Genomic DNA, 57,671 nt, shown 5'->3' with positions numbered 1-57,671 from the left:
TGCGTGGTACTTTTGTTATTGATGAAGAATTCATAGTACGCCATTTGTCAGTTAATGATTTGCCAATTGGTAGAAATATTGATGAAGTAATAAGACTGATAGATGCCCTAGACTATAATGCAAAGCATGGTGAAGTATGTCCAGCTGGGTGGCATAAAGGTGATGAAGGTATTACCCCATCACATAAAGGAGTGGCAGATTACTTAGCTTCTAATGCAGAAAAATTATAGTATATAGCGTAGGTTTTGCCGGATCAGTAGGATGTCATTGCTAGCTACTAACACCAATATACCGTAGCTAGAGATGACATCGAGATTTCTTAAGTTGACACACATAGGTTTACGCAGGTTTCCACAACCAGTTGTCATTTTTAAACTTCCCTAGTTAGAAATTAATTGTTTTTTTATTTTTTTACTTAGTGGGAAAAAATTTTGCTATATACTGCAAATATCATCCAAGGGATAATTTATGTCAAAGTAAGCTTAAAGCCAAAGAAAGAGATTTGATGCTTAAGGAGCTATTTTTGGATACTAACCGAGTATCTTATACAAAAGAAACAATTGATATTCTAAGACTAATTAGGAGTGAAAATGTTGGTCCAAGGACTTTTTGGAGTTTAATAAAGCTATTTGGTAGTAGTAGTGCTGCTATTGAAAACATCCAAGAATTTTCGCTGCGAGGTGGACGTTCTAAACCAGTAAAGGTATTTTCACAAAGTGAGGCAAGTAAAGAACTTGAGCTTTTGGAAAAGAATAATGCCAAAATTATTACCTATAAGTCTCTAGAATATTCAAGGTTATTGTTAGAGATTTTTGATTGCCCACCTATACTAAGTTATAAGGGCAATATCGGGTTATTATCACACGAAAGATGTTTAGCAATTGTTGGAGCAAGAAATGCTTCAGTAAATGGTCGTGCTTTTGCAGCTAAAATCGCTAAGGAATTGACAGACGCAAATTATATAATGGTTTCTGGACTTGCAAGAGGTATTGATACGGCAGTGCATCAAGTTAATATCTCTAAAACAATAGGAGTTATAGCTGGAGGAATTGATCATGTTTACCCCATAGAAAATGTTAAATTATTCGAACAAATTCAACAAGAGGGGTTAATAATTGCTGAATTACCAATAGGTTCAAAACCTCTTGGACAACATTTCCCACAACGTAATCGATTGATTTCTGGTATATCTCTTGGAACGGTAGTAATTGAGGCAAGCCTAAAATCTGGATCATTAATAACAGCAAGGTTTGCTTTAGAACAGAATAGAGAAGTATTTGCAGTGCCGGGATTTCCGTTAGATCCTAGGTGTCAGGGTACTAATAAACTCATCAAGGAAGGAGCATACATGGTGGAATCTACCCAAGATATAGTAACTAATCTACCACATTTTTCTAAGGTTGTCAGCAAATCTAAGGATGTGGCAAATGATTCAGCTGAGAATAACCAGTTTAAAGCGTTAGATATAAAATATGCTAATCCAATTACCAACGATATGCGTATGAAAGTTAAGGAGCTTTTATCTTCAACTCCTATAGATTTTGATTGTTTGCATCAAACGCAGCTACCTTTGCAGGTTATATATATGATAATACTGGAGCTAGAACTGGCTGGAAAAATAACTAGATATCCTGGCAACAAGATATCTTTAATTTATAAATAAATATGAAATTAGTAATAGTAGAATCGCCAGCAAAGGCGAAAACGATAAATAAATATCTAGATAATGGTTTTAAAGTTATTGCTTCGTTTGGGCATATTAGAGATTTACCATCTAAAAATGGTTCAGTTCTGCCAGATGAAGATTTTGCTATGAAATATATTATATCAGATAAAGCAGAAAAATATGTTGAAGCAATAACTAAAGATGCTGCCAAGGCTGAAATGGTTTATCTAGCAACAGATCGAGACCGAGAAGGAGAATCAATTGCTTGGCATGTTGCAGAAATAATAAAAGAAAAAAACTTGGTTAAATCTAGTGATTTCTTTAAAAGAGTAGCATTTGATGAAGTTACAAAAAAAGCTATTTTACATGCAATTGAAAACCCAAGAAAAATTGATATTGATTTGGTTAATGCTCAGCAAGCAAGGAGGGCATTAGACTATTTAGTAGGATTTACTTTATCGCCGATATTATGGCGTAAATTGCCAGGATGTAGATCAGCCGGAAGAGTGCAGTCTGTAGCACTGAGACTTATTTGCGAACGAGAAGATGAAATTGAACGTTTTAAATCGCAAGAATATTGGGATATTAGTCTTAATGTTCTTAATAGTAATAATGAACCGTTTTTAGCGAGATTAACTCATGTTAATGGTAAAAAATTAGAGAAATTCTCAATTACTAATGAACTAGCTGCCAATGATCTAGTCAAGAAAATAAAACTAAAGAATTTTCATGTTGCCTCTATAGAAAAAAAACAGCAAAAACGTCAACCGCAACCGCCTTTTATTACCTCTTCGCTGCAGCAAGAAGCTGCAAGAAAATTAGGGTTTACTGCTAAGAAGACTATGCAAATTGCCCAAAAACTTTACGAAGGTATGGATATAGGTAATGAAACTATAGGTTTAATCACTTATATGAGAACGGACGGGACAACTCTTGCTAGTGAAGCTGTTGAGCAAATACGTCAGTTGATAGATAAGAATTTTGGGGATAAATATCTGCCAGCTAGCCAGCGAACTTATAAATCTAAAGCTAAAAATGCCCAAGAAGCTCACGAAGCGATTAGACCAACTGATATTACCCTGCTACCAGAAAAGTTAAAGGATAAACTAGATAAAGACTTTTACAAACTTTATGACCTAATTTGGAAGAGAACGGTAGCTTGCCAAATGGAAAATGTTATTATTGATTTGGTAGTAGCTCAGCTTGATACAGTCAATTCAGGAGGATTTGATGCTAGGAACGATGGAGCGAAGCCTATAGATAATAGGCGAGCGACGAGTGACGACGTCACCAAATTCTCATCAATTGACTGTACAGAAGATAAAGAATTTACATGCAGAGCAAATGGCTCAATTATTGCGTTTGATGGTTTTTATAAAATTTATCGAGAAGGTCTAGATGATGAAACAGAAGAAGAAAATAGACTTCTACCACCGCTAAAAGAAGGAGAGAAATTAATTACAGATTCAGTAAATCCAGCACAACATTTCACTGATCCGCCACCAAGATATTCTGAAGCTAGTTTAGTAAAGAGGCTTGAGGAACTTGGTATTGGTCGCCCGTCTACTTATGCTTCGATTATATCAGTGTTGCAAGATAGAAAATATGTAGTTGTTGAGAAAAAACGATTCTTTCCAGAAGAATTAGGGCGTTTAGTTACAACATTTTTGACAGGTTTTTTTAAGAAATATGTGGAATATGATTTCACAGCTGATCTTGAAAATGATTTAGATGAGGTGGCAGAAGGTAAAATAGAATGGAAGTCTTTACTAAAAAAATTTTGGGATGGGTTTAATAATAATGTAGAAGTAGTTAGTGGAAAAAAAATATCTGATATAATTACTTATGTTGAAGAAGCCTTAGATTATCACTTATTTGGAGAAAAGTCAGAAAGTAACAATTCAAGAATTTGCCCATCCTGCTCTACAGGTCAATTAGGTCTGAAGCTTGGTAAGTTTGGAGCATTCTTAGCTTGTAGTAATTACCCAGAATGTACTTTCAAAAAACAAATTACCCCTAAAAATAGTGATGATGTTGCTACTATGGAAGAGAACAAACTATTAGGAGTAAATAAGGATGGTTTTGATGTTTTTCTAAAGAAAGGTCCTTATGGTTTATATGTACAGACTAGTGAGCAAGTTGCCAAGGGTGAAAAACCAAAGCGTGCATCATTGCCACCTTCTATTGCCCAAAATGATGTTACTCTTGCTTTAGCTATGAGGTTGCTTGAGTTACCGGTTAAATTATGTTTGCATCCTGAATCTCAACAAGAAATTATACTTGGTATAGGTAGATATGGTCCGTATCTTAAATATCTTGATAGGTTTATTTCAATACCAAAAAGATATGATCCTTTTACCATAACAACAGAGATCGCTGTAGAAATAATTGAAACTAGTAACAATAAGTTAAAGAATAAACAAGAGAAAGATAATGGCAAGCAGGTAATAGTTGCAAAAAAAACTTCTAAAAAGAATGCTACAGCAAAAAAAACAACAAAAAAGAAAAAAGTATAATAAGCGGTTAAGATAAAATTATGGGAAGGGTTATCACAAGATTCGCACCATCACCAACAGGTATGCTACATATAGGTAATAGTAGAACAGCTCTGATAAATTGGTTATATGCTAGAAAGCATAATGGCCTATTCATTTTAAGGTTTGATGATACTGATTTTGAGCGTAGCAAACAGCAATATAAAAATGCTATTGAACAGGATTTGAAATTTCTAGGGCTTAACTGGGATCAAACTTTTTGCCAATCTAATAGACTTGCTAAATATGAGGCTGTAAAGACATTATTATTGCAAAAAAATAGATTATATCCTTGTTTTGAGACTCAAGAAGAGCTGGAACTGAAACGTAAATTACAATTATCAAGAGGACTCCCCCCCATCTATGACCGGGCAGCTTTGAATTTAACTCAACAACAAATAAATGATTATATTAGTCAAGGAAGAAAGCCACATTATCGATTCTTGGTATCGCATACTCCAATTATATGGCAAGATATGATTAAGGGTGAAGTTAAATATGATGGGAAAAATCTTGGTGATCCGATAGTTATCAGAGAAGATAATAGTATGACTTATATGCTTTGTTCAGTTATTGATGATATTGATTATTCGATTACCCATATTATTAGGGGCGAAGATCATGTAACTAATACGGCGATTCAGCTACAAATGTTTGAAGCCCTACAGGGAGTGCTATACTCACATCAAAAGAGTATATACTCAAATGATTTGGAGAATTGGAACGGAAAACAAGGGGAGAGCGAACGGAGCGTACATAAGGTACGTGAGTACGCGAATACCCTGCAGTTTTCCGAAGCCAATTCTTCAAAGCAGAAGAGTATACCGAATTTTGCTCATCTTGGTCTAGTTATTAGCCGAGATGAAAAAATATCTAAAAGAATCGGAGGGTTTGAGATCGCTGCTCTAAGGGATGAAATTGGATTAGAACCAATGGCAATTAATAGTTTTTTTAGTTTAATTGGTTCGTCATCAAGTATTGCATCGTTTAAGAATTTAGATCAGCTAATAAAAGAATTTGACATTAATAATTTTTCTAAAAGTCCCACAACTTATTTGCCGGAGGAATTAGAACGTCTGAATCATAAATTACTAATTAGCCTTAGTTTTGATGAAGTAAAAGATCGTTTAAGAGAGATTAAGGCTGAGCAAGTAACTGAACAGTTTTGGTTGGCAGTGAGAGCTAATTTGCAAAAATTATATGAAATAAAAGATTGGTGGAATATTTGTTACTCCCCATCTAAAGTTGAAGGCTTAGATAAAGATTTTTTAAAACAGACAGCTATATTATTACCAGACGACCCAATCACCCTCGACAGCTGGAGCATATGGACTAAAAAAATTATGGTCGTTACTGGTAAAAAGGGCAAGGATGTATTCTTACCTCTAAGGCTTAGCATAACGGGAATGGCATCCGGACCGGAAATGTCAGTAATATTACCCTTACTTCGCAGAGAGGAAATTATAAAAAGATTAAGTTGATTTTTGTGTTGATCTAAAAAAATAGCCTGAAAGGCTATTAACCCCAGCATCCGTAATGGAAGTCAATAAGAAAATAATAACTTAACATAAATTTTCATTTCTAGAATTGGCTTTAATATAAGGAAAGATGCATTCTTAAAGCGGCTAACGCGAATGCATTTTAAACCTTTCTAAAGCTAAAAACATGATTTTAATCTTTTAAAATCATGTTTTTAGCAAAATGGATTGCCACGCTCACGTACGTTCGCTCGCTAATAGACATATACGTCTATAAAACGTCTATTAGCGAGGAGACCGTAGGTCGACGAAGTAATCTATAATTTCACCGAATTTGGGATAAGAATTGACAAATTCTTATCCCAAATTCGCGTGTTACGGATTCTAGAACGAAAATAACGATCGATAAGACCATTAGATAGAAACCTTCACACCTACTAGTTCGGACAGATATCAGCTTTACAAACTCCAATAATAACTCCATTAGTATTATTAGTTATAGTTGCGTTCATACTAGAGCCACATGCTATGAAAGTCATATCTTGACAATTCCTAACTTGAATATGACCTGAAGATACTTCAGTTACATTACATCCTGTTCCTGTAATTTGTGGGGGTTTAGTACCAATCTCATAAGTTATGTCAAAGTTAGCAAGAATTATATTGGTGTGATTATCTCCAAAGCTTGTGCATCTCCACACTTGACCTGTATAACTTATGCGATTCTTCCACTTAAAACTGCATGTATCACCAAGAGCAAAATACCAACCAGCATCGCCCATACTATGGCATTGGTCATCTTGTATATCTGATTTAACTAATGAAGATTTTTGACTTTTTATTTGACTAGAAGAATTATCTAATTTGTTAACATTCACTGGATCGTTTTTTATTTTTTCCATTGCTGGATTGCTAGCAAATGCAGATAAAGTGGTACACAATATAAAAGGTATAAAAAAAGAAAATCGCTGCATATTTATCTCCTTGTTAATGTTAATAATTATATAGTTTGATAGCGTAACATTTTTTCTGTAAATTGCATGTTAACCCGCTTACTTACGTTAAATCTACAGAAAGAATGTTCGCTATCGGGACACAATAGGCTATTAAACCGATGTCTTCTAACAAACTGTTCTAATAGTTTGTGTTTTTACAAAATGCGTAGCATTTTGTTTGCTGCTTACATAAAACTTAAGTTAAAGTAAATTAGGATAAACCATGACCTCCTACCTTCCGAGTTTTAAAAGTAGTAGCTGGCGTTTTGGATTCTTGCTTAATTTCAACAATTCTATCATTTAGGAATTTTTGTAAATTTACATCATCTTTAACATTAACATGTTCTCCTTGCCGTTGGTATCCCATTTTAGGAGATCCATTTATACTTGTTATCCTCTCTTCTGTTCTTAATCTAACCTGCCCTACATTCGCTTCTCTCTCTCCTCCAGAACCAATTTCTTTAACTCTTTCTCCCCTTCCATCCGCTTCAACCTTTGCTAATTCCATTAATAGTTTTATCTGTTCTTGAGGAGTTGATAATTTTTTTAATTCTTCATTGATATATTGTTTCTGCTTTTCAAGTGCATTTTTTTGCAAATTTTTATATATCTCTTCTGCTTGTGCAGTAATCTCAACATTGGTTTTTCGAGATGGAATTACCTGTGTTGTAAAGTTGTTCCTAAGGGATTGGGCTAGCTCTTTTGCACTTTCCTTAACAGACTTTGACCCAACTAATCTGCTAGCTGTACGAACATTATCAACTACTTTTGGTGTTAGAACGGGGGCATTCTGAAGAGTGGGCTTAGGTTCATCTATAATATTACCCCTTGGATTTACTTTTTCTGGTTTTAGAACAGGTGTGGGATCTAGGGCATCAAGAGGCTTATCTAGAATATTAACACTTGCATTTACTCCTTCCTTTTGGGTCGTGTCAGCAAGAGAAACCACAGCCTCTTTTGTTCTACCCAACTCCTCAGTCTTCTGAGGGGAAGTTATAATACGGTCCACAGATAGTGTATCGATAGATTGTGAAATATCCACGCCATGTCCCTTGTTTTTGGCTACTTCTTGCATCATTGCTTTATATTTTTCTTGCGTTACTGGCAAGGTATAGATTTGTCCACCATGTTCTATATAGCCAACTGCATCAGAGCCAGTTCCATTAAACTTAACTGGACGTGGTGAGCTGACCTCGATTAGCCTACCATCATCATCATAGTGAGCCGTAAAATATACAGCCTTACTTGCAGCAATATTTCTGCCATGCTGATCCTTTACCGCTAGCGATAAATGCATTGGACCACCATCATTAAGTTCTATCGGAAAATCTATCGTCCTATAATTTTTAATTTCTACTGGAGTACCATCACTTTTTTGCACTGTTTGAGGAGGATTTATTTGATGTGTTGCTTCTGTTAATGTAGCAATCTCACGATCATTTGCATCTCGTACTATCTGCGTTTTAGTAGTAATACCATTAGCACTTCCTCCAACTCCATCCTTCCATTCCATAGTACTAAATCTATCTGCAAACTGAGTATGAACATTCTTGTAGCCGGCAATTTCGACTTGTTCCAAAGCTCTTTTTAACTCAACTCCTCTCAGAACTTCACTGATTTTCTCTTTGTTTTCTTCATTCTCACAGTACGCACGAAATTTAGTTATATCTCCAATTTCTTCTAGTTTCGCTATATTATTCTTTACTAGAGCTTCAACTATTAGCTCCCTCTGCTTGGTTAAGATTTGATTCCTAATTGCTTGGGTTATAGGGTCAACATCTAGATCGGCAGCAGAAAAAGAAGAGGACCGGATAGAGTCAAAAGAAGGACCTTCAGAATGCTCTTCTAATTCTCTAAGATTTTCCTCAGCAGAACCTTGCAATACAAAAACGTCCTGAGCGAGTTCTTCTTGAGCAGGTTCTTCTTTAGTAGAAGTAATGATTGCCTGCAACTTATCTTCATATTTTTCTAAACCACCAAGAGTTTTTTTACTCTGCATGGATTGTTGCAGTTTGTCAGCTAATATATCAAACACTATAAATTTATTAAATGTTAACTTATCTTGTTCAGTTAACTCATCTTTAGTCTTTTCCCCTATCTTTTTACATTCATCAGCATTAGTCTTGATTGCTTCAGCCAAACCGTCTAATACATCATTTACTACAACAACCTTGAGTTCTTTTGAAATATAATGATTTTCCAAAACTCTATTTGGAATTTCAAGTAGGTGGTTAAATAGAGGATCAACGACCTCATGTTCAACTAGATCATTTTTTGCCTGAATATCTACTTTTTCTCCAGCTTTATCTATTTCAATCATCAAGTCTGTATAATAATCAAAATACTCTCTAGGATTTTTCTCTTCACTCTTACTCATTTTTACCACCCTATTCTTAAATTCTAATTATATTGATGCTAAATAATATTCTTATTTAAAGCAACTAAAAAAGTAGAGTCCATCACTTTAATTATATCATAAATAATATTAGCACTAAGCATATACGCAATTATATCTTGACATTTTCTTTGCCTAGAGGCAAACTAAGCTCTAACAAGCGGAAGTAACGGTAATTATGATCTTGATATTTATTTTAATGTTTTATGTTTTTACAATTAATAGGCATAGAGATAGCCAAAAGAGCTATAATTTTATCATACCATTATTTTATATTAATCTTTTAATAGCTAATATCTATTTTTACTTACATGCTACTGACCACTTAAATATCTCTTTTTAATTTGTTATGAACCCAGTTTCAAGCCAACCTACAATAATTATATATATTGCTATTGCTATTTTATGTATAGTAACAAATGTCGTAGCCTTTATTTTCCAATTTTTTTATTATGAACTACCCTGCCCTTTATGTTTATTACAAAGATTCGGTTTTATTGCTATCGGACTTGGAGCACTACTTAGCATAATATATAATCCTTCTTGGAAATATGATATGATTATATTCATCTCTAGTATTTACACGCTGATGGTAGGGCTTAGGCAGGTTTTGCTGCATATTTTACCCCATGATTTAGGATATGGTAATACTTTCCTTGGGTTACATTTTTATACATGGTCAGCAATAATTTCTTTTTCTTTAATCCTATTAATGTCTATAATTCCTATAATTAGCCTTATTCTAAGTAAATTTAGTATACTACAATTTTATCCTAGTTTTGTACCTACATTAATTGAGATTAGTTTGATAATTATCACTCTTGTTAATGTGTTTGCAACTTATTTTGAATGTGGTTTTGGCATATGTCCTAGCGATCCTACAACTTACTTAGAATGGAAAAATTTACAGCAATTATTTGGTAGTAGTTAAGTAATTTTAATTTATTAGATATATGTTTAAAAAAGATAACTATTCAAGAAGTTTAATTATATTATTATAATAGAACATCATGAAAATTTTTAATAATAACCAATAAATGGAGGATACAATGTCAAAAAGCTTTGTAGAAAAAGTAAAAAAAGGGGCAGCAAAATTAGCAGATAAGGTAGAGCAAAAGGTAGAACAATTTGTTGATGCTGTACCAACTGATGATGAGATAATGGACAAACTCCGAGATGGATTTAAAAAAATTAACTCTAAAGTTGCTCAAGTAAGCCCAGAAAGTGCAAAAACTTTGCGGAAGATAGAAGGAAAAATAGGGGTTAAGCCAAGTCCACAAAATCTTGCTGAAATAGTTGATGACTTACATAATCTCAAAGATAATTTTATGAAAGACATGAAAACCCCAAAAGTGATCACTCAATTCGGCGATTTTTTAAAATCTACTATTGCTTTAATAGGATCTATTGGTAAATCTGCAAAAGAACGTGGAAAAGCATATGATAACTTTAGCAAATCAGTAGAAGCTCTAGGTAAAGCAATTAGCAAAGCATTCGAGGGACCGTCAAAGACACGTTGAGGAGTAAAATATTACCAAGGCGGATTGATTCCTGCGTGGGTTCATTAGTGTCCGGAGCTATCTTTATAGTTAACCCAAGGAGATTCTAGCTATAATAATAGAAGTGCTGTCACCCCTGCTTCAGTGCGGGGTCTAGATTCCCGCCTTCGCGGGAATGACATTAACCCTAGCAGGGATGACACAATAGGCTACTAAACCAATATCTTACATCAAATTAAGGTGTTAGATTATTTTTTAGTCTCATTTGTTATTTGTGACTTTGGTAACATTATTTTGATATCAGCTTTACTTTCAAGATCAGCAACATACTTTAATATAGCATCTCTACTAAGTTGATTGGTTATACTAGCAGTAGCTTCCTCCTTAGAAGGTATTTGTGCAGGTCTTTTATCAAGTACAGTAATTATATGCCAACCAAATTGGGTTTTAACTGGAGAAGAGATTTCATTTACTTTCATTGATAATGCTTTATCTTCAAATTCAGGTACTAGCTGTCCAGAAGTAATATAGCCTATTTCTCCACCATTTGCTTTAGACCCTTCATCTTTTGAGAAATCCTTAGCAAGCTTAGCAAATTTTTCCCCTTTTTTAAGTCTATTTTGTACATTTATTGCTTCTTTTTCAGTTGCAACCAAAATATGACTTACTTTTACTTCCTCTTTTCCTTTTAGGCTAGCAACTAATTTATCATATTCAGCATTAATCATTTTCTCATCAACATGAGATTTTACATAACACTCCATCAATTCTTGCTGAACCAATTGGTTTTTTACGACATTCAACTTAGATTGGAATTCTTTTGAAGATTCAATATTAGAATTCTTGGCCTCTTGCTCAAGCAATTTTGCATCGATATAGCCCTTTACTAACATTTCCTGTATATTCGCATCGAAATCAGTAAACTTTTTTCCTTTAGCACTTGGTTGGGTATCTAAAGAAGGTTGGAATTGTTGCATAACCTGTGATTCTTTTACTTCACCACCTTTGTAGGTAGCAACAATTTTATCTTCATCAGCAAAAGCACTACTCGCAAGTAAACTAGCAGCTAAAAAAATTATAGTTGTTCTTTTCATTTGTTATCCATTATTATATATTGTTTATGATAGCTGGATTTTATAAGGATAACCCTTCTACGTCAACAGCTATTTACAATTTGTTTGATAAATATCATAAAATATCATATTTTACAGGATATTTACTAACCTCAATTAGATATAAGAATTGTTAATTCTTATATTGAATTCGGTGAAATTATAGAAACAATCAGATTGGAGACGGCTCTGCATCTGATTGTTAAATCATGTCATTGCGAGGAGACCGTAGGTTGACGAAGCAATCCATATGACAAGCTTCATGGATTGCCACGCTCACATACGTTCGCTCGCAATGACGTGTAGAGAAGCTGTATTTACTAATATTAAAGCCAATTCGGGATAAGAATTGACAAATTCTTATCCCGAATTCGCGTGAATTTAGGTTATTTTACAGGATATTTACTATTTAAATCTAGGATATAAATGCTTTCTTTACTTAAAAAATTATTCGGCACAGCAAATGATAGAAGTATAAAAAAACTATCTTTAGAAATTGAAAAAATTAATTTGCTCGAGCCTTCAATACAAAAACTTTCTGATGATGATTTGAGAAATAAAACAGAGCAATTTAGGCAAAGATTAAAAGATGGTGAGTCATTAGATGACTTAACTTATGAAGCTTTTGCTGTTGTACGGGAAGCTTCAAAAAGACTCTATGGGATGAGGCATTTTGATGTTCAGTTAATTGGTGGATTGATATTGCACCGTGGTATGATTACTGAAATGCGTACAGGAGAAGGAAAAACTTTAGTTGCCACATTACCCGCATATTTGAATGCTCTTACTGGTGAAGGGGTACATGTTGTTACGGTAAATGATTATTTAGTAAAACGTGATTCTGAGTGGATGGGAAGAATTCATAATTTTCTAGGGTTATCTGTTGGTTGTATCACTGCTGGTATCAGTGATGATGATAGACGTAACGCTTATAGAGCAGATATTACTTATGCAACTAATAACGAGCTTGGATTTGATTTCCTCAGAGATAACATGAAATATAGTGAAGATTCTAAGGTACTTCGTCCTTTTAAATTCGCTATTATTGATGAAGTTGACTCAATTTTAATTGATGAAGCAAGAACTCCGCTAATTATATCAGGTCCAGTAGACGATCGCTCGGATTTATACAGCACAATTGATAAATTAGTTCGTCAGTTTAAAGATGAAGATTACGAAAAAGATGAGAAATTACGGACAGTTAATCTTACTGAGAATGGTATAACTCATGTAGAATCAATGCTTGTAGCTAATAGTCTTATTGAAAAAGATTCAAGCCTTTATGATTTTGAAAATTTAAGTTTGGTTCATTATATCAATCAATCATTAAGAGCTCATATCCTCTTCAATCGTGATGTTGATTATTTAGTACGCGATGGAAAAGTTATGATTATTGATGAATTTACTGGACGCGTTATGGAAGGTAGACGGTATTCCGAAGGGTTACACCAATCACTAGAGGCAAAAGAGCATGTACAAATTCAAAATGAGAATCAAACTTTAGCTTCTATTACTTTCCAAAACTATTTTAGGAATTATCCCAAATTATCAGGTATGACTGGTACAGCAATGACCGAAGCTGCAGAGCTAAAAGACATATACAATCTTGATGTTCTTGCTGTTCCTACCCATAATCCAATTACTAGAGTTGATTATGATGACGAGATTTATGGCAGTAAACAAGATAAATATGAAGCTATCCTAAAATTAATAAAAGAATGTTATGATCGTGGTCAACCTGTCTTGGTTGGAACGGTTAGTATAGAGAAATCTGAAGAAATTTCTAACTTACTTACCAAAAATAAAATAAATCATAATGTTTTAAATGCAAAATTTCATCAGCAGGAAGCATTTATTATAGCTCAAGCTGGACGATTTAAGGCTGTGACTATTGCCACAAATATGGCAGGTCGTGGTACAGATATTATGATTGGCGGTAACCCAGAAATGCTAATAGAACAACTATCTCTAAAGAACCTAGCAAAAGAGCAATATGAATTAGAAATAGTAAAAATAAAAGAGCAGATAGCTGAAGAGAAGCAGCGTGTAATAGAGGCTGGAGGATTATTTGTTATAGGTACTGAAAGGCATGAGAGTCGTAGGATAGATAACCAGTTACGAGGAAGAGCTGGTAGACAAGGTGATCCAGGCAATACAAAATTTTTCTTGTCTTTAGAAGATGATCTGATGCGTATTTTTGCCTCAGACCGTATTTCTGGAGTTTTAAGAACGTTAGGTTTAAAAGATGGTGAAGCAATCCATCACCCTATGATTAGTCGTTCACTTGAAAAAGCTCAACAGAAAGTTGAAGGACATAATTACGAAATACGTAAAAATTTATTACGTTTTGATGATGTTATGAATGATCAACGTAAGATAGTTTATGAACAGCGCAGTGACATCATTAAGTCAAAAGATGCACATGATTTTTTAACCAACATGACAAAAGAACTAGTGGAAAAAGTGGTATTAACTTTTATTCCGCCTAGTTCTTATAGAGAAGACTGGGATATAAATGCTCTAATAGGAGAGTTGCAGCGTATTTTTGCTATAAAACTACAGCATGAATCTATAACAAAAGCTGATGTTACCGAAGTACAGGTGGTATCTAACGTTGTACAAATGGTAAATGACTTGTACCAAGCAAAATATGAAGCATATAGCGTTAACTTAATGAATGACGCAATTAAGTATATTTTACTAACAACTTTAGATCAAGTATGGAAAGATCACCTACATAATTTAGATCATTTACGACAAGGTATATCACTAAGAGCTTATGCCCAAAAAGATCCTCTTAACGAGTATAAAAGAGAAGCTTTCAATTTATTTGAACAAATGCTCGATAATTTGAAGGAATTATTTATCCAAAGAGTTTGTCATCTCCATATGGATACTAGCCATATTAAAAAAGAGTCAATGTCTTTGGAAAATAAAAAACTTCAAAAGACAATGCGAGAAACTAGGGAGGACCCAGCTTTTAATAAATATAATGCTGGTGTTAGTATTGAAACTCAACTTAAAACCATCAAAACTCAAGTCAATCCACAGGATAGAGTACAATCAGACCCATCAAGTTGGGGAAAAGTGGCTAGAAATGAGTTATGTCCCTGTGGTTCTAGCAAGAAATATAAATATTGTCACGGAAGTAATGAATAAGCAGGGCAATTTAAATATCTGCATTTAAGGATCTGCATTTGAGAAAATAGCTAGCTTCTATGAAGAAAGTAATAAAAATAGGTACAAGAAGAAGTCCTTTGGCTTTAGTACAGACAAATTTAGTAGTCGACCAAATTAAAATTCATTACCCAAACATAAATTGTGAAATAGTCCCAATAATTACCTCTGGTGATTTGATTAAGGATAAAAATCTGTATGATATAGGTGGCAAAGCTTTATTTTTAAAAGAAATAGAAAATGCTCTTATAAATGACGAAATTGACTTAGCTGTACATTCCTTAAAAGACGTACCTTGCAAACTACCGTCAGAATTGATGATATCTGCTGTACTTGAGAGAGAAGATGCACGGGATGTATTTGTCTGCTTAGATTATAAATCAATAGAAGAACTGCCTTTTGCTAGTAAGGTAGGTACATCTTCAATGCGTAGAAAAATCCTAATACAAAGAAAAAGACCTGATTTAAAAATTGTTACTTTTAGAGGAAATGTTGATTCAAGAATAAAAAAATTAATGCAAGGTGATGTTGATGCAACTATTTTAGCTTATAGTGGTTTAAAAAGATTAGGACTATTTGATACACAATATTGCCACTTAATAGAGACAAAGGAAATGTTACCACCTGTAGGACAGGGTGTTATAGCGATAGAGATAAGAAAAAATGATAATAAAATGCAAGAAATATGTAATAAAATTAACCATTTTGAAACATGGGAACTAATGCAAGCTGGAAGAGCATTTTTGGAATATTTAGATGCAAATTGTAAAACTCCTATAGCTGCTTATTCAACGTATATAGGTAATGATATTCTTACAGAGTTTATGCTTTCTGATTTTGACGGTAGTAAAATAGTTTTTCATAGTGACATTTCTAATCCAAAAGATTGCAAAAATTCTGGCATACAGGCTGCAAAAACTTTGATGTTAGCTATAGTGAATTGAGGAGAATTTGGTAACATCGTCTTCGATCCCTCGCCTATTATATACTGCTCGTAAATGAATAGTTGATAGACGAAGATCAAAATCATGATAGTAGCAGGAGTCAAAGGGTCGAGGTGCTAGGCGTACTACATTAGTACGTGGCTACCTACGATCCCTGAAGACGACAACGCAATTCTTGATTTTCATCGAGTATATATAGGTGTCGCTCCATCGCTCCTGCTACTCAATTCTCTTCAATTGACTATAGGCTAAAACCTTCTTGAGTTAACTTAGAATTATTCTTAATAGCATTTCATTATTAATTCGAACTGGTTATCATTAGAAGGAATAATTTTTGTACTAGTATTGTAAATAATTGGATCATTAATTTGCTCGTGACCAAACCTATTAGTCTTAAATACTGGAATTTTTAAGGTTGCTGCAAAATCAGTAAGAACAGTAATGATATTCTTACCATCACCTCCACAAGTCCCAAATATTATAGCATTTACACGATCTAGCAGCCTTGCTTGTTTTAAATGATATAAAATACGATCTAGCTGATATGGTTTTATGTCAACATCTTCCAAAAAAAGAATCTTATCTGCTGTTTTTATTTGCCATGATGTACCGATAGATGTTTGTACAATGGTTAAATTACCACCAGTAAGATTACCTGTAACAATTTTGCTAGATTTTGCGGCAGGGTTGATTGCTAATAACCCTTTAATTTTAGCTAGAGTTTCTTTACCAGAAATTATTTTTGCTATTTTTATAAAATTCTGATGATCTCTTGTTGGATTAAATATTTCAATGATTCCGTTACCATGAATTGTCTTCCATCCCCATTCTTGAGAAAAGAAAATATGTAAAGCCGTCATATCACTAAATCCTATAAAAAACTTTTCCTTTATAGGTTTTTTCATGCGTTGTAAGTCAGGAATCAATTTTGCTGAACCATATCCCCCGCGAAGTGTCCATACTACGTCATTTGATTGATCCAGTAATGCGTTTTCTAAACACGATAACCTTGTTTTATCATCGGCAGAATGGAATAAGCTTTTTCCTCCAAAGCAACTATTTGGAATATCTAGTTTTAATGAAGTAATATTTTTTAAATTAGATAATAATTCACTGCTTGCCCCTGAGGCAGGAGCAACAACAGCAATTTTTGTATCTTTCAATAAGCTAATAAATTCCTTATTATTTTTGTTAAAGTCTAGATTCGAAAATGCTGATAATAACATAAAAACAACTGGTAGGAGGATTATACGAATTGGTAACATAATAACCTTATTTGAAAAATTTATGATATAGTCTGAATTTTATCATTAATTAATTAATTTGATTATACACGATAAAAGTTATGCACTAAGTAAAAATTAGTCAATGGCATCAATATTTTTTCTATTTACAATTAAGATATTAATAAGATTTAATCAATACTTTAAGCAATTATGGTAATATATTTGTTTATTAATAAGACGTAAAATTAAGTTAAACATGGATTTTAAAAAATGATAATTCATTTTTTATTCACAAACTTATCCACAATACTTTTATATTATAGAAGACTATATATAGTTATATGCAGCAATTCCAAAAGTTGCCTAATTCTTTATATTTTCAATTATTTCTGTTGTTAAACCACATTCTCTTCAATACATCATCTTTTCTTACAAAATGGTGATAAAAGGCAGCTAAAGTATGCAGAGCAATTAAAGCACAGAGAATAAATGCTGAAAATTCATGCATTTTGTAAAATATTTTGGCAAATAATGCATTCTGAATGAATGAAGTGATAGTAAACAGTCCATATATGTCAATGTTACGACCTGATAGAATGGTCATTAACACACCACTGATTGGCATTATAAACATTAAAAGATAGAGTATATTGATATTTAAGGTAGCGGCATTTTTTTGCCATTTTGGTAAATCACTTGGTAAGATTACTCTGATATTAATTAAACGCCATAGTAATCTTATGGATACTAGTAATAATACCATCACGCCTATAGCCTTGTGGGAGGCGTAAATTTGCTGTTTTACAACAGGATCTTCTATGTTTTGCATAGAAAAACCAACTATAATCATTGACACTATCATAACTCCAACTATCCAATGTAGAAGTTGTGTAACTAAACCATAGGAATCTTCAGTGTTTTTAATAGTCATATTCAAACCTACAACATAGATAAATAATTTTAAGTATATTCAAGTTTCTATCTTAATGTTAATATTTTTTTAGTTAGCAACTGTAAAATTATTATTCACTAAAGCTAATTTTAGTACTTCATCTATATTTGACACTGATAAAATTTCCAAGCTATTCTTTATATTCGGTGGAATATCTTTTAAGTCCTTGATGTTCTCTTCAGGTATTAATACTGTTTGTATACCACCTCGGCTAGCAGCCAATAATTTTTCTTTTAGTCCTCCAATTGGTAACACTGTACCCCTTAGGGTAATTTCTCCAGTCATTGCCACAGTTCTTTTGACTGGTATTTTGGTCATAAGTGAAACAATAGTGGTAAATATTGCACATCCAGCAGATGGTCCATCTTTTGGAATTGCACCAGCCGGTACATGTAAATGGATATCAAGGTCTTTGTAATCTTCGTACTTCAGTCCAAAATTATTAGCTCTAGAGCGGAAACAACTATAAGCTGCTTGAGCGGATTCTTTCATTACATCCCCAAGCTTGCCTGTAGTTTTAATATCTCCCTTTCCAGGGAATGACAATGCTTCAATGGTTAATAGTTCTCCGCCAACTTCTGTATAAGCAAGCCCCGTGGTACTGCCTATTTGGTCTTCTTTCTCAGCTAAACCAAAATTATGTTTTCTAGCACCTAAATATTCTTCAAGATTTTCAGATGATATTGATATGCTTTTTACTTCTTTGTTACTCAGAATCCTTTGCAATATTTTTCTTGTAACAGAGCTAATTTCTCTTTCAAGCGATCTTACCCCTGATTCTTTGGTATAATATCTGATTAACTCTAAAATTGCTCCATCATCAATAGTTAGCTCATTTTTCTTCATTTGATGTAGTTTCAATTGCTTTGGTATTAAATAATTTTTAGCAATTTGTGATTTTTCTTCTTCAACATAACCAGAAACATTAATGATCTCCATACGATCTAGTAAAGCTCTTGGCAAATTATAAGAATTGGCTGTTGCAATAAACATTACTTCTGATAAATCATATTCTACTTCTAAATAATGATCAACGAAATGGCTGTTTTGTTCAGGATCCAAAACTTCAAGTAAAGCAGATGCTGGATCACCTCGGAAATCAGAACCCATTTTATCAATTTCATCTAATAACATAACAGGGTTATTAGTTTTAACTTTTTTAATTAAGTTTATGATTTTTCCTGGCATAGAACCAAGATATGTTTTTCTATGACCTCTAATTTCCGATTCATCTCTAATGCCGCCAAGAGCAAATTTAGTATATTTCCTACCCATTGCTTCAGCAATTGACTTGACCAGTGATGTTTTTCCCACTCCTGGAGGACCAATTAAACATAGTATAGGTCCTTTAATTTTTTTAGAGCGTTGTAATACTGCTAAATATTCAATGATGCGATCCTTGACTTTCTCAAGACCAAAATGATCCCGATCCAAAATTTCTCTAGTTTTATTTATATCAGTTTTACTATTATCAAATTTTCCCCATGGCATAGCTAATATTGTATCAAGATAGTTACGAACAACTGAGGATTCACCTGACATTTGATTCATAAGCTTTAGCTTTTTCAGTTCTGATTCGGCTTTTTCTTTTGCTTCTTTTGAAAGTTTTAAGGTCTTAATCTTTTTTTCTATATCAGAGAAGTAAGATTTATCCTGCTCGAGTTCTTTTTGTATAGCTTTCATTTGTTCGTGCAAGTAATAATCACGCTGAGTTTTTTCAATTTGTTTTTTTACTCGTAGTTGTAAAGCTTGTTCTGCTTCCATTTGAGCCATACTAGATGTCAATGTATCTATTATAGTTTTAATTCGTGTTTGAGGTTTTGTTTCTTCTAATAAAGTTTGTTTTATTAGTAATGGTGCAGTCAGATAAGAGGCTAGCACATTAGTAATATAACTAAAATTTGTCGGATCTTTGGTTATTTCATCAGCTATTGTTTCTATTATTTCTGGATTAATTTTTTTATGATTCTTGGTATATTTCATAAATAACTCAATGACAATTGACGTAGAAACTTTTAAAGCTTCCACATCAATTACCTCTTCATCTTGTAGTATGCTATATTCAGCTTCAAACATTTCTTTATTAGTTATGTTATGAAGTTTAACCTTCTGCATTGCTTCAACAAGAATTTTTGCATTATTTTGTAACCTTACTGTTTGTATAATTTTAGCAATTACTCCTGTAGAATGAAGATCTTGAATATCTGGAGTGTCTTGATCTTGTTGTTTTTGTAACACCAATAATATATATCTATTAGTATCTGTAGATTTAGTATTCAGTAAGGCTTTTAGAGACTTTGTCCTACCGACAAATATGGGAGCAACCATGCCGGGAAATATCACCATGTCTTTTAATGCGAGTAGGGGTAATTTTTCTTTATTTGTCATACTAAAACCTTGAAAAATTTATATACTAAAGGGATTGTTAACTATATAATGTTGCCGTGCTTGGATTTCAAGCTACATTTATTTTGTATATGCATTTATCACCTCAATCTCCAAATATAATATCAATAGCAAGTAATAGGGTAAAACAATATCTTCATTTGACTCCAATAGTCCAGTCTGAAACTTTAAATGAAATGCTGGGGCATAAAATTTTCTTTAAAATAGAATCGTTGCAAAAAACTGGAGCATTCAAGGTTAGAGGGGTATTAAACCATTTATTAGAGTTACAAGAACGAAATCGTTTACTAGATAAAATTGTTGCATATAGTACAGGTAATCATGGAATTGGTCTTGCTTGGGTAGCAAAAATTCTTAATCTGAATGCAAGAATTTATTTGCCCAAAGATACTTCTCCAATTAAGCAACAAGCAGCAAGATATTACGGAGCAGAGGTTATACTGACCGATACTAGGCAAGTGGCAGAAGATAGGGCAAAAGGTGACATAGAAAATGATTTCTACTATTTGCATCCTTCTGATAGTGATTCGAGTATAGCTGGAGCTGGTACTATGTGTTATGAAGCCTTGCAACAACTGGGGTTTAGCCCAGATGCTATTTTTGCTTCTTGTGGAGGAGGTGGATTACTTTCTGGATCATATTTAGCAAAAAAATTACTGTCTCCATCCAGCTTGCTTATAGGTTCAGAGCCGGTTAATGCGAATGATGCTTTTTTATCTATTCAGCAAGGTTCAATATACAGATTTGCTAATTCACCACATACTATAGCAGATGGCTTGCGTACTTTAGCAGTTTCACCACGTACATTTAATTATCTAAATAAACTTGATGATTTCTTTCTTGCTGATGAACATTCTATATATTACTGGACCGCTTGGTTAACGCATTTACTAAAAATTGCTTGTGAACCATCATGTGCTTTAAATATGGTTGGAGTAGTTGATTGGTTAAAGAGACAATCAAAACCTAAGAGAGTTTTAGTACTTATATCAGGTGGAAACATTGATCCTGCTCTTTATCAGGAGCTTTGGAAGGGGAACTATCTATCTAATTTACCAAGCCCATTAATGTAACCTAGTTTACACGAATTGGGGCAAAAAGCACAACTGTTGAAAATTAAAAAATCGTCATCGCGATGAGCTTTGCAAGCCCTAAACCGTCATTGCGAGAAGCCGCTGCAAGCGGCGACGCGGCAATCCATGATACGCGAAGCGTTACTCTAAAAAACAGCTTCGCTGTTTATCTAGATCGCCACGGCATCTGACGAGCCTTGCTATGACGGTTGTGTTTAATTTGTTTATACATATTCAATCATTACGCTCTTAAGTAGACGCCTCGCAATGACGATTTTTTAACTTTCAACAGTTGTGCTTCGCATACACAGACGATTGTTATAGAGCAAAAGCAAATTTTAACAACACATTTTGACAACAAAATTACCAAAAAAAATCAGTTCGTAACACTCCCATTTTTTGCAGTACATATAAGCACATTACCATCAACTTGTACTATGCGGAGTAGTTCTCCTTTATGTACTGATTTGATAGTATCTTTGCTGAGTTTAGCATTCATAATAGTTCCTGACCACAATACCTGTCCTGTTTCCCCTACTAGAAGTTTATTGCTGTATACCACTACTTCCTTACCAACCATATCAGAATATTCGTACTTATCATATTTCTTGTAAACATAAAATTTTAGCGGATACCATAAGGTAATCAGCCACATAAAAGAAGCAAAGCCAAAAATTATATACTGGTATTTTAAAAGACCCGGGTAATTGTTTAATATTATTGCAGTAGATACTCCACCTAGACCCAAAAATAAAAAACCAACATTTGGAATGTTAGCAAATTCTATAATTATACAAATAACGCCAGCGATCAACCACCATTCTACTATTGAAATTTCAGATAGGATCATAGGATACCTTCAACTAATATACTCACCTTACGCATGGCAATTTAAAAGTCATAGGGAAAACAGCCTAGCGTCATTGCGAGGAGCTGCGACGCAGTGACGAAGCAATCCATTTTTGGTTACTTTTATGGATTGCTTCGTCGACCTACGGTCTTCTCGCAATGACGTTGACCATATACAACTTTTAAACTGCCCTGCCTAAAACCCGCTATACCTTCGAACTTTCGACAGTTGTGCTTACGACCTTCTCGCTAATAGACATGATTTAACAATCAGATGCAGAGCTATCTCAAATCTAATTGTTTCGATATAACAAGCTTCCAAGGAGAATTTAGTCATGAACAAATGTCTTTAAAAACATTATAACATTAGCTATATCTTGAGGTTTATTTAAACCAGCAAAAGTCATCTTTGTACCAGGTATATATTGACTAGGTTTATGCAAAAAATGAAATAAACTTTCTTCATCCCAAATTCCCCCTTTACTGGATAAAGCACTTGAATATTTATAATTCTCTGCTTTAGCTTTTTCTGCCCCAACGATATTCCATAGATGTGGTCCAACCTTATTAGCTTTACTCTTATCAAGAGAATGGCACATTAGGCATTTTTTTGCTATCTCCCTTCCTGCTTCAGCATTAGCAGTTTTCATCAATTCTTCTATATTCACTGGTGCTTCTACGGCAACCTTAGCGTCAAGGTCACTATGAGAATCTTCTGTTACTTCTACACTATAACCTCGAGATTCAGGATGTAAAACAGGCTTATACAAAATATTTGTTATAAACCCTACCATCATTGCAATTAAACTGGCTAACAAAATAGAAGCAGCAATTTTATTTAATTCTATTCCAGACATATTTAGGTCGTCTCCGTAGAGAGAATATGTATACTCGGTGAACTTCAAGAATTGGCGTTCCCGCGACCAAAGATCGAAGCTGCTCACGTACTAATGTACGCTACGCCGCTCGACTTTGACACTCCTAGCTCTTCTTGAAGTTATACTATCGTCTACCAACTCTTCATTTACGAACAGTATATTATCTTAGAACCATTTTTATACTGGAGCGGGTGAAGGGATTCGAACCCTCGACTTCGACCTTGGCAAGGTAGCGCTCTACCCCTGAGCTACACCCGCTTTTAAAAGGCTCACTTATATAAAAACAAGTCATGAATATAAGGAAATACTGTAAAAAGATCAAGAAGAAATAACATAAAAAGAAATTTAATTTTAATCGTAGATACTGTTAATTAACCTTTAATTCGATGTAAGACATCGGTTTAATAGCCCAGGGTGTCATTCCATAACTGTTGAAAGTTTACAAATACCTACACCACAGCGTCATTGCGAACGTAAGCGAAGCAATCCAAGAAACAATCTAATAGATAAATGATGTTACTGGATTGCTTCGTCGGCCTTACAGCCTCCTCGCTAATAGACGCATAGGAAAGCTGTATTTACTAACTTTCAACAGTTGTGGGGTGACATCATCCCTAATGGCAATGATTACTTGAGCCTACTATTAATTTTTTACATCGATACTTGAGGTTAATTAGATTACCCTACAGAAATGTAGAAAATCCTTGCTTAAAATAACTAAATCCACTAGAAATTATTACTTTTATCATGGAGCAAATATATGGGGCAAAAAAATAATCCTAATAATAGTTTGTTAGAAAAGCAAACAAATAATATTAATTATGATGATTTTCCTTATGAAAGTTTTCCTTTTACTTATACAAGGCCGGAACATTTAAGAACTATTGGTCTATTATTTAACATGAAACCTCCTGCTATAGAGACCGCTAGGATACTTGAGCTTGGTTGTGCTGAAGGTGCTAATATAATTGACTTTGCTGAAAGTTACCCAAAATCTTATTCTTTAGGAATTGATTTGTCAAATGTCCAAATTGTTAATGGCATGGAAATAATTAAGAGTTTAGGTCTTAAAAATATTGAACTAAAACACTTATCTATACTAAATCTTGATGAGTCAGTTGGTAAGTTTGATTATATAATTTGCCATGGAATAATCTCGTGGGTGCCTACTATAGTTAAGGACAAGATTTTTGAAATTTGCAATAAATTATTAAACCCCGACGGTATTGCCTTTATTAGTTATAATACTCTGCCAGGCTGGAATATGCAAAAAACTATCAGAGATATGATGATGTTTCACAGTAGCACCTTTACTGACAACCATAGTAAAATACAACAAGCTAGATTATTATTAGATTTTGTTAATGATTCTTTAGAAGGTTCAGATAATTCTTATTCTAAATTCTTACAACACGAAACTAAACTTCTTAAAACTACAAATGATTCATATTTACTACATGAATATCTTGGAGAAGAAAATACAGCTTTTTATTTCCATGAATTCATAAATACAGCTAGAAAACATAATTTAAATTATCTTGGAGATTCTGCACTTTCTGCGATGTTTGTCGGTAATTTACCTGCCAAGGCTGCAGAACAATTACAAGCGATAAATGATATTGTTAGAACCGAACAATATATGGATTTTATCACTAATCGTAAATTTAGGACTACTTTGTTATGCCACAATAATGTCACTATAGATAGGAAAATTGAGCCAAGTAAGTTAAGTGATTTTTATACTACTGCTAATATTATACCAGTAATACCTGAAAATGAAGTGGATATGAATAATACAGTAGAAAGTTTAGGATTTCATTATAATAATAATTCAGAATCCCCTAATATTTCAACGTCTTCTCCTATAATAAAGGCAGTTTTCTATGTTTATGCTGATAATATTGGTAATCCTTTGACTTTGGATCAAATTTGTAAATTGGCTATGAAAAAATTAGAAAAATTACAGCTTAAAGATATTAGAGCAGAATTAGATAGTGTAATTATAAAACTAATGTTACAAGGGTACGTACAAATATTTGCAACAAAACCTCAGTCAGTATATGAAATCTCGGCAAAACCAAAAGTAAGTGATTTAGCAAGATATCAAGCTCAAAAATTAGACTCAACTAATTTGTTTGTGACAAATCGAGTTAATGCTGTTGTTCCATTGCAATTGCATGAAAAATATATTATTGAGCTATTAGATGGACACAACTCTATTCAGCAGATTGAAGAAAAAATATTTGAAAAATTTGCTTCTGGAGTATTAGTGGCATCTAATGAAAATGGTAAGATAAGCGACGAAAACCTTTTAAAGCCATTTATTAGTCATTATGTAGATGTTTGCTTGCAAAAATGCAAAAGAAATTATTTATTAATTGGGTAAAGTGATGTTAGTTGATAAAATTAAGACCAAAGTCGGTCATGAAGAGATAAATGTGATTATCGAGATTCCAATGCAAGATAGTCCTATAAAATATGAGATGGATAAGGAATCAGGAGCAATATTTGTTGATAGGTTTATGCAAACTGCTATGTTTTACCCATGTAATTATGGGTTTATTCCGCATACCTTATCAGAGGATGGAGACCCAGTAGATGTATTGGTTGTATCACATTATCCTGTCATACCTAGCTCTGTGATTAGGTCACGCCCTATTGGTGTTTTAATGATGGAAGATGAATCTGGATTGGATGAAAAAATTATTGCTGTGCCTAGCTCTAAACTAGATATTACTTTTGATTCAATAAAAGATTTAGATGATCTTTGCCCGATGTTGAAACAACGTATAGTACATTTTTTTGAACATTATAAAGATCTAGAGAAAGGTAAGTGGGTGAAGGTAACTGGCTGGGAAAATGCTCAAAAAGCTAAGGAGTTGATTAATGAAGGTATATTAAGGGTATCTACTAAGATAGAAAATCAATAATTGGCATTTGCTTTATGACCGAAAACGATAAGGTGAAGAACAGTGCTTACATAACATCGAGGCAACTTAAATGAAAGGCGAAGGATATACATTATTTCGTTCTGGAATTATAGTATCTGTCTTTACTTTAATCTCCCGTATATTTGGTTTGGCTCGCGAATTATTCATTGCTTCATTATTTGGTGCTGGTAATATTGCTGATAGTGTTAATGTTGCTTTTAAATTACCCAACCTATTTAGGCGTATTTTTGGGGAAGGGGCGCTTTCAGTCGTTTTTGTACCTATTTTTAATACAAAACTCATAGAATCTCGAGAAGCAGCACGCCATTTCACTGGCATTATCTTTACTATTTTACTTATTACTTTAGTGAGTGTGGTAGTGTTAATGCAGATTTTCATGCCATCATTAATGTTCATTATTGCTCCTGGTTTTCATGAAGATATAGACAAGTTTAATTTGACAGTTATTTTGTGTCGCATTACCATGCCATATTTAATTTTTATCTCGGTAAGTGCTTTACTAGGGGGAATTTTAAATTCAGTAAAAAGATTTGCAGCTTTTGCTTTTTCTCCGATCATTTTAAGTATTACTGTTATAATTACAACAGTAATATTACAAGAACATATATCTACTCCTATATCGATTAGTTTATCTTTGTTGATTGCTGGGTTATTACAAATTATCTTTATGTTTTTTTGTGTAATTAGGGTTGGTTTATCATTCCCACTAGTTTTTGACCCATGTAATAAAGATGTAAAAAAGTTTTTGTTTGGTATGGGTCCAGCGACTATTAGCTCTGGATTTCAGCAACTTAACTTATTTATCTCGCAATCAATAGCTAGCTTCATCGAAGGAACAATTTCAATATTATCCTATGCAGATAGAATATACCAATTTCCTTTATCTATAATAGGGGTAACTTTTGGCACTATATTATTACCAGAATTATCAAAAACATACCAAATGAATGATTTAGAAAAAGCAGCAAGGATTCAAAATAATGCTATTAAAGTTGGACTTTTATTATCTTTGCCAGCTGCGTTCGGTATTATCGCTTTATCAGAATCAATCATTCATGTAATATATGAGCGTGGAGCTTTTACTTATGCTGATACAATTAAAACTGCTGAAGCTATTTCCGGTTTTGCCCTTGGTTTACCAGCTTTTATACTTGCCAAAATTTTGATGCCTATATTTTATGCTAATAGTGATACGAAAACTCCTTTAAAAATAACATTATATTCTCTTACTGTGAATACTATATTAAATATCGTTCTGATGAAACCATATGGTCATCTTGGTATCGCTCTTGGCTGCTCTATTACCGCTTGGTATAATGTTTGGTTGTTATATATATATACAAAGAAGTATGGTCATTCTTTCATTGATTCAAAATTATACTTTTTTTGTGGCAAGATTTTATTCAGCTGCGTAATAATGGTACTAGTAATTTGGGTGATTAAGCACTATTGTTCTGAATATTATTATTCCGAATTGTTATTAGTAAAAACTTTTATGCTGGCAGCCACAATTTTATCTGGAACGATGACGTTTTTTCTAATGATTTATTATTTTAGACTTTATCCAAAATAATATATAGAAAGGTTTAAAATGCATTCGCAAAACCGCTTTAAGAATACATTTTTCCTTACTTTGGCGATGTTTAGCTGAATCAGAAATAAAACGTCATTGCGAGCGTAAGCGAAGCAATCTAGGAAACAATCTATAGATAAATGATGTTACTGGATTGCTTCGTCGACCTTACGGTCTTCTCACTAATAGACGTGTAGAGAAGGTGTATTTACTAATATTAAAGCCAATTCGGGATAAGATTAACTAATTCTTATCCTGAACTGGGGTGTCTATCAACTCTTGAAATCATAGTAGTATATTAATGATGAAAACTGAATCTAATTATCAAGATTTTTTGAAAACTATAGCCATAATAACCATGGTAATAGATCATTTAGGGTTATACTTTTTCCCTGAATACGAGATAATGCGGGTTATTGGTCGTATTAGTATGCCTATTTTCTGCTTTTTTGTTGGCTATAATTTTCATAAAAAACCAAAAATTAAAATTCTTGTAGTCGGAGTTCTACTACATATTTTTACTACTATATTATTTAAGCAGTTCACCACAACTAACATACTTATTCCTATTTTTCTAGGTCAGTGCTATCTTTATTGTTTTCAAAATAGCCTAAATAATTTTTTCTATAAGGGTTATTGTCATGTTGTCTTCCTTGGGACTCTTTGGTTCTGCACTTGGTTCTTGGTTGATTATGGTACCATAGGTTTAGCTATCATGTTACTTGGCTATATAGCTAAACATGATCTAGGTAATCTTAGGCTTACCCTTGCAATATCTATGATTTTGACTGTACTGCATACTATTGCTGTTTTTCCCTTGTCGTATATCTATGTACTTATAGTAGTTATATTTGGAGTTTTGCAATATATATTTATGGTTGCAAGAAATTTTGAGCAAAAAATTGCTATAAATTTGCAGATTATAAGCCATAATGCTTTATATATCTATGCTATACATCTAGCAATTTTACAATTTTTATTTTTCAAATTCTACTTACAGAATTGATAAATCAGTTAATAAACTGTGCTAAAATGTCTATGTTTCAAAGAAAAATATAGAATCTACACATAATTGTCTTATCCCTTGTTGACAATTATTAAGAAAAAGAGTAACATGTTTGTTGAGTTTAATAATTAACTCTTTAATAGCATGAAAACCTTGTATCTATCGATTTATTTGGTTTAATTTCTACGGAAGAGTTGCGAATTAAGTTCAAATAAGTAACTCTATACTAAAAGGTTTTTATGGCTACTAAAGTAGGTAAGGTTAAATGGTTTAATACAACCAAAGGTTTCGGTTTCATCCAGCCAGACGATGGGGGGAGTGATGTTTTTGTTCACATCTCGGCTGTAGAGCGTGCCGGTATCCGTAATCTTAATGAAGGTCAAAGTGTTGGCTTTGATCTAGAAGATAATAAGGGGAAAATTTCTGCTGTTAATCTACAAATAAAATAATATTTATTTAAAACTACAAGCAACTACTCAAAATTTATGAGTGGTTATTAAACTAGTGAATTTTGGGTAGTATCATCTTTTTATACACTTCATGGATTATTTTTTGTAATTCAGTGTTTCACTGTAAGTTAAAGTTATAATTTTGTTGGAACATAATACAACAGTTTTTTACTATACAATTAATTGACAACTCACATTATAACGTAAGAACTTAATCATACACTTATTCTTTTAAAGTATAGAATATATGTTTACTCAAATGCTTTGACTAACCTGAATTAGATGTAATACATCGGTTTAATAGCCTAAGGTATCATCCCTACACCTTCGATGTACCCCAATTCGGGATAAGAATTAGTTAATTCTTATCCCGAATTGGGGTAAAGCATTTGAGCATTTTTAATTTAAGATAAATAATATTGGACTTATATAATGAAAAGTTTTAATTTACCAAATGAAGTGATTATATCACTTGAACGCATGAACATAACCTCTCCAACGGAAATTCAAAGAAAGGCCATACCGGTTGCTATGCAAGGTAATGATGTTCTAGCTTCTAGTCAAACTGGTTCGGGTAAGACCCTTGCCTATTTGCTACCAATAATCAATTCTTTTATACAGACTAAATCAATGTCTTTGGTACTTGTTCCAACTCGGGAATTAGCTACTCAAGTGCGTGATACTTTAACTAAGGTAACTACTCAAATAAAACTTCCTAGTGCGGTTTTGATAGGCGGTGAACCAATGCATAAACAATTTACACAACTAAAAGTAAATCCTAAAGTTATAATTGGCACACCAGGTCGTATCATAGATCATTTACTTCGTGGTACTTTAAAATTAAATACTATCCAACTGGTAGTACTTGATGAAATGGACAGAATGCTTGATATGGGTATGAAAGAACAATTAGAAGAAATAAATATATATATACCTGCAAAACGCCAAGTTTTAATGTTTTCAGCTACTATGCCAAAACATATTATTGCATTATCGCAAAAATACGTGGTTAATCCTCATCGTATTACTGTTGGATCAACTACTAAGGCTGCATCTCAAATAAAACAAGAAACTTTGCGTGTTTCTGATAAAGAGAAATTTCCTGAGCTTATAAAGCAATTAAATGAACGTGATGGTTCTATAATTATTTTTGTAAAAACTAAGCGTGGTGCTGATCAGCTTGCAAAAATGTTGAAATTTGAAGATCACAAAGCTGAAGCTATACATGGTGATTTAACACAAGGTAGACGTGATCGTGTAATTTCATCATTTCGCTCTTCTCGTCATAGGATCATGGTGGCAACAGATGTTGCAGCTCGTGGCTTAGATATACCTCATACACAGCATGTTATCAATTATGACTTACCAATGGCTCCAGAAGATTATTTGCATAGAATAGGTAGAACTGGTAGAGCTGGTCTCTCAGGTTGTGCATTATCATTCATTTCGCCAGAAGATAATATCAGATGGAAAGCTATTGACCGCCTAATAAATCAAGGTGAAACTACTTCAAGAGCAGATATGAGGGAAAGTAAGAATCGCAGGAAACCATTTAATGGTCATAATGGCAAAAAAAGTTATTTTCCTCGTAATAACAATGATAGAAAACCTTATGCTGGTTCTGCTAGAAATAATAAAGCATTCTAATATCATAGTACCCTACATTTTTCTATAATCGTCATAGCAAGGCTCTTTAGATGCCGTGGCGATCTAGGTAAACAGCGAAGCTGTTTTTTTAGAGTAACGCTTCGCGTATCCTAGGTTACTGCGTTACCGCTTTTTCGCGACTCCTCACTAATAGACGATCAGCAGCTATTTTAATAGTGGTTATATAAAAAATATAGGGTACTATGGCTAATACCTCTCAACTATCAAAACCAATTCTTCAGATCACTTGAGTATACTTATTTACTCAAAGTTTTCTGAGATTGGGAATATGCTTGTTGTTCAATGCTTGCAACCCTTGATATAACCTGTTGTTTGATACCAAGATCTACTACATGCTCATATCTCATTCCATTATCTAGCAGGATATGACCAAGTTTATTTACTAACTCTACATCCTTTTTAGAGAATTTACTAATAATTAATTCTGTAATTTCATATAAAAACTTCCAAGATAGCTCAACTCTATCATTGAGTGAGAGGTTCTTTTTATTATTTTCTTTATTAAATGGTTCTGCATTATTAGGATCATCAACAAGCGTTCTAACCGGTGTTTTCTTGCTCTTTTTATAAATAAAGAATGTAACAAACACTAGAAATAGACCTATTACAGCGATTATCAAATTAGTATTTTGCATAAAACCCTCAAATATATCTTACTGATACCATTTCCCAAAACTAAATTGTTACTCGGAGTACGAGTGTCGAGTACCTTCGCATACAACTAGTACGTGAGGAGCGGAGATCATGAAGTACGACCGTGATGATTAGTTTTCAGAAATGGTATGATAATGCCCTGCTACTTGACTCTATACCACACGATCTTCTTCTTGTACTAAAAATTCTTCAAGCTTTTCTTTCGTATAATTTTTTTCCTCTAAAATCACTTCATTGTCAAAAATATGTTGTACTGTTTTTTCTTCTAATAACGGACCTTTTAAGCGTTCAAGAGCATTAGGATTTTTTTTATAAAAATCAAATATTGCTGTTTCTTGACCTGGAAACTTCCTTGCTTGAGCCATAATAGCACTTACAAGATCTTTCTGTTCGATATGCAAATTCTTAATTTTCATATATTCGGATAACATTAGACCTATTCTAACACGACGTAAGACTAGCTTATTATAATACTCACTAATTTCTGCTTCTGATTTATCTTTAAATATCGAATCTGAGTCACTATTGCTCTCCTTAGTTTGAGATTTCAGAATACTTATCTCTTGGTCTATTAAAGATTTAGGAACATTAAACATTAATAGCTTTTCTAATTGATCAAATAAGCTCATTTTCATTAAAGTGCGTATAGGCTCACTATATTCATTTTCTATGCTTTTAGAAATATTATCACGTAACTCTTCTAGTGTTTCACAATTAAATTTCTTAGCAAACTCATCATCAACAACTAGCTCATCAGCAGAATGTACAGCCTTTACTTGTACAGTAAACTTAGCCGGTTGACCTGCGACTTGCTCCATATGGTAATCTTCAGGAAATTTAACGTTGACTTCTACCTCGTCCCCAGTCTTACTTCCAATAAGCTGATCTTCAAAGCCCTCAATAAAAGTTCCACTACCAATTACTAGTTTATAATCTGTAACCTTACCACCTTCAAAAGCCTCATTATTGACATAACCAATCGCATCAATAGTAACTTCCTGTCCTTTTTTTACTTTCCCTTTACTTTCTTTATTATAAATTTTTGATATAGATGCAAGCTTATCTATCCGCTTATTAACATCATCTTCTTTAATTATTAACTTTGGATGAATAATTTTTATTTTTTTAAAATCTGGCAATTCAATATCAGGTAATAGCTCAAATTTTAGAGTAAATTCTATATCCTCATTCTCTTCATTACGTAAATTTTCTAACTGTGGATCACCTACTGTTTTTAGTTTATGATCTTTAATAACATGCTGTACTGCATGATTAATTTCATGGTTTACCACATCAGACCTAACAGATTGCTTATATTTTTTATTAACAATGCTGATTGGCACTTTACCAACACGAAATCCATCAAGCTTAACTTTTTTTGCTAAACTAGCTAATTCTTTTTGTACTTCATTGGCAATTTTAGAAGAAGGAAGGACTACTTTAACTTCAAAATCTAGACCTTCATTTTTAAGTTCTGTGACTTGCATACTAAAAAACTCATTAGCAATATTAAAACCTTACGAAAACTTGAAGAGCTACTAAATTAAATAAAGCTCTCCAGTTTTTGTATTATTATTTTGTGGTGCGGATGGAGGGACTTGAACCCCCAAGCCTTGCGGCGCTAGAACCTAAATCTAGTACGTCTCCCAATTTCGTCACACCCGCATAGCTGTACCCCTGACTACTTAACATAGATTGTTTTAACAACTTAATTAAATAGGTTCAGCTAGGAGTTTTATCAGAGAATTATAATACACATGATACAGACTTTGTAAATCGTTAATTTCTGTGTATTCATTAATTTTATGAGCTGTATTAGATTGTAAACCAAATTCCACAACAGGACAATAATTTTGGATAAACCTCGCATCAGAAGTACCACCACTAGTAGATAATTTTGTATATACTCCTGTTGTATTAGATACTACCCGAACAAAATCGGCAATTAGCCCTACTGGTTTTTGGATAAAACAAGTTGCTGAAGTTACACTACTTAATTCATATTTAAAGTTATATTTCGCACAATATTTATTAATTATCTGATCTATCAAATCTGTTATGCTCGATGATGAATGAAGATCATTAAAACGAATATTAAACTTTGTTGTAATTTTTGAAGGAATTACATTAGTAACATCATTATCTACATCAATAGACGTAACTTCTAGATTCGACTGTTGAAAAAATTCACTTCCTTCATCCAGTCGATAATTAACCAACTCATTGAGTATCTGAACTAAAGGAGTAATCGGATTACTGGCTTGTAATGGATATGCTACATGCCCCATTGTACCATATAGAACTAAGTTAAAGTTAATACTTCCTCGCCGACCAATTTTTATGGTATCGCCTATTTGACGCTCATTTGTTGGTTCACCTACAATAGCAAGATCGATCAAATTATTACCACCCTTATGCAAATATTTTAACATTTCCACAGTGCCATATTTGGCGTTTCCTTCCTCATCGCTAGTAATTAGAAAACTAATTGAACCATGCGGAGTTGGATTTAACTTAATAAAATCTAAGCTAGCAGCTAGGAAACATGCTATTGCTCCCTTCATGTCAACAACTCCCCTACCATAAATCTTATCACCTACGGTAGTTGCTATAAAAGGGTCGTTAAGCCATAATGCCTTATCACCTGTTGGCACGACATCAACATGTCCAGCAAAACAAATATTAGGTCTTGCATTACCATAAACAGCATAAAGATTGGTTACTTTATAATTATCCTCTCCAAATATTTTGATTTCAGTCTTAAAACCATTTTTTTCTAATAAGTCATTAATATATTCAATACAACCACTACTCTCAGGAGTTACTGATTGAAAACTAATTAAGTCTTCAAGAAATTTTATCAAGATAACCTCCAATAGTCATAAACTTATAGTTCTTCCTAAAAATTCCTCTCTCATATTTAGCCAATGTTTTATTCTCTGACAACCAAAACAGACACACCCGAGTGCCGCACAATCTTGGACGCATTGGGACCTAACATATAATCTCTGAGTTGTGGTCTTACTGCTGAAATAATGATTAAGTCAGCTTTCACTTCATTGGCATATTGTATTATTTCATCATATACTGCCCCTCGACCAATATGCAATTCAACTTCGATCTCCTCCGGCACATATTGTCTAATTAATTCTGTTACTTGTACCCGATATTTTTCTTTTTGATCTTTTGCCCAACTTTTAGGCAAATAATCCTCAACCATTTTCATACCGAAATCCGAGATGATATAAAGAAAATGTAATTTGGCACTAAAAATAGTAGCAAAACTTAAAGCCTTTGGTAATATCACCTTAACTGATTGTTTATCCGACAAATCTATTGGTATTATTATATTTTTAAACACAATTAACACTACTCCGGTGCATTTATATTATTATCTATTTCTTACTACTGAATGTTTTGGCAAAACAAAATTATTAGTATCAGCAAAATGCTTAATATCTATATTATATAACATATAATTAGAATGTTTAAAATGTTTTACGTTTTTGTGAAACATTCCGATAAATTTATCCAATAGTTTAGCATCCATATTGCTATTAGTAACTAAAATTGCTGTTACTGCTACTGTATTCTGATCGAGAGTGATCCCAGGATATAATGTTTTATCCAGTAATGCCTTATGAAAAGCTTTATTAGTGGCGATTAATTGTGCAATTTTATTATCTTCAATAGGTACAAAATCAACTTTACAGCTATTAGCAATAAATCCCACCAAGGCATTAGGATGACCTACCGTCATCATTATCACATCAATTTTACCGCTACAAAATTCTTTTATTGACTCTTCATAATTAATTTCATCAACATCTATTGGTTCTTTAGTAAAATTATATAACTTCCTTATAGCATTGTAGGTAATAGTATTACTAGAGAATGGCAAGCCATTTGATATTCTCTTACCCTCAATATCTGCAAAAGTCTTTATCTCATCCCGATTTTTTACAACAACAGTAAAAAACTCATCATATAGATTAAGTACCTGACGCATTTCTTGCATTTTTTCTGTATTAGAGTAATATCCAGTACCTTCAAAAGCCTCAAGTGCTACATTAGATTGCACTAAAGCTAAATCTATCTTACCTTCTTTTAGCAAAGCTAAATTTTCAACCCCTCCACTAGTAGGTACTACTTCACAATTCACACTTTTATCAGCTAAAGTAAAGGTTTTACACAAATCCAATCCGATAGAGTAATAACCCTTCAAAATAGAACCAGACCCAATTCTCACTGTTTTCTGTGAAGCAAAAACGCAATTACTAGTAAAAAATAGGCAAAAAACTACCAATAAAACTCTGAAATTATTCATAAATAACACTATACACTAAAAATAATTGACCACTAATACCTTAAGACTTAAAATTTAATAAATCATTTTCCCTATCCAAAGTACCTTTACTATTATTGATAATCAAGATAATTGTTACAATTCATGTGTAAAAAAAATCCTTATTCCTTATAATATTCTTCTCCAATTTCAATTTCACTACGGTTATTTAACTTACGCCAATTATTGGTGTCCCTAAGTGAGTAGATGCAGCCACAATATTCTTGCTTATAAAAATTTTCACGTTTAGCTATTTCGTACATTCTACTGCTACCTCCATTTTTACGCCAATTATAAGTCCAGTAAGTTATTCCATCATAATGAGAAGCAGCCTTGATCCCTGATTCATTAATTTGATCCATATCTTTCCAGCGGGAAAGACCAAGAGAACTGGTAATAACTTTAAAATCATTCTCATAGGCATAAAGAGCTGTCCGTTCAAAACGCATATCAAAACACATAGAACAACGTTTACCTCTTTCTGGTTCATATTCCATACCTTTGCTTCTTGCAAACCAATTCTGCACGTCATAATCTGCGTCAATGAAACTGATACCCATTTTTTCAGCAAAACGGATATTTTCATTTTTACGAATTTCATACTCTTTTTTAGGATGAATATTAGGGTTATAGAAAAAAATAGTTAAATTAATACCGGACATTAACATTTTTTCCATCAGCTCTCCTGAACATGGAGCACAGCAGGAGTGTAGTAGTACTTTACTTTCACCATTTGGTACTTCTAGAATTTCATTCATAATTATCTGTTAATTTTCTTTATAAAATTTTAAAATAACATACAATATAGCTAACTCGATTAGTATTTATCCATAGTTAATCTAGAGCAATGTTGTCATCCCCGCGTAGGCGGTAATCTAAAATAGTGTTCAGAAAACCCTGAAATATTATAGATTCCTGACCGAAGTGGGAATGACATCCTTTCCGTTGAAACAAATGGATAAATGTTAGTCGGGTTAGCATTAAGATATTGTATTGTAGAAAAAAGTATAATAAATTATTATTTTTTATTAACAATAATTTTGTTACTAAATATTGAATATTGGTTTAATTGAGAGATATATTATGTTGAATGAAACAGTCAATTTACCGGAAGGTTTTGTGTATTTAGATCAAATAGATCCTACTATAATTCAACAGATGATGTATTATGATACTAGAAATTTTGTAGGAAAGCAGATTGATGGCTATAAAGCTAATAGAGCTGTACTAACTAAAGAAGCGGCTACTGCCTTAAAAAATCTTCAGCAAGATATAAAAAATGATAATTACTCTTTGGTAATTTATGATGCTTATAGACCTAATAAAGCTGTACAACATTTCGTTAGCTGGGGAGAAGATGTTGCTGATCAAAAAATGAAAGACTCTCATTATCCATATATTAATAAGGCTGAAATTTTTCAATTAGGTTATGTTGCTAAACTATCACCTCATAGTCGTGGAAGTACTGTAGATTTAACTATTATCGAACTTGGAAAACAATTAAATCCAAACCCTAAAATGATAAGAAGAACTCTAAAAGATGGTCGTCTAATCCCTTATTTTGATGATAATACGGTTGACATGTATAGCTCTGTAGATCTTATGGATCTAGTATCCTCCCATGATAGTAAACTAATTGATGAACTTTACTTACAAAATCGTAATTATCTACGTGAGAAAATGAAAAAACATAATTTTAAGGAATATTCGGTTGAGTGGTGGCATTATACTTTACAAGACGAACCTTATAAAGATAAATATTTTGATTTTGATGTTGAATAAACTTCTTGCATTAAGTATAATAACTTAAAAAAAAGTAATAATTATTTAAGGAGAAATTAAAATTAATAAAGATAATCTTAATGAAGATAATAGAAAAAAGTTACGAGAGACAGCTCAGAGATTAGGGATTTCTGAAGATGAAGTTTTTAAGCAAATTCCAGACATAATATTATTGGGAGCTGTATTCAACCCAAAGCAAATCGGAGGTTTTCTAAAGAGAATGCAACCGGATATAACTTCATCAAAAGTATTAAAGAAGCAAATAGCCGACGATTCATTTGGCAGTGTACTCTTAGGTTTTTTTAATAAACCACAAGAAAACTCTTCTCAACAACAGGAAGCAACGTCTAGTGCTGTTAGTTGCGAGGTGTCCAAGGATGATTCAAAAAAATCGGATGAAGTATCAAATTCATTAACAGAAGTTATATCTATAAAACAACTAGAGACATCTAGTGCTGCTAGTTGTCAGGATAGTACTCTTGGTGGTTGGAGTAATGATAATAAAGAACTCTTAGAAACTATAGCTACACTATCACAAAAGTCTAAAGATGAAGTTTTAAATGAAAATCCCCTGCTAAATGAAGATTTACCTAACCCTGAACTTAAAGAGTATCTAGAAGCACTGATAGAGAGCCTAACAATTAATGATTCTTGTACAAACGACAATCCCCCTAATGATGTAGCAGCTGGCAGTTCACATGAAATGTCTAATGTTGTTAGCTGTGCTTTAACGGGTGAAAATCTACCCTTTAACGAGGACTGCAATTAACCTCAGCTTGATGTAAAACATCGGGTTAATAGCCTAGGTGTCATCCCTGCCCCTTCGGATGTCACCCACAGCTGTCGAAAGTTCAATAAACGTCCCTAAACGTCATTGCGAGAAGCCGCTGCAAGCGGCGACGCGGCAATCTAGGATACGCGAAGCGTTACTCTAAAAAACAGCTTCGCTGTTTACCTGGATCGCCACGGCATCTAAAGAGCCTTGCTATGACGATTATAGAAAAATGTAAGGTACTAATGGTTTGCAACTTTCGAAGTAGGAGAAGTATATTCAAATCATTTAAATTCCATTTCCCTATCATGTCTAATATGGACTACGTAGATGGTATCATCATATATTCGATATCGTAGTATATAACCTGATAAGCCAAATCGAATATATAAATCCCTATAATCTATTAGATTAGTCACCGGTTTACCTGTCAAAGGAAATTCTATAAGTGTGATAACTGCTTTCTTTATTAGACCTCTTGCAGAATTCGCTTCTGCTAGGGAATTTGTAGGAGGGTCGGAACGCAGAACCGCAGCGTACTCAAACGTACGTGAGGATTCGAGTACCGCACCGACGCACAAATTACCAGCAGAAGTAGAATTATGCAAAAGGTCTATTGTTTTTGCTGCTCTCTTTGCAGCATTAGGATTATTTCTATCAATGAATTTTCTCAGTCGTACCAAATCTGCAATTGCTGATTCCAACCATACTAATCTTTCCATTAAGGTCTTTCCTCTTCTTTATCACTTCCCCATCTATCAAGCCACTCAGTTATTTTATCATTTCCTAAAAATTTACCTTCCCTTGCTTCTTGCCAACGCTGTATCGTCTCTTGTTTTAATTGTTCTTCATGTTCCTCTGATGTGAGATAATTAGTAATTGCTTCCTTCATCAACCAGTGTGCTGAACGTCGCTTAATTTTACCAAGCACTTGCAACCTCTTCTTAATTTGCGGTGCAAGTTTCACGCTTACTACAATATTATCATCAGCTCTTTTCATACTCAGTCTCCTTTATAGTATTAAGTAACCGAAAGTTCGATGTAACTTGTTACATCGAACTTTCGCTAAGTATTTATAAGTAATACTATACACTACTTAATTTGTGTTTGCAACTCTCAAATTAGGAGAAGTCTATTAATCACTCCCGTTCTTAATTTTATTAACTATAGAATATATTTCTTTTTTGCTGTAGCTTCTTCCAAAATTTTCATTAGCTATATCTGTGACACTTTTTGCACTCCATCCTTTAGATAAATATAAATCTATAAATCTTTTTAAGTCATCTGCAAGAAGAGCTTTATGAGGTTCAGAAGTACCGGAAATTAGCAGTACTATTTCCCCCTTGATAATGTTCGAGTTATAGAAATTTATTACATCTTCTATTAACCCAGACTTTACTTCTTGATAAAATTTAGTAAGTTCTCGTGCTACACATACCTCCCTATTACCAAAAACAGTAAAAGCTGTATGTAGCGATTGTTCTATTCTGCTAGCAGTTTCAAAAAAAATCAAAGTTGCTTTTATATTAGATAATTCTGTAAAAATCTTCTTTTTACCTTCAATAGTTTTTGGTAAGAATCCAGCAAATAAAAAGCGATCTGATGGTAATCCAGAAATGGTTATAGAGGTAGTTAATGCCGAAACGCCCGGCACTACATCTATGTGATAATTCAGTTTCCTTAAAGCTCTTACTAGTTTATAACCAGGATCAGCAATTAACGGTGTTCCAGCATCAGATATTAGACTAACTATTGCTCCATTATCAATTAATGTGCGGATAAATTCTCTTTCTTGATAATCACTATGATCATTATATATTTGTAACTTAGTCTTTATATTATGTTTTGCTAGTAATTTTCTTGATATTCTAGTATCCTCACACAGTATAATTGTGGAATTTTTTAACGTTTCTAAAGCCCGGAGTGTTATATCATCTAGGTTACCAATAGGTGTTGAGACAATGTATAGCCCTGGTTTGAAGATCATAATTTAATCCTATAAGTAAGCATTATGAGCAGTATAAAAGACTTCCTGCACAAGTCAAAGAAGCTTTCGAGATTTTTAGAAGAAACGAAGCCGAGTCGAGCTGCGTACATAGACGATTGTTCGGAACAAAGGCAAGTTTCGACGACAAAATCACCAACTAGATTGACTTATGCACAAAAATTTTTAAAGGCTACCTTATCATTTATATGTCTTGTCTCTTTATTTTCTTGCCAATCTAATAAGGAGGTTGTTGTTCCTAGGGCAAAAGAAGTTGCTCGGGAAACTCTAGAAGTGGCTATTTTAATGCCCCTAACAGGAGAACATTCTACATTAGGTAAGCAATACAACCAATTAATTAAAATGGGTCTAGAAGATGGCTTAAAAACTTATGTTCATGTTACTTCTTATGATGGTTCTAATGAAAAGCAGGTACTTGCTGCAATGGATAAAATACTGCTACGTAAAACAAAAATTATTCTCGGACCATTATATTCAAATCTTACTTCTCTAATTGCCAATAAAGCTAAAGCACATGATGTTATTATCATTACCATGTCTAATAATCCTGTATTGGCAGACAAAAAACTTTTTGTATTCGGTCATGCTCCGTCAAAGCAACTCATAAAAATAATTAATTACTTTGCCGATCATGATTATAAAAATTTCATTGCACTTTTACCTTCAGGTAGTCATGCACAAACTATAAACCAACTTATCCAAAATATACTAATTCAAAAAAATTCTACCTTAGTGCGGAGTGAATTTTATGCTAATATACCGGAATCAATAGAAAAGGCGGTTTTAACTGTCTCAAATAGTGTTGATAATTTAAATGAAATGGAGGATACGGCAACTAAACCTGTAATTTATCTGTCAGATGATAGTAAAAATTTAGATTTGCTTTTTGATAGTATTCATAAGCATAATTTAGATAAGAAAGCAGTTATAATAGGTGATAACAGAATTGATATCGATCATTCTGAACCGGTAAGTATTATCTTCACCGGTTCATTGAATATTGTCAATAGTAATATAATAGAAAGGGCTAAAAATATAGGTATTAATCATTTGTCTTTCATGCATGCTGTAGCTTATGATCTAGGAAGGATAACATCAAAATATATAGATACCAACTTTACCGAAGAACGATTTTTAGCAGCTATTAATGGCAAAACCCCATATACTGGTATATCAGGTAATGTCTACTTCATCGATTCAATAGCTCAAAGAGAGTATGATATAATTAAGAAAGAAGATGGTCTGTATAGTACCATAGCAAAAAGCGATAACAAATTCTGATTTAGATATAGTTAACTCAAAAATGTTTAAGCCATGGTAATAGAATTGCTATCATCCCAGCTCATCCGAAGGGGCAGGAATGACGTAGAAGATGCTTAAGTTAAGGTTAAATTTAATGATACAGTCTATAAAATATTCAAAAAAAACTCAGTCCAATTTTATCTTCAATTTGTTAACATTTTTGATAATCGCTAGCATCCTTATCTTTATTGCTTGGGGTTTAAAGCAGATGGCAGCACCAATAACTGTATTAGAGCAGCAACCAGTAACTCTAGAATATAGTAATCTTTTTCAGTATTCTCTCAGAACGCTTTTGAGGATGCTAATTGCAGTAATTGTCTCATTAATTTTTACTTTTATTTATGCCAGCCTAGCTGTTAAAAGCAAGAAATGTGAACAAATATTAATTCCGTTACTAGATATTCTTCAATCTCTTCCTATTCTTGGATATATTTCTTTTACAGTTACAGTTTTTTTAGCTCTTTTCCCGTCAAGTATTATGGGAGCTGAATGTGCAGCGATATTTGCCATTTTTACATCGCAAGTTTGGAACATGACATTTAGTTTTTATTATTCGCTTAAGAATATCCCACAAGAATTGCATGATGCAGCATATATTTTTAGAATGTCAAAATGGAGGCAATTTTGGCAGGTCAGCGTTCCATATGCAGTACCAGGATTAGTTTGGAATATTGTAGTATCAATATCTAGTGGGTGGTTTTTCGTAGTAGCTTCAGAGGTTATCACAGTTGGCAATACCCATATAACCTTGCCTGGAATAGGATCATATATTGCTTTAGCAATTACGCAGAAAGATCTTTATGCAATTAGCTCAGCAATTATGTCAATGTCACTGGTGATTATATCATATGATCAATTGCTACTTAGACCTCTAGTGGCATGGTCTGATAGATTTCGTTATGAAATGAATGCAGGTAATAACGTGCCACATTCTTGGGCATTCAATTTATTTCAAAGAAGTTTGATTATTCACAAATTATTCTCCCCTATTGCTTATATTGCAAAATTTATACTTTATCTCCCCATACTTAATCGTTATAGCGAAATAAATTCAAGTTCGTCAAATAATTTTTCCAATAATACTTCGTGGAGCGATTATTTATGGTATACTGTACTGGGCGGCATAGCATGTTTTTCGATCTATTACATATATCATTTCTTGCATTACGATATTGGTTGGTCTGAGCTATTGAACGTATTTGTTTTAGCATCAATTACTATGTTACGTGTGGTAGTACTTATAATTCTTGCGGCAATTATATGGGTACCGATTGGTATATATGTTGGACTAAATCCTAAAGTAACAGCTATTGTACAACCACTAGCACAATTTTTTGCAGCTTTTCCAGCAAACTTATTATTTCCAATTGTCTTTATAATTATTACTCGTTACGATTTAAACCCTAATATTTGGCTTAGTCCTCTGATGATTATGGGAGCTCAATGGTATATATTATTTAATGTTATAGTAGGAGCATCTACTATTCCCAATGATCTTAAAGATGCCACAAGAATTTTTAAAGTCAGTGGTTGGAATTGGTGGTTCAAAGTCATGTTACCAGCAATTACCCCGTATTTTATAACAGGAGCAATAACTGCATCAGGTGGGGCATGGAATGCTAGTATTGTGGCAGAAATTATTAATTTTGGCGATCGGAAAATAGCAGCAAGCGGTATTGGAAGTTATATAGCTGAAATGACAATAAAGGCTGACTTTAATAAAATAGTCTTAGGTATGGGAGTTATGGCTCTATTTGTGGTATTGTTTAATCGTTTATTTTGGCAACCGTTAAATGAGTATTCTATTAAAAGATTTCAGCTATAATTCTATGAATCTAGAATATCCGAAAATTCTTAAAAAAGTCTATTGCATTTAGCTGTAAAGTGATTATAATATAATGTTTCGTTTAGCTAGCCTCAATTCGATATAAGGATTATTAATTCTTTATAGAATTGGCTTGTTATAAGAAAAAATGCATTCTTGAAGCGGCTTTTACGAATGCATTTTAATCTATTACCGCTAATAATCTTATTTTTATATTGTATAAAAACTAAGATTATTAGCAAATTAATATTTAACAATCAGGTGCAGAACCGCTTCAAACCTGATTGTTTCTATATGTATCCCTGAATTCGATGTAACAAGTTACATCGAATTCAGGTTAGCTAGGCTAGCAATACAATGAATAATAGAATAAACAATCCATCTACGATAGTAGTTGCAATGTCTGGTGGGGTTGATAGCTCAGTAGTGGCTGCTATGCTCCATGAACAAGGTCATAAAGTCATTGGTATAACTTTACAATTATATGATCACGGTATAGCTACCAAGAAAAAAAATGCCTGTTGTGCTGGGCAGGACATTTACGATGCAAGAATGGTAGCAGATAAGTTGAACATTCCGCATTATATCTTAGACTATGAGTCTAGATTTAAAGAATCAGTAATTGATGACTTTGCTGATAGTTATATTAAAGGCGAAACACCGCTACCATGCGTAAAATGCAATCAGTCAGTTAAATTTAAAGATCTGCTAAAAGTAGCAAAAGATTTAGGGGCTGACTGTCTTGCTACTGGTCATTACGTTCGAAAAATCGAAGGTATAGGTGGGGCAGAATTACATACTGGTATTGATGCTGGAAAAGACCAAAGTTATTTTTTGTTTGCAACTACTTTGGAACAATTAAATTATCTATCTTTTCCTTTGGGAGGATTGAGCAAAGAGCAAACAAGAGATTTTGCTAGCAAATTTAATCTAAGCGTTGCCGATAAACCTGATAGTCAAGATATTTGTTTTGTACCGGATGGCGACTATAGGAAGGTAATTAGTGGTATACGAAAAAATGCTAATGAGCAAGGTAAAATAATTCATGTAGATGGCTTTGAACTTGGGACACATAATGGTATAATAAATTATACTGTAGGTCAACGTCGTGGTCTTGGCATAGCCTTTCAGACACCACTTTATGTAGTAAGAATTGATCCTACTACAAAGATTGTATATGTTGGTCCAGATTCGGCTTTAGACTCAACCGAATTTACTATTAAGGATGTTAATTGGCTTGGTAAAAAAATGACCGAACAAGAAGAAATTGATGTAAAAGTTAAGATTCGTTCGACTCGACCTGCTACCTTTGCCAAGATTAGTAAAATAAGTAATACAGAAATTAGAGTAAAGTTAATGTATGCAGAAAAATCTGTAACTCCTGGTCAAGCTTGTGTCATATATGATAATGATCGAGTTCTTGGTGGGGGGTGGATTACTAGAGAGATTGTATAGATCCAATTTCAAAAAAGTCTATTTTTATAAAATAACCTCAACTATTGATGTAATAAATTAATAGTAGGCTCAAGTAATCATCGCCATTAGGGGTGATGTCCACAACTGTCGAAAATTCAATAAACGTCATTGCGATGAGCGTTGTTAGCCCTAAACCGTCTATTAGCGAGCGAACCTACGTGAGTGCGGCAATCTATGAAGCTTGTCATATGGATTGCTTCGTCGACCTACGGTCTCCTCGCTAATAGACGTTTGTTGAACTTTCGACAGTTGTGGGGTGACATCGTTTTTACTACTGATAGTCTAGTGATACGATAGTAGTATAGTATTAGATTAATACACCCTTCTAGGGTTTTCTATTATTAAAATCGGAGGAATTAATGAGCTTTTTAACAAAAAAAAGTTTTGAATCAATAAAAGAACTAGGTAAGACTAGTGGTCTTAATAAAACTTTAGGAGCATTTGACTTAGTACTACTAGGGCTTGGTGCTATAATAGGCACAGGTGTATTTGTCACTACTGGTATAGTTGCTGCCAAATATTCTGGGCCGGCTGTTACGTTATCATATGCTATTGCAGGTGTAACCTGTATTTTCGTTGCTCTTGCTTATACAGAACTTGCTACAATGTTACCTACTTCTGGTAGTGTGTATACTTATGCTTACGTAGCTTTTGGAGAAGTATTTGCTTGGTTAATTGGTAGTGTTATTATACTAGAACTTGGTTTTGCTGCTGGTACTGTTGCGGCCGGTTGGTCCGGATATGCTCAGGCAATATTGTCAGCAGGCGGAATATATTTACCTAAGGCTCTAACTGCTGTACCTGCCAATGGTGGTATAATAAATTTACCAGCTTTTCTTATCGTAGTATTTATCTCTTTTATTTTATATTTAGGAACAAAAGATAGTAAAAAGCTAAATGCTCTATTGGTATTTGTAAAAATGGCAGCTATCTTTGCTTTTATCATATATGCTGCACCACATTTTAATGCTACAAATTGGCAGAATTTTTTACCTTTCGGCTTTAGTAATATGCTAGTTGGAGCATCTATTCTATTTTTTGCTATGACAGGTTTTGGTACGATAGCTGCTACAGCTGAAGAATGTAAAAACCCCAACCGTGATTTAATGATTGGCATTATTGGGTCACTGGTAATTTCAACAATAGTATATGTTATAATAGCTGGATTGGCTACTAGCATAGCCTCTTTTGATCAACTTAATAATGATCAACCACTTGCTTATGCACTAAGCCTAAATAACAGTAATGTTGGTTCGGCAATTGTTGCTACTGGTGCTGTTGCTGGTATGACTACAGTACTAATGATGAATATTTATGGTACGTCTCGTATCTTTTATGTAATTGCCCGAGATGGGTTACTACCTAAAAGTTTTGCCAAACTACATACTAAATATGATAGTCCTTATATTACTATCTTACTGTTTTCTGCCCTTGCTGCTATATTAGGGGGATTTTGTCCAACGGAAATCCTTATACAACTATCATCTATGGGAGCTTTAATAGATTACACGGCAGTTGCTATAATAGTTATGTTGTTTAGAATAAAAATGCCGGATGCAACAAGACCGTTTAAATGTCCTGCTGCTTTTATCATTATCCCATTTGTTTTAGTAGCTTGTCTATACTTACTAGTTATACAAATAGTTGATGGTGAGTTTAATTTAATGACTGCGGGGAAAGTACTAATATACTGGTTTGTGGCAATGTTTGTCCTATATATTTTTAGGTCATTTTTCATAAAACACCCCAATTCTAGATAAGAATTAGTTAATTCTTATCTAGAATTGGCTTCAATATAAGGAAAAATGCATTCTTAAAACGGTTTTGCGAATGCATTTTAAATCTTTCTAAAGCTAAAAACATGATTTTAAAAAATTAAAATCATGTTTTTAGCAAAATATTAATTTAACAATCAGATGCAGAGCCGTCTCAAATCTGATTGTTTCAATAATTTCACCGAATTTGGGATAAGAATTGACAAATTCTTATCCCGAATTCGCGTTAAAACGAGAGGTCTAATTTGTATGAGTGATAAATTACAATCTTTACGTGGTATGAAAGACCTACTACCTGAGGATTACCTAATTCACGATTACATAATAAACACAGCCAAACATATAGGTGGGCTTTATGGTTATCAAGCCATAAGTACACCTATAATTGAATATACTAAAGTCTTTGATCGTACACTTGGAGAGACTTCTGATGTAATAAGTAAGGAAATATATAGTTTTCTTGATAAAAGTGGTAATCATATCTCTCTTAGACCGGAGTTTACGGCTGGCATTATCAGGGCTTTTATCTCTAATAACTTGCAACAAACATTACCTATTAAATTTTTTTCAAGCGGTCCAGTGTTTCGTTACGACCGACCACAAGCTGGAAGACAAAGGCAGTTCCATCAAATAAATTTTGAGTATATTGGGGGAGAAGGACCTAGCACCGATGCTGAAACTATCAAGCTTGCATTAGATATTCTTCGGACTTTAGAGATAGATAAAGATACAACTTTAGAAATAAACTCACTGGGTTGTACTGCAACTCGTGCTGTTTACCAACAACAGTTGGTAGAATATTTCAATGATTATAAGTCAGAATTATCAGAAGATAGCCAAAAGCGGCTTATCAAGAATCCAATGCGTATATTAGATTCGAAAGATGAGAATGATAAAAAAATAGTTGCAAATAGTCCACTAATATCTCAATATTATAGCAGTGATGCTACAAAATATTTTGACGATTTACTAAAATACTTAGATTTACTCAATATAAAATATATCATTAATCCAAGACTAGTAAGGGGACTTGACTATTATTGTCATACAGCTTTTGAGTTTACTACTAGCAACCTTGGTAGTCAGTCGACAGTTCTTGCTGGTGGTCGTTATGATGGCTTAAGCAAACTTATGGGAGGTCCTGAAGTAAAAGCCATTGGCTTTGCTGCTGGAATTGAACGCCTTAGCCTAATGAGAGAGTACCACATATCTAAACCTAGACCAGTATTTGTCTTTCCCATTAGCGACAATAATTTAGAATATTGCTTAATTTTAACAAATCAATTGCGTCAAAAAAATATTTCTGTTACCTTAGATAATAACGGCAAAATAGCTAAAAGAATAATACGAGCTAATCTACAAAAGGCTAAATATGCTATTTTTGTTGGTGATAATGAACAAATGAGTAATAATTTAAAATTAAAAGATCTTGATAAACAACAAGAATATCTATTGCAATTTGAACAAATTATGGAATTATTAACTCACCTATAACTCCCATGGCAATTTAAAAGTCATAGGAAAAACAGCCTAGCGTCTATTAGCGAGGAGCTGCGTCGCAGCGACGAAGCAATCTAATGAATGTGGATTGCCACGACACTCACGTGGTCTCGCTAATAGACGTCTTGCAATTTTTAAATGCTATATGTAAGGTGAATTATTAGTTAATGTAAACAAATTATAATTATATATGAGCAAATTTGTACGAGCAGATGGTAGGGTTATATATACTCAGACCACCCTAACTAAACAACAAAAAGAAGCTATTGGATTACTCTCAATTGGCACGTTCTTAGAGTATTTTGACCTGATGCTTTATGTTCATATGGCTGTACTTCTTAATGAGCTTTTTTTTCCGAAAGCTGATCCGTATACTACAGCAATTTACTCTGCAACCGCATTTTGTGCTACTTTTGTTTTTAGACCAATCGGAGCATTAATTATTGGCTGGATTGGTGATAATATTGGTCGTAAAGCAACAGTAATTATTACCACTTCTATGATGGCTATTTCCTGTATTATTATGGCTAATCTGCCCACTTATGCTCAAATAGGTATTACTGCTACTTGGATAATGACTATATGTCGCATTGCACAAGGCATGTCTTCAATGGGAGAAATAATGGGATCACAACTTTATCTCACTGAAATTACTAAACCCCCTAAACAATATCCAGTTGTAGCATTAGTAGATGCTTTTGCTGCTATAGGTAGTGCTGCAGCTTTAGGTATTGCATCTATTGTTACCTCCTTTGAGTTAAATTGGCGGATAGCATTTTGGATAGGAGCATGTATTGCTGTGATTGGGTCACTAGCTAGAACTGCACTTAGAGAAACACCAGAATTTGCAGATGCAAAACGACGAGTCAAGAAGATATTGGAAAATACTGATACAAATAAAAAAATATTAGAAGATGATCCAATTTGGCAAGAGAAAACTAAGGAGAAAACAATTTTAGCTTTGTTTTTAATGGATTGTAGTTGGCCATTAACTTTTTATTTTGCCTTTATTTACTGTGGAAATATTCTCAAAAATTCTTTTGGCTATGGTGGTGAACAAGTTATTCATCACAATTTTCTAGTATCAATTTACATGATTGTTTATATGTTATTTATAACTTATTTAAGTTATAAAATATATCCATTAAAAATACTAAAAATAAAAATAATCATTACGTTTATCTTTATTCCATTTTGTCCATATCTATTGGATCATGTAATAACAACACCGTTTTATTTGATGTTATTCCAACTATTTTTTTTGACATTTAGTCCCTCTAAAACACCAGCGTTTCCAATTATTTTTAAGCATTTCCCGATCTTTAAAAGATTTACTTATAGTAACCTTTCATACGCCTTGTCACGTGCAATTATGTATATCATTACCTCTTTCAGCATTGTTTACCTTATAAAATATTTTGGTAATTTAGGAGTATGGATTATTATGATTCCTGTATATGTTGGGTATAGTTATGGATTATATCATTTTGAACAGTTGGAAAAAAAAGCTGGTAATTATCCTCAAAAATCCTCTCTTGATCCTGTACTAGATGTTGTTTGATAGGTAAATTTTGATAACATAATTCAGTTATTCTTTCTTCTATTTTTAACACTCCCTCTATTCTATCTTCAAGATAAATACTAAAGGTTATAAATCTTTTAAGAGTTTCCTCAATAATCTTCCTAGCTTTCTCTAGCGATTTAGCTCCTAGAGTCTGTAAGTTATGCTTTCTATCAAATAATTTAATCAATGCTACATCATATTTTTTTTGTCTATATAACGATTCCATAATTTCTGCCGAGCTAATCTTCCCGTGAGGCTTGTTCCTGCTTAAGTCTTCTACTTGACTAGCAACCTGCTCTCCAAAAATATAGGCAATCATTTTTTCGGTAAGTATAGTGTCTTCGATGGTGTCGTGTAATATGCTGGTAACAATAATGTCAGTGCGGAAAAGATAATCAGAGATCATATACGCCACCTCTATTGGGTGAGAGTAATAAGGCTCGCCTGACTGCCTCATTTGGCTGCCATGATATTTCTTGGCGTAATAAATAGCCTTTATAACCTCATCAATATCTATTGGCCTATTTACTTCCTCATTCATCTTACGTAATTTGTCCAGTAACCTAGTAGCATATTGACAAGGTGCATACTTTGAGTTGTCCCAATAATTACTATCTTCCATAAAAAACCATAATATTTTAAATCACTATACAAGTTAAACTAAAAATTAGAATATTACTAGGAGTTTATTGTATTTTTTTGAAAAAGATAAATATTTATACCAATTCCCAAAATTACTAATAAAAATTTTTGTATTGACCTGCCTATAGATAATTATATAATCCACGCTTTCAATAAGTATAAAATTATAATGATAAAATTACAAAAAATATTATCTACGATTTATATATATTCATTATTTTTTGCCAATGCTCAGGCAGAAGAGATTAATGCTGATCAGAGATTTTTTTATATTGGGACGGAAGCTGGAATAGTAGAGCCGGTGGTGAAAAAATTTCGCCATAATTCCGGCACTGGTTTTACTTTAAAAAGGTCTAAGATGTATAGCGGTAAGATTGGTTATAGCTTCTATCCGCAAATGGCAATTGAGCTTTCGGTAACACACCAACCAAAATACCGACTACATTATGTTTTACCACAAAAAGAACTAGCTCCCTCTCTAATTATACCACAAACTCCAGGGATCACTAAGGTAATTTCCAATATATATATGATTAATTTAGTATATGATCTCGATAAAGTGCAGGAAATAACTCCTTTTGTTATATTAGGTGCTGGGGTGGCACGGGTAAAAGTTAGCTCTGCTTCTTCTCATTGGGATTTAATGAATGTAGAGTATTTTAGAATTAAAACAACTCGTAGTAATTGTTTTGCTTAGCAAGTGGGTCTTGGATTTTCTAAGGAGTTATCTAGCAATTTTAGCATTGATGCAGCAGTAAAATTACAAGCTGCTCATTCAATAAAGATTAACTATGCTACTTTGGATATGAAAACCCAGCAATTTATACCAGCCACTCCTATTAAAAAAACCATAGGGGTTGGAGAATTTGGTATAGGATTTACTTATAAGTTACCAATTTAATGCAAGAAGACTATTAGTGTATTGAATTTTTTAGTGTATACTAGTAAAAATTTAAAGAATTGACAACAAAATACGGTGTTATCCGTGTTTTGTTTTACGTTATGGAGAATATATGACCACTAATTTAGAACTCACCTCAGCACCTCATAATACATACGATGAAGTGCCTTACGAAAGTTATCCGTACGCCTTAACCAATCCATATCACCTACGGACGCTTGCTGTTTTATTTGGGATGAAACCAACAGCAATTGAGACTGCACGAGTTCTAGAGCTAGGATGTGCTGCAGGCGGGAATTTAATACCTCATGCTGTTAATTATCCTAAAGCACATTTTGTTGGAGTTGATCTATCTAAAGTGCAAATAGATGAGGCTAATAAACATAAAGAAGGATTAGCTCTTAAAAATATAGAATTCCGACATTGTTCTATTACAGATATTGATGAATCATTTGGTAAATTTGATTACATAATTACTCATGGAGTAATCTCTTGGGTACCAAAATTTGTTCAGGATAAGATTTTTGAAGTAAGTAGTAAAAATTTATCAGAGAATGGAATCGCGTATATTAGTTATAATACACTACCTGGTTGGAATATGGTTCGTACCATAAGAGATATGATGCTTTATCACTCAAATACATTTAATAACATTCAAGATAAAATTGCTCAATCTAGATTGTTACTTGAATTTGTTAAGGATAGCTTAGAAACTTCCGACTCTCCTTATGCTCAAGTGTTAAAATCTGAAGCCAGTTTGCTTGCCAAACAAAATGATCATTATTTGCGTCATGACCATCTAGAAGAAGATAATGTACAATATTATTTTCATGAATTTATGGATGAGGCTAAAAAAAATAATCTACAATATCTGTCTGATTGTAGTATAGCTAGCATGTATTTAGGAAATATGCCGGCAAAAGTTGTGGAGAAATTACAAGCAATAAATGATATTGTTAGAACCGAACAATATATGGATTTCATTACCAATCGTCGATTTAGATCAACCTTACTTTGCCATAATAGTGTTAAATTAAATAGATCTATCAATAATGAGGATATTAATAAATTTAATATGACATTTAATATAGTACCAGAAAAGCCTCTTGTTGATATAGATCTTAATTCACTTGAAACAGAGAAGTTTTTTTATAATGGTAATAAGGATAGTAGTTTATCAACATCTTCTCCTTATATGAAAGCAATACTCTATACTTTCTCTGAGAATATCAATAACCCAATGAGTTTTGATAAAATTGCCGTGAGTAGCAATAAAAAATTACATGGAACAAAATTGAATGAAATAAAGGCTGAGTTCTTAGCTAATGCCATGAAATTAGTATTGCAAGGATATATTAATATAACGTTACAGGTAACTCGAAAAGAAGTAGATCTTAATAAACCTAAAACATCAAAGCTTATTGCATATCAGGTAGCTCATACACCCAATATGTGGGTGACAAACCAAAGGCATGAGGTGGTAGCTATTAACCTTTTTGAAAAATTTGCTCTGCAATATATGGACGGTAAGCATGATAATAAGCAAATAATTGAATCTGTCATGCAGCATGTTAATCCTGGTGAGATGACATTAAGCCGTGACGGTAAAAAAATAGAGAATATTGATGAAGTCAGTAAAGAATTAGAAACATTCTTGCAACCTACACTAACTAGATTCGTGACTAATGCTCTGCTGATTTAAAGATAAGATATACTCTAGAACAGAAAATCAAGAATTGCGTCGTACCCCCATTTGGGATAAGAATTAGTTAATTCTTATCCCAAATGGGCTTTAATATTAGTAAATACACCTTCTCTACACGTCTATTAGCGAGAAGACCGTAAGGTCACGAAGCAATTATAAGTTGGAATCCAAATGAGTTTTCAAGCACTGTCCTGTTATTGATGATTTACTCTCACACACTTCTTGTACCGTACCTCTAGCAACAACTGTACCACCTGCAGTTCCACCTCCTGGACCAAAATCAATTATAGTATCAGCTCTACACATGACATCAAGATTATGCTCAATGACTGCTACAGTATGCCCTGTAGATACCAGCTCTCTTAAGATATTAAGCAGTAGTCCTACCTCCTCACAATGTAACCCTGTTGTAGGTTCATCCAATAAAAACAAAGTCTTTTGCTTACTAGCTTTCGATAATTCAGAGGCAAGTTTAATTCTTTGTGCTTCACCACCAGATAACGTTGAAGTGGATTGACCTAACTTTAAGTGCTCCAAACCAACCCACTGCATTAACTTCAGGACTTCGAGAATTTTCTTCTGCTTACTAAAGACAGGGATCGCATCACTTACTGTCAGGTCTAGGATTTCAGCGATATTATATTTCGCAAACTTCACTGCAAGCAGATCATCATTAAACCGCATACCAGCACAAGAGGGGCAATCCATCTCCACTCTAGGCATGAAAGACATATCAACCTGTACTACACCAGCTCCATTACAGTTCTCACAACGCTCATCTGATGCATTGAATGAAAATGCGTTGGCACCAAAGTCGCGTTTCTTTGATTCTGGCAAAGAAGCAAACAAATCCCTTATTGAATCAAAAAGATTTGTGTAGGTTGCTACATTGGAGCGAGATGATTTTGAGCCTATAGTAGATTGATTGACTGTCACTACTCGCTTAACATTTCCTAATCCCTCGACAGAAGTATATTTCCCAGGTACTTCTTTCGCTTTATTCAAGTGATTCCTCGTTATCTTATCTAAGATGCCAAATAAAAAGGTTGATTTTCCAGAACCGGATACACCCGTTAGCACAACCAATTGTTGTGTTGGTATAGAAACATCAATATTCTTAAGGTTGTTTTCACTCGCACCACGAATAGTAATTGCTTTCCCATCACCCCGAGCTGAAGGATCGAGTTTGATAGCTGCCTTCCTAGCTAAGTGCTTACCAGTAATAGATTTTTCGCAAGCCATAACTTCAGTAGGCGTGCCAGAAACCACAATTTCTCCACCTTGAGTTCCTCTTCCAGGACCTACATCTATTATATAATCTGCACTCTTAATAACATCGGGATCGTGTTCAATGACCACTACAGTATTGTCATTTCCTTGTATCCTTCGCAGTGTTTTTAATAGCTTAGCTGTATCATGGGGATGTAAGCCAGTTGTTGGTTCATCTAGAATATATAAAACGCCAGTCAGCGAGCTACTACCAAGAGCATCAGCTAATTTAAGTCTCTGTGCCTCTCCTGCAGACAATGAGGGAAGTGTCCTATCTAAAGTAAGATAGTGCAAACCAACTTCGATTAAGTTTGATGCACGCTCTTGCAATCCGTTTGAAAAGGCGGTATATGCTTGCAATTCATCCTTCGGAAGGATCCTTTCCAGCGTCTCTAACCACTTAAGTAGTTCGCTTAGGCTGAGACCATTGACTTCTGTAATAGTTTTGCCGCCCACGGTTACCTCCCTCCCGAGTTTTCCTAAGCGGGCATTGTTACAGGATGGACACGCACTTCTTACCATAAATTTTGTGACACTATCTGGTGCCTTACTAGGATTTTTCTTATACTGAGTCATTAAATGAGGAACGATGCCTTCAAATTTACCCTCACCAACTTTTTTAGGTGCTTTGAGTCCCTTATGGTTCTTAACAAAATCTGGGTATGTGATTCCGTACAGTAAAAAATTATGCAATTCCTCAGAATAAGACTTTATGGGTAGATCTTGGTCAAAAGGAAAATCATAATATTTGCTAGCAGCTTCAATTACCTTCGTATAATGAGTTGCAACACCTGACTCCCAATACCTAACCCCTCCATTAATGATAGTTTTTTCTCCATCAAGTAAACCGGATATATCAACGTCGAGAGTTTCACCTATTCCTTTACATGACTCACAGATTCCAGAAACTGCATTAGGGGAAAAATGTGACATTTGCAGTATTTCTAATTGCTCATTACAATGAGGACAACCAAAATAACTTTTTTTGCTTTTTTTAGTCGATGAAGAATCGGTATTTCTTTCTTCAGTTTCAACAGTTATCAGTTTATGCTTACCTTGTAATGGTTGCTTAACTTCAGCATTGCAGCTGCTACACTGCTGATTGCCAATAGTAGCAAATAGATTTCTTAGGAGTGTTAAAATGCCTGTTTTTGTCCCCACCAGCGAACGGGAATTAAAATCCGTTTTTCGCTGAGAAATGGTTATTGCCGGAGATAAGCCCAAGATGGTATACACTCTTGGCTTTGGAATGTGATCAGTAACCAAGCCATATCCACCCAAAAGTTGTCTGACGCATTCGCTTGCTAAAACATCAACAGCAATGGAAGACTTACCTGAACCTGACAGACCGGTGAACGCAACTAAGCGTGTTTTTGGTATCTCAAAGCAAACACCTTTTAAATTATGTGCATGTGCACCATGCACAATAATCCGACCGTGCTGCGGTGTGACAGGTAAATGACATTTACTCGAGGAACATACAAAATTGTGCATACGTGAACTCCTATCATTTTGTTTAGAAGGTGGCATTTTATCAGGTTCTGTCACATTTATAAATCATGGTCTAGCAAAAATCGTAAAACCTCGGATTTTGGACATTATTATGCCATGAGTATAACAAAATTTTCAAAAGTAGAAAAATTATTATTAGCTCCAGTAATTTGTCTTTTTTGAATCATACGAATATTTTCTATACCAGTGATAGTAATCGCAGCAGAACGAAAACTTTTAAAACCAAGTTTCTTGATAAAGCGGTGGTCAAAGCATTCTTTCGTAAAGTATTTAAATATAATGGTCGTCCTGATAAAGTAGTACAGTATCTAACATTATGGGTTGGCTTTAATCAACTTCTTTCTACTATCAATACTTCATTATTGCCTGTTTTAGCTCTTAATTGGCATTTGAGAAAGAAAGGAATGAAGGCAGTTATCAGACCTCCAAACCATTCATTATCAGTTAAATTAGAGCTTGTCCGCAAACTAAGTAATAGAAGTAAATATCCTACGAAGAAGTAATCGACTCATAGCCAAAAAAATTATATTTTCACTAGAATCAGTAAGAAAATCATATTCCTTGGAGAGCCTTCTATTTCTATTTATCCAAGCAAAGCTTCTCTCAACAACCCATCGCCTTGGCTGTACTTTAAACCCAACTTCTCTTGTTGACAATAGTTCTGATGGTGTACTTTTTGGTATCCAAAATCTGCACGCTGGTCGTTTAACAATTTCTAAATCTATGTTATACTTTTCCTTAATGAGACCCTTTAAATCTACTTAAAGTTTTTTTACTAATGTCCACACTAATATAAGTTGTTGCCATATAGAGCCTCATGATTTATATTAATAATAGGATATGCTACAGCAAGGTTTAAAAACCTTATGACATCCGTTCGTAGTCTTTACCCAAACAGGATGGGTCTTTGCTGAGGTACGAAGTCTTTAAAATTCAAAGCTTCAATTCGAGATACAGTTTACCCATCCTACACCATATATAACTGATCATGTTATATTTATCATGGCTTTTTTATTGTATGAGTTCGATATGAGACATGGATTTAACATTCTCGATGTTTCGGCACAACTGTTGAAAGTTAAAAAATCGTCTAAGCGCCGTTAGGCGCTGTGGCAATCTTCATGATAGTCAAGACCTCCTTCACAAGATTGCCACGTCGCCGCTTGCAGCGACTCCTCGCTAATAGACGCTTTAAGCCTTACAACAACACTTCGCTAATAGACAATTTTTTAACTTTCAACAGTTGTGATACTCACTCCACCGCTCCTGCTATCCAATCCTCCTGAATTGACTATATCTTAGTTTTTGCTTCTGCACTAAAATTTCTACTTTGTTTCTTTGTCATTCGTTTATCCTAAGTATAATTTTTTATTCTATCTTATTACGAAACAAAACTACATGCTTTTTTATCTAAATTTTTTAGCCCATTATATAAGGAGAGAAAACAAATTCTGACGACAAACTTATCAGGAAGAATCAGTTCGTAGGCACTCTTATTAAACAAAAAGGGCTTTCTTTTTTAAAAGAAAACCCTTTTGTTTGAAGTAATAGATAAGTAAACTTAAAAGATTAGTTTAGAAGTTTACACGAACTTTTAAAGTACCTTGGTGACCAACATATTTACTAGCTAAATATGCATCGTAACCAGCTCCATACTCCATATTACCAGCTTTAGCAGTAACACCTAAACCAAGGTTAAACAATGTTTTTGCCTCTTTGTCAGATCTAGTAGCAAACGAACTAGTCATACCATCTAATTTAGCACTAACTTTCCCTGAACTACCAAATAACTTTTGCGAAACAAAAGCATG

43 protein-coding genes, 2 tRNA genes and 4 pseudogenes (2 of these 49 running past the window's edge) are annotated in these 57,671 nt (G+C 33.5%); 25 read left to right on the top strand and 24 right to left on the bottom strand.

Annotated features, from left to right (window positions below; all coding sequences use genetic code 11):
• The 4 genes from ACQH1W_RS01085 to ACQH1W_RS01070 all read left to right on the top strand — a co-directional run.
• Positions 1–230, top strand: partial view of a peroxiredoxin gene (locus ACQH1W_RS01085; RefSeq protein WP_341762471.1) — the final stretch only. 373 nt of this gene lie to the left of the window's left edge; only the last 230 of its 603 coding nucleotides appear in the window; the start codon falls outside the window, past its left edge; its stop codon occupies positions 228–230.
• Positions 231–418: 188 nt separating this feature from the next.
• Positions 419–1,663 carry a DNA-processing protein DprA gene (gene dprA, locus ACQH1W_RS01080; RefSeq protein WP_375332464.1) on the top strand — a complete coding sequence of 415 codons (1,245 nt, stop codon included), beginning with the start codon at positions 419–421 and terminating at the stop codon, positions 1,661–1,663.
• Positions 1,664–1,665: 2 nt separating this feature from the next.
• Positions 1,666–4,182: a type I DNA topoisomerase gene (topA, locus tag ACQH1W_RS01075; protein WP_425361079.1), complete on the top strand. Its 2,517-nt coding sequence runs from the start codon at positions 1,666–1,668 to the stop codon at positions 4,180–4,182.
• Between the two features lie 20 nt (positions 4,183–4,202).
• Positions 4,203–5,681, top strand: a complete 1,479-nt coding sequence (locus ACQH1W_RS01070) for a glutamate--tRNA ligase (protein ID WP_375332465.1) — start codon at positions 4,203–4,205, stop codon at positions 5,679–5,681.
• A gap of 434 nt (positions 5,682–6,115) precedes the next feature.
• On the opposite strand, the gene ACQH1W_RS01065 is transcribed toward ACQH1W_RS01070, so the two are convergent.
• Together ACQH1W_RS01065 and ACQH1W_RS01060 are read right to left on the bottom strand one after the other, a co-directional pair.
• Positions 6,116–6,652, bottom strand: coding sequence for a hypothetical protein (locus ACQH1W_RS01065; RefSeq protein ID WP_425361078.1), 537 nt, complete (start codon positions 6,650–6,652; stop codon positions 6,116–6,118).
• Positions 6,653–6,884: 232 nt separating this feature from the next.
• Positions 6,885–9,050, bottom strand: a complete 2,166-nt coding sequence (locus tag ACQH1W_RS01060; protein WP_375332467.1) for a Sca4 family protein — start codon at positions 9,048–9,050, stop codon at positions 6,885–6,887.
• A gap of 367 nt (positions 9,051–9,417) precedes the next feature.
• Between ACQH1W_RS01060 and ACQH1W_RS01055 the strand changes: the two genes are divergently transcribed.
• Both ACQH1W_RS01055 and ACQH1W_RS01050 read left to right on the top strand, forming a co-directional pair.
• Positions 9,418–9,999 carry a disulfide bond formation protein B gene (locus ACQH1W_RS01055; RefSeq protein WP_375332469.1) on the top strand — a complete coding sequence of 194 codons (582 nt, stop codon included), beginning with the start codon at positions 9,418–9,420 and terminating at the stop codon, positions 9,997–9,999.
• 118 nt (positions 10,000–10,117) lie between these two features.
• Positions 10,118–10,588 (top strand): hypothetical protein, encoded by a 471-nt coding sequence (locus ACQH1W_RS01050; protein WP_341761403.1) that lies wholly within the window; start codon positions 10,118–10,120, stop codon positions 10,586–10,588.
• 227 nt (positions 10,589–10,815) lie between these two features.
• Here the strand turns inward: ACQH1W_RS01050 and ACQH1W_RS01045 are convergent, their stop codons facing one another.
• On the bottom strand, positions 10,816–11,661 hold the full coding sequence (locus ACQH1W_RS01045; protein WP_425361077.1) for a peptidylprolyl isomerase: 846 nt from the start codon (positions 11,659–11,661) through the stop codon (positions 10,816–10,818).
• Positions 11,662–12,105: 444 nt separating this feature from the next.
• On the opposite strand from ACQH1W_RS01045, the gene secA reads away from it, so the two are divergent.
• Both secA and hemC read left to right on the top strand, forming a co-directional pair.
• A complete protein-coding gene (gene secA / locus ACQH1W_RS01040) occupies positions 12,106–14,838 on the top strand; it encodes a preprotein translocase subunit SecA (protein ID WP_375332471.1) in 2,733 nt (910 codons plus the stop codon).
• Positions 14,839–14,897: 59 nt separating this feature from the next.
• On the top strand, positions 14,898–15,800 hold the full coding sequence (gene hemC, locus ACQH1W_RS01035) for a hydroxymethylbilane synthase (RefSeq protein WP_375332472.1): 903 nt from the start codon (positions 14,898–14,900) through the stop codon (positions 15,798–15,800).
• Positions 15,801–16,081: 281 nt separating this feature from the next.
• Here the strand turns inward: hemC and ACQH1W_RS01030 are convergent, their stop codons facing one another.
• From ACQH1W_RS01030 to lon, 3 genes are all read right to left on the bottom strand, one after another.
• On the bottom strand, positions 16,082–17,050 hold the full coding sequence (locus tag ACQH1W_RS01030) for an LD-carboxypeptidase (protein WP_375333222.1): 969 nt from the start codon (positions 17,048–17,050) through the stop codon (positions 16,082–16,084).
• 355 nt (positions 17,051–17,405) lie between these two features.
• A complete protein-coding gene (locus tag ACQH1W_RS01025) occupies positions 17,406–17,957 on the bottom strand; it encodes a cytochrome b (RefSeq protein ID WP_375332473.1) in 552 nt (183 codons plus the stop codon).
• A gap of 69 nt (positions 17,958–18,026) precedes the next feature.
• Positions 18,027–20,366 carry an endopeptidase La gene (lon, locus tag ACQH1W_RS01020; RefSeq protein WP_375332474.1) on the bottom strand — a complete coding sequence of 780 codons (2,340 nt, stop codon included), beginning with the start codon at positions 20,364–20,366 and terminating at the stop codon, positions 18,027–18,029.
• An 89-nt stretch (positions 20,367–20,455) separates the two neighbouring features.
• Between lon and ACQH1W_RS01015 the strand changes: the two genes are divergently transcribed.
• Positions 20,456–21,457: a serine/threonine dehydratase gene (locus ACQH1W_RS01015; RefSeq protein ID WP_341762485.1), complete on the top strand. Its 1,002-nt coding sequence runs from the start codon at positions 20,456–20,458 to the stop codon at positions 21,455–21,457.
• A gap of 376 nt (positions 21,458–21,833) precedes the next feature.
• Here ACQH1W_RS01015 and ACQH1W_RS01010 read toward each other — a convergent pair whose 3' ends face one another.
• The 3 genes from ACQH1W_RS01010 to ACQH1W_RS01000 form a co-directional block, all read right to left on the bottom strand.
• Positions 21,834–22,307, bottom strand: coding sequence for an NfeD family protein (locus ACQH1W_RS01010; RefSeq protein ID WP_375332475.1), 474 nt, complete (start codon positions 22,305–22,307; stop codon positions 21,834–21,836).
• A 328-nt stretch (positions 22,308–22,635) separates the two neighbouring features.
• Positions 22,636–23,163, bottom strand: coding sequence for a c-type cytochrome (locus ACQH1W_RS01005; RefSeq protein ID WP_341761393.1), 528 nt, complete (start codon positions 23,161–23,163; stop codon positions 22,636–22,638).
• A 204-nt stretch (positions 23,164–23,367) separates the two neighbouring features.
• A tRNA-Gly gene (locus tag ACQH1W_RS01000) sits at positions 23,368–23,442 on the bottom strand.
• A gap of 502 nt (positions 23,443–23,944) precedes the next feature.
• Between ACQH1W_RS01000 and ACQH1W_RS00995 the strand changes: the two genes are divergently transcribed.
• The 6 genes from ACQH1W_RS00995 to ACQH1W_RS00970 all read left to right on the top strand — a co-directional run bounded on the left by ACQH1W_RS00995 (position 23,945) and on the right by ACQH1W_RS00970 (position 30,810).
• Positions 23,945–25,570, top strand: a complete 1,626-nt coding sequence (locus ACQH1W_RS00995; RefSeq protein ID WP_375332476.1) for a methyltransferase regulatory domain-containing protein — start codon at positions 23,945–23,947, stop codon at positions 25,568–25,570.
• 4 nt (positions 25,571–25,574) lie between these two features.
• The gene (gene ppa / locus ACQH1W_RS00990) at positions 25,575–26,114 is read left to right on the top strand and encodes an inorganic diphosphatase (protein WP_375332477.1); all 540 of its coding nucleotides are present in this window, start codon (positions 25,575–25,577) and stop codon (positions 26,112–26,114) included.
• Between the two features lie 70 nt (positions 26,115–26,184).
• Positions 26,185–27,708, top strand: coding sequence for a murein biosynthesis integral membrane protein MurJ (gene murJ / locus ACQH1W_RS00985; RefSeq protein WP_375332478.1), 1,524 nt, complete (start codon positions 26,185–26,187; stop codon positions 27,706–27,708).
• A gap of 301 nt (positions 27,709–28,009) precedes the next feature.
• Positions 28,010–28,714, top strand: a complete 705-nt coding sequence (locus tag ACQH1W_RS00980; protein ID WP_341762490.1) for a TraX family protein — start codon at positions 28,010–28,012, stop codon at positions 28,712–28,714.
• Positions 28,715–28,953: 239 nt separating this feature from the next.
• Positions 28,954–29,163 carry a cold-shock protein gene (locus ACQH1W_RS00975; RefSeq protein WP_341751689.1) on the top strand — a complete coding sequence of 70 codons (210 nt, stop codon included), beginning with the start codon at positions 28,954–28,956 and terminating at the stop codon, positions 29,161–29,163.
• 432 nt (positions 29,164–29,595) lie between these two features.
• Positions 29,596–30,810, top strand: coding sequence for a DEAD/DEAH box helicase (locus ACQH1W_RS00970; RefSeq protein WP_425361076.1), 1,215 nt, complete (start codon positions 29,596–29,598; stop codon positions 30,808–30,810).
• Positions 30,811–31,067: 257 nt separating this feature from the next.
• Here ACQH1W_RS00970 and ACQH1W_RS00965 read toward each other — a convergent pair whose 3' ends face one another.
• From ACQH1W_RS00965 to ACQH1W_RS00935, 7 genes are all read right to left on the bottom strand, one after another.
• Positions 31,068–31,466, bottom strand: coding sequence for a DUF2660 domain-containing protein (locus ACQH1W_RS00965; protein WP_341761387.1), 399 nt, complete (start codon positions 31,464–31,466; stop codon positions 31,068–31,070).
• Between the two features lie 171 nt (positions 31,467–31,637).
• A complete protein-coding gene (tig, locus tag ACQH1W_RS00960; RefSeq protein WP_375332481.1) occupies positions 31,638–32,972 on the bottom strand; it encodes a trigger factor in 1,335 nt (444 codons plus the stop codon).
• 93 nt (positions 32,973–33,065) lie between these two features.
• Positions 33,066–33,150 (bottom strand) — tRNA-Leu (locus ACQH1W_RS00955).
• Positions 33,151–33,197: 47 nt separating this feature from the next.
• A complete protein-coding gene (gene dapE, locus ACQH1W_RS00950) occupies positions 33,198–34,352 on the bottom strand; it encodes a succinyl-diaminopimelate desuccinylase (protein ID WP_375333223.1) in 1,155 nt (384 codons plus the stop codon).
• Between the two features lie 65 nt (positions 34,353–34,417).
• Positions 34,418–34,846, bottom strand: coding sequence for a universal stress protein (locus ACQH1W_RS00945; RefSeq protein ID WP_341747208.1), 429 nt, complete (start codon positions 34,844–34,846; stop codon positions 34,418–34,420).
• A 30-nt stretch (positions 34,847–34,876) separates the two neighbouring features.
• Positions 34,877–35,812, bottom strand: a complete 936-nt coding sequence (locus ACQH1W_RS00940) for a TAXI family TRAP transporter solute-binding subunit (protein ID WP_341762493.1) — start codon at positions 35,810–35,812, stop codon at positions 34,877–34,879.
• Positions 35,813–35,952: 140 nt separating this feature from the next.
• On the bottom strand, positions 35,953–36,588 hold the full coding sequence (locus ACQH1W_RS00935; protein ID WP_341761383.1) for an epoxyqueuosine reductase QueH: 636 nt from the start codon (positions 36,586–36,588) through the stop codon (positions 35,953–35,955).
• A 325-nt stretch (positions 36,589–36,913) separates the two neighbouring features.
• On the opposite strand from ACQH1W_RS00935, the gene ACQH1W_RS00930 reads away from it, so the two are divergent.
• Together ACQH1W_RS00930 and ACQH1W_RS00925 are read left to right on the top strand one after the other, a co-directional pair.
• Positions 36,914–37,612, top strand: a complete 699-nt coding sequence (locus ACQH1W_RS00930; RefSeq protein WP_425361075.1) for a M15 family metallopeptidase — start codon at positions 36,914–36,916, stop codon at positions 37,610–37,612.
• A gap of 220 nt (positions 37,613–37,832) precedes the next feature.
• A complete protein-coding gene (locus tag ACQH1W_RS00925; protein WP_375332484.1) occupies positions 37,833–38,381 on the top strand; it encodes a hypothetical protein in 549 nt (182 codons plus the stop codon).
• Positions 38,382–38,668: 287 nt separating this feature from the next.
• Here ACQH1W_RS00925 and ACQH1W_RS00920 read toward each other — a convergent pair whose 3' ends face one another.
• From ACQH1W_RS00920 to rsmI, 3 genes are all read right to left on the bottom strand, one after another.
• Positions 38,669–39,106, bottom strand: a complete 438-nt coding sequence (locus tag ACQH1W_RS00920) for a type II toxin-antitoxin system RelE/ParE family toxin (protein ID WP_425361074.1) — start codon at positions 39,104–39,106, stop codon at positions 38,669–38,671.
• The gene (locus tag ACQH1W_RS00915) at positions 39,106–39,384 is read right to left on the bottom strand and encodes a CopG family ribbon-helix-helix protein (RefSeq protein WP_375333251.1); all 279 of its coding nucleotides are present in this window, start codon (positions 39,382–39,384) and stop codon (positions 39,106–39,108) included. The genes ACQH1W_RS00920 and ACQH1W_RS00915 overlap by 1 nt, the downstream gene beginning before the upstream one ends.
• A 135-nt stretch (positions 39,385–39,519) precedes the next feature.
• Entirely contained in the window at positions 39,520–40,371 is an 852-nt protein-coding gene (gene rsmI / locus ACQH1W_RS00910; RefSeq protein WP_375332485.1) for a 16S rRNA (cytidine(1402)-2'-O)-methyltransferase, read from the bottom strand.
• Between the two features lie 24 nt (positions 40,372–40,395).
• Here rsmI and ACQH1W_RS00905 point away from each other — a divergent pair, with 24 nt between their 5' ends.
• The 6 genes from ACQH1W_RS00905 (at position 40,396) to ACQH1W_RS00880 (ending at position 49,828) form a co-directional block, all read left to right on the top strand.
• Positions 40,396–41,670 (top strand): penicillin-binding protein activator, encoded by a 1,275-nt coding sequence (locus ACQH1W_RS00905; RefSeq protein WP_375332486.1) that lies wholly within the window; start codon positions 40,396–40,398, stop codon positions 41,668–41,670.
• A 115-nt stretch (positions 41,671–41,785) separates the two neighbouring features.
• A complete protein-coding gene (locus ACQH1W_RS00900; RefSeq protein ID WP_375332487.1) occupies positions 41,786–43,516 on the top strand; it encodes an ABC transporter permease in 1,731 nt (576 codons plus the stop codon).
• Positions 43,517–43,873: 357 nt separating this feature from the next.
• Entirely contained in the window at positions 43,874–44,971 is a 1,098-nt protein-coding gene (mnmA, locus tag ACQH1W_RS00895) for a tRNA 2-thiouridine(34) synthase MnmA (RefSeq protein ID WP_341762499.1), read from the top strand.
• Between the two features lie 380 nt (positions 44,972–45,351).
• Positions 45,352–46,752 (top strand): amino acid permease, encoded by a 1,401-nt coding sequence (locus ACQH1W_RS00890; protein WP_341762500.1) that lies wholly within the window; start codon positions 45,352–45,354, stop codon positions 46,750–46,752.
• A 264-nt stretch (positions 46,753–47,016) separates the two neighbouring features.
• Positions 47,017–48,261, top strand: a complete 1,245-nt coding sequence (gene hisS / locus ACQH1W_RS00885) for a histidine--tRNA ligase (protein WP_375332488.1) — start codon at positions 47,017–47,019, stop codon at positions 48,259–48,261.
• Positions 48,262–48,457: 196 nt separating this feature from the next.
• The gene (locus ACQH1W_RS00880; RefSeq protein WP_425361073.1) at positions 48,458–49,828 is read left to right on the top strand and encodes an MFS transporter; all 1,371 of its coding nucleotides are present in this window, start codon (positions 48,458–48,460) and stop codon (positions 49,826–49,828) included.
• Here ACQH1W_RS00880 and ACQH1W_RS00875 read toward each other — a convergent pair.
• Complete coding sequence (locus ACQH1W_RS00875) at positions 49,710–50,453, bottom strand: HD domain-containing protein (protein WP_375332490.1); 744 nt, start codon at positions 50,451–50,453, stop codon at positions 49,710–49,712. The genes ACQH1W_RS00880 and ACQH1W_RS00875 overlap by 119 nt on opposite strands.
• A 189-nt stretch (positions 50,454–50,642) precedes the next feature.
• Between ACQH1W_RS00875 and ACQH1W_RS00870 the strand changes: the two are divergent.
• Positions 50,643–51,374 (top strand): annotated as a pseudogene (locus tag ACQH1W_RS00870) (outer membrane protein).
• Between the two features lie 145 nt (positions 51,375–51,519).
• Positions 51,520–53,076 (top strand): annotated as a pseudogene (locus tag ACQH1W_RS00865) (methyltransferase regulatory domain-containing protein); the annotation flags it as partial.
• 156 nt (positions 53,077–53,232) lie between these two features.
• On the opposite strand, the gene ACQH1W_RS00860 reads toward ACQH1W_RS00865, so the two are convergent.
• From ACQH1W_RS00860 to ACQH1W_RS00845, 4 genes and pseudogenes are all read right to left on the bottom strand, one after another.
• On the bottom strand, positions 53,233–55,509 hold the full coding sequence (locus ACQH1W_RS00860) for an ATP-binding cassette domain-containing protein (protein WP_425361072.1): 2,277 nt from the start codon (positions 55,507–55,509) through the stop codon (positions 53,233–53,235).
• Between the two features lie 440 nt (positions 55,510–55,949).
• A pseudogene (locus ACQH1W_RS00855) lies at positions 55,950–56,108 on the bottom strand (IS6 family transposase); the annotation flags it as partial.
• Positions 56,109–56,327: 219 nt separating this feature from the next.
• Positions 56,328–56,618: pseudogene (locus ACQH1W_RS00850) on the bottom strand (transposase); the annotation flags it as partial.
• Positions 56,619–57,434: 816 nt separating this feature from the next.
• Positions 57,435–57,671, bottom strand: the final stretch of a protein-coding gene (locus ACQH1W_RS00845; protein WP_425361071.1) for an autotransporter domain-containing protein. It continues 4,545 nt past the right edge of the window; 237 of the gene's 4,782 nt are visible here — the last part of the coding sequence; its start codon lies off the right edge, out of view — the gene reads right to left on this strand; the stop codon is at positions 57,435–57,437.

It is taken from the genome of Candidatus Tisiphia endosymbiont of Stenodema calcarata (genome assembly GCF_964030695.1).
GTDB lineage: Bacteria > Pseudomonadota > Alphaproteobacteria > Rickettsiales > Rickettsiaceae > Tisiphia.
This window is presented reverse-complemented; position numbering and strand designations above follow the sequence as displayed.

Bases quoted from the DNA above. Each gene is read 5' to 3' on its own strand.
- ACQH1W_RS00920 (WP_425361074.1), bottom strand. From the start codon at position 39,106: ATGGAAAGATTAGTATGGTTGGAATCAGCAATTGCAGATTTGGTACGA.
- ACQH1W_RS01070 (WP_375332465.1), top strand. From the start codon at position 4,203: ATGGGAAGGGTTATCACAAGATTCGCACCATCACCAACAGGTATGCTA.
- ACQH1W_RS01060 (WP_375332467.1), bottom strand. From the start codon at position 9,050: ATGAGTAAGAGTGAAGAGAAAAATCCTAGAGAGTATTTTGATTATTAT.
- ACQH1W_RS01045 (WP_425361077.1), bottom strand. From the start codon at position 11,661: ATGAAAAGAACAACTATAATTTTTTTAGCTGCTAGTTTACTTGCGAGT.
- murJ (WP_375332478.1), top strand. From the start codon at position 26,185: ATGAAAGGCGAAGGATATACATTATTTCGTTCTGGAATTATAGTATCT.
- ACQH1W_RS01015 (WP_341762485.1), top strand. From the start codon at position 20,456: ATGCATTTATCACCTCAATCTCCAAATATAATATCAATAGCAAGTAAT.
- ACQH1W_RS00980 (WP_341762490.1), top strand. From the start codon at position 28,010: ATGATGAAAACTGAATCTAATTATCAAGATTTTTTGAAAACTATAGCC.
- secA (WP_375332471.1), top strand. From the start codon at position 12,106: ATGCTTTCTTTACTTAAAAAATTATTCGGCACAGCAAATGATAGAAGT.
- ACQH1W_RS01065 (WP_425361078.1), bottom strand. From the start codon at position 6,652: ATGCAGCGATTTTCTTTTTTTATACCTTTTATATTGTGTACCACTTTA.
- ACQH1W_RS00875 (WP_375332490.1), bottom strand. From the start codon at position 50,453: ATGGAAGATAGTAATTATTGGGACAACTCAAAGTATGCACCTTGTCAA.
- ppa (WP_375332477.1), top strand. From the start codon at position 25,575: ATGTTAGTTGATAAAATTAAGACCAAAGTCGGTCATGAAGAGATAAAT.
- mnmA (WP_341762499.1), top strand. From the start codon at position 43,874: ATGAATAATAGAATAAACAATCCATCTACGATAGTAGTTGCAATGTCT.
- ACQH1W_RS00940 (WP_341762493.1), bottom strand. From the start codon at position 35,812: ATGAATAATTTCAGAGTTTTATTGGTAGTTTTTTGCCTATTTTTTACT.
- ACQH1W_RS00930 (WP_425361075.1), top strand. From the start codon at position 36,914: ATGTTGAATGAAACAGTCAATTTACCGGAAGGTTTTGTGTATTTAGAT.
- ACQH1W_RS00965 (WP_341761387.1), bottom strand. From the start codon at position 31,466: ATGCAAAATACTAATTTGATAATCGCTGTAATAGGTCTATTTCTAGTG.
- hemC (WP_375332472.1), top strand. From the start codon at position 14,898: ATGAAGAAAGTAATAAAAATAGGTACAAGAAGAAGTCCTTTGGCTTTA.
- hisS (WP_375332488.1), top strand. From the start codon at position 47,017: ATGAGTGATAAATTACAATCTTTACGTGGTATGAAAGACCTACTACCT.
- ACQH1W_RS01025 (WP_375332473.1), bottom strand. From the start codon at position 17,957: ATGACTATTAAAAACACTGAAGATTCCTATGGTTTAGTTACACAACTT.
- ACQH1W_RS00905 (WP_375332486.1), top strand. From the start codon at position 40,396: ATGAGCAGTATAAAAGACTTCCTGCACAAGTCAAAGAAGCTTTCGAGA.
- ACQH1W_RS01005 (WP_341761393.1), bottom strand. From the start codon at position 23,163: ATGTCTGGAATAGAATTAAATAAAATTGCTGCTTCTATTTTGTTAGCC.
- ACQH1W_RS00935 (WP_341761383.1), bottom strand. From the start codon at position 36,588: ATGAATGAAATTCTAGAAGTACCAAATGGTGAAAGTAAAGTACTACTA.
- ACQH1W_RS00995 (WP_375332476.1), top strand. From the start codon at position 23,945: ATGGGGCAAAAAAATAATCCTAATAATAGTTTGTTAGAAAAGCAAACA.
- ACQH1W_RS00890 (WP_341762500.1), top strand. From the start codon at position 45,352: ATGAGCTTTTTAACAAAAAAAAGTTTTGAATCAATAAAAGAACTAGGT.
- ACQH1W_RS00880 (WP_425361073.1), top strand. From the start codon at position 48,458: ATGAGCAAATTTGTACGAGCAGATGGTAGGGTTATATATACTCAGACC.
- ACQH1W_RS00975 (WP_341751689.1), top strand. From the start codon at position 28,954: ATGGCTACTAAAGTAGGTAAGGTTAAATGGTTTAATACAACCAAAGGT.
- ACQH1W_RS00915 (WP_375333251.1), bottom strand. From the start codon at position 39,384: ATGAAAAGAGCTGATGATAATATTGTAGTAAGCGTGAAACTTGCACCG.
- topA (WP_425361079.1), top strand. From the start codon at position 1,666: ATGAAATTAGTAATAGTAGAATCGCCAGCAAAGGCGAAAACGATAAAT.
- rsmI (WP_375332485.1), bottom strand. From the start codon at position 40,371: ATGATCTTCAAACCAGGGCTATACATTGTCTCAACACCTATTGGTAAC.
- ACQH1W_RS01050 (WP_341761403.1), top strand. From the start codon at position 10,118: ATGTCAAAAAGCTTTGTAGAAAAAGTAAAAAAAGGGGCAGCAAAATTA.
- ACQH1W_RS01055 (WP_375332469.1), top strand. From the start codon at position 9,418: ATGAACCCAGTTTCAAGCCAACCTACAATAATTATATATATTGCTATT.
- ACQH1W_RS00925 (WP_375332484.1), top strand. From the start codon at position 37,833: ATGCAACCGGATATAACTTCATCAAAAGTATTAAAGAAGCAAATAGCC.
- tig (WP_375332481.1), bottom strand. From the start codon at position 32,972: ATGCAAGTCACAGAACTTAAAAATGAAGGTCTAGATTTTGAAGTTAAA.
- lon (WP_375332474.1), bottom strand. From the start codon at position 20,366: ATGACAAATAAAGAAAAATTACCCCTACTCGCATTAAAAGACATGGTG.
- ACQH1W_RS00900 (WP_375332487.1), top strand. From the start codon at position 41,786: ATGATACAGTCTATAAAATATTCAAAAAAAACTCAGTCCAATTTTATC.
- ACQH1W_RS00970 (WP_425361076.1), top strand. From the start codon at position 29,596: ATGAAAAGTTTTAATTTACCAAATGAAGTGATTATATCACTTGAACGC.
- ACQH1W_RS01010 (WP_375332475.1), bottom strand. From the start codon at position 22,307: ATGATCCTATCTGAAATTTCAATAGTAGAATGGTGGTTGATCGCTGGC.